The organism is Calditrichia bacterium, from assembly GCA_020634975.1.
Classification (GTDB): Bacteria; Calditrichota; Calditrichia; order RBG-13-44-9; family J075; genus JACKAQ01.
In genome coordinates, this window is the sequence record JACKAQ010000006.1 from 1 (window position 1) to 57,671 (window position 57,671).

The following is a 57,671-nucleotide window of genomic DNA, read 5'->3' on the forward strand; positions in this document are numbered from 1 at the left end:
CAGGAGAGGGGCAGAGGGTGAGGTCCGAAATGAACGAATAATTCAATATTTTAAGCTTTGTTATTTCTCAAAATTACTCACGAACCAATAAATTCTCTGTGCCCCTCTTGCGGCTCCTGCCGAAGGCACCACTTCGTGGGTGGCTAAGTAACGTCAGTTAAATAACTTAACAACCCTGCTTTACCACCGGGCCTAACGCCCGGTGATACCTAACCCCGATCATTATCTACAACGCAATCGCCCGGACCTCCCGGTCCTCAAAAATGCCCAGATGCGAGCAGTAGCCGGTTTCCAGTTTGTATGGCGTTTGTTTGATAAAATCCGACCACGCATCGTTATGGTTGGTATCCTCCGAAATCAGCAATCCGTTGACAGCCATATGCGGGCGGATAGTGGTAAATTCAAAATTCATGTGCTCGTAGGTGTGCAGGCTGTCGTGATAAAAAATGTCCACTTTCGGTTGAATATCGCTTAAAAAGTTCGGCAGCGTTAGTTTTGCGTCGCCTTCGATAATCGTATAGCGATGCCGGAGGTGCTGCGGCACCATAAATCCCAATTGCTGATGATTTTTTGGCCAAAAATATTCATCGCCGGGAATTTTGTTGATGCCGATATCAAAGCTGTATAATTGCCCGCCGCCGTTTTTTTCCATCGCCGCCAGAATAAAACAGGCGCCAATGCCCCAGCGCGTGCCGGTTTCCACAAATATCTCCGGTTTTTTGGCGCGGACGATGCAATACAACGCCGTCCGGTCGATGCGCACGTATTTCTCGATCCCGATTTGCTGGATCACATCGTAACCGTCGTACGTGTGGTGCTGTAAATCCGGGATGTTCCGAATGGTGGATTCGATCAGTGAAAAGACCTTGTCATCGTGCATTTCCTGATAATAACCGCTGATTATTTCCGGGGTTGTGCCGGTAAGTTCGGCGAGGATGGCAAACAATGTTTCGTAATCGTAGGATTTTTTCTGCAACGTTTTCAAATAGGCACGTTGCTCGTACCAGGATACAGCGTATGTTTTATACAGATTCAGTTTACGGATAACACGGTCGGGCATTTAAGCTCTTTTAAGTTACAGTATTGTTAACAATAACGCTTGTTAAGCGTTGTAAATTCGGGTGATATGTTACAAAAGATTTGCATCAATCAAAAATTAAAAAATTGAGGAAATTTATAATCTTCGAAAAAAAAACCAGCCCGGTTGCCCGGGCTGGTTGGCAGGTTTAATCGGAATTATGCACCGAATTTTTTCAATTTGAGTGCATTGGCAAGCGACAACATGATCAGGTGTTTGGTGGCCATCCTGCCGATGTAGCCGCGCATGCAATATTTTTCGCCAAATTGGGTGACTTCATCCGGGCGGCAATTTTCCGACCACAAAAGGGTCGGCACCGGATGCCAACTGTGGTTTTTCAGTGCGGAGGGCGTGGAGTGGTCGCCGGTAACCACCAGCACATCCGGGTTCAGATCGCGCAATTTTGCCGCCCACGCATCGATTTCCTCGATGACATGCACTTTTTTCTCAAAATTGCCGTCTTCGCCGGTGCTGTCCGTTTTCTTGAAATGCACAAAAAAGAAGGTGTGCGAATCCCAATGTTCTTTTAATTGATTGAACATGGCGTCGTAGGTTTCCGGTTTTTTGGGGACATCCATCCCGACCAGCCGCGCCAGACCGCGATACATCGGGTATTGGGCGATTGCCACGGCGTTCAGCCCGTAACGCGCTTCCATCGATGGCGGGGGATCGAATTTGGCAAATCCGCGCGCCAAAACCATGTTGGCCGGATGATCATTTTTGAGCGTTTCCTGCACGCCCGATAAAAATTCTTTCACATATTTCACGGTTTTTTGCGATGCGGCATCTTCGCCGACCGGCGCTTTGGGTGTCAGCCCGGTTTGCTGCGGATCGGTATCGTTGATGTTGCCGCCAAGCCCGTCGCCGCGCAAAATAAATACCGCGCGATGCTCGGATTCGGTCAGCAGAGAATATTCCATGCCGTCGCTGAGCTTCACGTTCGCCTTGATTTTGGCAACCAGTTTTTCGTTCACATCGGTGGGAATCCGTCCGGCACGGCGATCGCTCACCTTGCCGTTGCTGTCCAGCGTGCAAAAATTCAGTCGTGCGGCAACATCGCGATCGGTCAGCTCAAAATCCACCCCGAGTGCGGAAAGCACACCGCGACCGATCAGGAATTCCAGCGGATCGTATCCGAACAGCGCCAGATGTCCCGGTCCGCTGCCCGGCGTAATGCCCGGCGAAACCGGATCGAGCATTCCGGTAATGCCTTCTGCGGCAAATTTGTCGAGGTTCGGGGTTTTGGCGGTTTCCAGTTCGGTTTTGTCGCCGCCCATCGGCAATCCGCCTAACCCGTCCATCACCAGATACACAATTTTTTTGTCATTTTTGGTAATCAGTTCGCTCAATATTTCCGGTTTCATTTTACCTCCCGGTTTAAAGAAATAGTGTTTTTTGTGGTTTAAACATCCGTTTTCAGGCGGGAAATATAATCAGTTTTGTTAATGATTTAAATGGAAATAAAAAGCTAATAAATAGCAGGCACCATTAAATTACATTTTACAGATGTAATTTTGTTTGGTCACTCTTGTTCCGTAAATCGGGATTTATTTTCCAACCACTTTAATCAAACTGTTCGCCTGAACAGTGCTGTTCAATTCCATACCGTTCAAAAGTGAGTGCAATTCCATTTTATCGGCGGCAACGCCGAAAGATTGCAACGTGCTTTCCAGCGTTCCGGTTTTGGCAACCGTTTTGATGCGAATGCGGTTCGGTTCCACATTTATTTTTTGGGGATTGGTGAGCCGGTTAAAGCCGCGCATGCAGTTTTCCATCGTGTCGCCGTAGCGCGAAAAATTGAGTTTGTTGCTCAATCCGTGAAACAGATACACCCGTCCCTCATATTCAATAAAATAGGAAACGACCCGCAGCACGCCGTCATTGGAATTGACATCCGAAACCAGCCGCACCGCATTCAGCGAATGCACCCGCATTGCGTCGTCCGAAACTTTTTGGGCGTTGGCTTGCGTGACAAAATTATCCGCAGCTGCGCGGGCGGTGTTTTGTTGCGCTAACTGGAATAAAATCACAGCGTTCTGGTCGCTGTTGGCGATCTGCACCTGCGATGGCGTGTTCACAACTTGCCAATCTGCCGGTACCGGAAACTGGAATTTCAACTCCGGGTGATAAAAAAATCCCTCCTCGGCGTAACCTTGCCGGGGATCATCGCCGAAAATCAGCCCGTCAATTTTGCGGAGATATTTCTCGCGATTGACTTCGTAATTGGCAGCGGGATTTTTGGCCTGCTGTTCCTGCGCCATCCGGGTGACGTTTTGGACGCGCTCGTCTGGCGCCGGGTGAGTGGAAAACCAGCCGGGCAAACCGCCGCTTTCGCCACCGCTCATTTTATCCAGCGTCCCGAAAAAATTTGCCATTTCTGTTGCATCGTATCCAAGTTTGGTCGAGTAATCCACGCCAAGCTGATCAGACTGCCGTTCGGCATCGCGACCGAATCGCAAAAACAGCAGCCCCAAACCGGCTTGCGCCAATCCGGCATATTTTGCAACATCCTCGGAAAGAATCGAGCCGACGCCCAACCCGATGGTGGCGATCTGCTGCTGGGAAATTTGTTTGGCAGAATGGCGTGCGGCAATATGCCCCACTTCGTGACCCATTACGCCAACCACTTCCGCTTCGTTGTTCAGATATGCCAAAATGCCGCGAGTGAAATACACATATCCGCCGGGAACCGCAAATGCGTTGATCACCGGAGAATCCAGCACTTTAAATTCATACGCCAATCCCGGGCGATCCGAAACTGTAGCGATCCGCTGCCCGATGTCGCTGATGTATGCGGCGATTTCCGCATCGTCGTAAACGCCATAAGTTGCAACTACTTGCGGGTCGTATTCTTTGCCCATGGAAATTTCCTGCTGTTCGGAAACCAGCATGAATTCCCGGTCGCCGGTTACCGGATTTGTGGCGCAGGAAATGGTAATCGCCAATATTATTGCCAAAAACCCCAACCCAAAATAGCGAAAACTACGGTTACGATTCATTTTGCTCCCAAAATATTGATGAATATTTTTTGTGTCGCTGCGATCCGATTTCCGTTGCAGCTTCTGTTTTTATATGCTGAGTAAATGCGATGGAAGCAGAGCTTCCAAAAAAACTGCATTGCGAAGCCGGAGCTTCGCAACGAGACCGCCAAGCCCGGGTATTATCTTTCCAAAATACGCGTTACGCGATCACTCAAAACTGGATATTCTCGTTCCAAAGCTACTGCTTTGGAACGCCTCCTTAAAAAATATAGAAAAAGTTGTTTACTGGTGCAACTTTTCCCGCAATTGCTCGCGATTGAGGATGATAATTTTGCCGCGCGCCAGCTCAATTGCGCCGTCATTTTCCCATTCTTCGAGAATCCGGCTGACCGGAACCCGCGACGACCCGAGTTCGCGCCCCAATTGCTCGTGAGTGATTTTCAGAATGCGCATATCCGCCGGAAAATGCGATAACAAATATTCCGCCAATCGCGCATCCAATCGTTGAAACGCTACTTTTTCAATCGTGTTCAAAATTTCGTTGAGACGGATGGTCATGTTTTCGAACAAATGTTTGCGCCACACATCGTACCGATCCACCCAATCGCGAATATCTGCTGCGGTTACCATCAGCAATTCAACATCGGTTTCCGCAATGGCGAACGCCGGAAACGGCGTTTGGGACAGCACGCCAAACGACGTTAAAATGCAGCTCTGATTGGGATTTACCCGATATAATGTAATTTCCCGTCCGGTATCGCCAAGTTTGAATACCCGAATAATTCCAGAGATCACCACAAAAAAGTAATGGCAAACCGCACCTTCCATCGCGAGCTGTGTGCCAGCGGAAAACTGTTTGTGGATCGCGGTCGATTCAAAAATCGCCTTCACTCGCGGATTGGCATTTTCGAGAATCGGTAAATATTTGCTGTCGTCATTCATTAGTAGCTTTCGATTTTTCTTAAGTTGAAACAGATTAACCAACGGGGCACTCAAAGTCAACACGGTTTGCGATTTTGCCGGAATTGCCGCTGCGTTTTCCCAAACTTAGCAGCCCTTTTACAATGATAAATTGTATCATTTTGAGACGGATTAATAAAATATGGTGTATCAACACCTCCGGATGATTTCAGTTAACTCATTTAATAACAAATATTAAAAGTGAAAATTTCGGGTTTGGCACAGTAGTTGTGCTATTTATGGGCATCGATAAGCCAAATATGTGAATTTTACGAAACGGAGGCTAAAATTATGAGAAAATCGGCTTTTTATACAGTAATTGTGATGATTCTTGTGTGCATTGTTACACAATCGAGTGTATTCGCCCAAACACGATTTGGTATCCGAACCGGCGTTTATACAGATGTTGAAGATGCGTTCATCGGCGGTGATTTGCTGATTCCATACACCAACCGGGTATACTTGAATCCCAATATTGAATATGTATTTGTTGATGAAGCAACGCTGATGACGCTGAATTTTGACGGCCATTACGATTTTCCGGCGAATCGCGGCACGCAATTTTGGGCTGGCGGCGGTTTGGGCGTTATCGTTGTAAATGGCGACGGCGATAACGACAGCAGCACAGATGTTGGCGTGAACCTGTTGGGTGGCGTCAGCTTTTTGACGCGATCGGTGCTGCCATATATTCAGGGAAAATTGATATTGTCAGATAATAACGAATTTGTGCTCGCATTCGGGTTGCGGTTCTGATGGAGCCAAATCATTGATAATTATAAACTTGATAACAATTTAGTTTTACAACAAAACACTACTCAACGGAGGAAATAAGTTATGCAAAGTATCAGTAAAATTATGGTTGTTCTTTTTGTTGCAATGGGAATTATGCTTTCTGCCTGCAGCGGAGAAAAAGAAAAACCGGACTTGCAATCGGAAATTGATAATAAAATCAATAAAATGGAGGAGCAGGTTCAGAAAGAAATCAACCGTTTGGATGAGCGGATTGCCGAACTCGGCGAAGCTGCTAACGAAGCGACGGAAGATGGCAAAGAAGCGATCGATCAGCAGATCGAAAATCTCGAATCGCTCAAAAGCGATCTCCAAAACGGCATCGCGCAATTGCGGATGGCAACCACCGAACAAATGGATGATGTTCGCCAAAGCCTGAACCAAACCATGAACGAAATTGACCGGATGCTGACCGTTAGCCAAATGGAAAATGAAAAAGAGAAGTCCTGAAATTGAGGAGCCAAATTATGAAAAAACTTATGTTTATGGTGCTCATTATTTGCTTTGCAGGCAGCTCCGGGGCTTTTGCACAGGGACTTTATTTTGGACCGCAGCTCGGATTTTTCAAATCGAAAGATTCGGATAACACCAACATTTTTGTCGGTGCTGCCGTTCGCCTGAAATCCGCCGGATCGTTTGGCGTCGAAGGATCTATCGGTTATCGGCAGGAGAAATTTTTCGACGAAACGGTAACGGTCAAAAATTGGCCCATTATGGTAACCGGACTGTTTTATCCAATTCCGATCGTTTACGGCGCGATGGGCGCAGGTTGGTATAACACCACCATCGAATACGATGACAATGTGCCCGGTGTCGATCTGGAGGATAACAGCGAAACATCGCAGGAATTCGGCTGGCATTTTGGCTTTGGCGCGGAACTGCCGGTTGGCGGAAAGACAAAACTCAGCACCGATATCCGCTATGTTTTCCTGAATTACGATTTCAATGCCGTGCCCGGAAGCGGTGATGTTAACAGCAATTTCTACATCATCAATGCCGGACTGATGTTCCGGCTTTAAAATACATACCTTGCCCATCCCGGAACTTTTTGCTTCGGGATGGGTTTTTTTATCGGACTTTGGCACAAAACGACGCAATTTTTGAACATCACTTGCACTGAACGCTCGTTAAACGGTATTATTGCGAAATGATGAAAAGAAAATGGGGAATTTTATGAATCACACATCTGAACCAAAAATGATTATCCGACGAAGCGACGAACGCGGTTTTGAAGATTTTGGCTGGACAGACAACTGGATGACTTTTTCCTTCGCTAATTATCACGATCCGGCTTGGATCAATTTTGGCCCGCTGCGGGTGATGGTGGAAAATCACATCCAGCCGCACTCGGGATTTCCGGCGCATCCGCACCGGGATGTTGAAATTGTCACCTACGTTGTTTCCGGAACGCTTACGCATGGCGACAGCTTCGGGCACAAAGCCGGCATTACTGCCGGAGAAATGCAGTTGATCAGCGCCGGAAGCCGGGGAATGATTCATTCGGAAGAAAATCTGCACGATGTTGTCGAGCACAATTATCAAATGTGGCTGATTCCCGAACGCACCGGAACGCAGTTCGAATATCATCAACTGAAATTTACGCCGGAAGAACGGCAGGGCAAATTTTGCATGTATGTGTCGCCGGACGGCGAAAACGGCAGCATGCCGATCAACACCAACGCTCGTATTTATGCCGGATTATTTTCCCCCGGCGATGAAGCTGTTCACGAACTCCGGGAAAATTATGGCGCATGGATTCAAATGGTATCTGGCGAAGCAACCATTTCCGGTGTTCAAATGCAGCAGGGCGACGGTATTGGCATCACCAACACCGCAAAAATCACGATGAATTTTTCAAAAAATAGTGAGGTGTTGCTATTTGATTTGGGAATGAACTCACGGTTGATCTGGCGATAAACTATTGAATAATATCAGCTTGAGCAACTGGACGACGTCAGCATTTTAAAATCTTGATGGTATTAGAGCATCTGTAAAGATTAAATTTTAAAAAGATGTTGCAGTATTAGATGTCTATACATATATTACCACTGTAAATAAAAAAACGAGGTTACAGTGGAACTGGAAAAAGAAATTCAACAAAGCAAATTCAAGAATGAATATCAAAAATTAATTTTGAATGTTCTTTACACCAGTGGCTGGCTGAGTTCGTTACAGACACAATACTTCAGGCCGTATAAAATATCAGTCCAGCAATACAATATTTTGCGAATTTTGCGGGGTCAATATCCAAATCCGGCTACCGTTAACTTGTTAAAAGACAGAATGTTGGATAAAATGTCCAACGCATCCCGGTTGGTAGAAAAGCTTCGGTTAAAAGGCTTAATCGAACGTCATCAATGCGAAAAAGATCGACGAGCGGTTGATGTTGTCATCACCGATAAAGGTTTGAATTTGCTCAAAGAACTCGATAGCGTTGTCGAACGTTGGGATGAGCTCTTCAGCCATGTGACCATCGAAGAAGCGAAAGAAACCAATCGGATTCTCGATAAAATGCGCGGATAATTTTTTTACTCACTTGTGTGTATAGACAATAAATACTTAGACATTTAGTGTAACAATTAATTTCAGAATTCATCAAACTTATGTTTAACGACATGCCGGAAAGCAAGAGCAGATTCGGCAAAAAATTTCGAAATGATTCAACAAACCATATAAAAGGAGACGTAACCATGAAGCAGTTAATCGTTTTAGCAGCAGTACTCGCAGGTTTTATTTGGGGATCAGCATTTGCCCAAACTTATAAAGTTGATGCCGAAAAAAGCGCTTTGGCGTGGACCGGTGAAAAAATTACCGGAAAACATCACGGCACTATTGCCATCAAAGATGGTGAACTGGTTCAGGATGGCGCCAAATTTTCCGGCGTTTTCAACATCGATATGAATTCGATTGTTAACGAAGATTTGGAAGGCGAATGGAATGACAAGCTCGTTGGTCACCTGAAATCGGACGACTTTTTCTCCGTTGCTAATCACCCGGTTGCAACCCTGAAAGTGAACAAAGTTGCTCCGTACAATCCCAAAGAAGGTGAAACAACCACTCACGTTGTTACCGGTGATCTGACCATCAAAGGTATCACCCACGAGATTTCATTTCCGGCAACCATCAGCTTTACAGATGAAGCGATGACAGCAAACGCGGCGTTTACCATCGACCGTACCAAATGGGATGTGCGCTTCCGCTCTGGCAGTTTTTTCGAAAATTTGGGTGACAAAATGATTTACGACGATATCAAATTCGATTTGACACTTGTCGCTGACAAATTGGCTGAAATGAGCATGAATAAATAAGTTGTAAAGTCTTTCATTTTGGGTTGAGAGATTATTCGTTTGGGCAATCCCTGGAGGTTGCCCAAACTTTTAAAATAGCAGTACTGTAGCAATATCGGTTCACCAAAACATTCCACACACATAACTGAAATAAAATAAAGGAGGTTATCCATGGATATCAAATCAATGGTAACAGAACTTAATGAAATGGTTTTGCAAGGCAAAGCTATGGAAGCATTTGAAAAATTTTATGCTGATGACGTAGTAATGCAGGAAAATAACAATCCCCCGACCGTTGGAAAAGATGCCAATCGCAAACGTGAAGAAGACTTTTTTGGCAGTATCACCGAATTTCGCGGGGCGAATGTAGTTGATGTCGCGGTGAACGAAGATACTGCATTCATTAAATGGCATTTCGATTACACTCACAAAGACTGGGGTGTGCGAAAATACGACCAGATTGCCGTCCAAAAATGGAAAAATGGCAAAATTGTGAACGAAACGTTCTATTACGGTGCCTGATTGATTTCCGAAAAAAAAGGCGGTATCTTTTTACCGCCTTTTTTATTGGGTTAATTTGTATTCATTATTTAATGGAGATTTGGCTATAGACACCATAACTCAAATTGCGTTAGGCGCGGCTGTCGGCGAAGCCGTTTTGGGCAAAAAAGTTGGCAATAAAGCCATGCTGTGGGGTGCCGTTGGCGGCACTATTCCCGATCTGGATGTGTTGGCAAACCCGTTTATTTCGGGTGTTGCACAGTTGGGTTTTCACCGGGGATTTTCCCATTCATTTGTATTCGCGATACTGTTTGCGCCAGTGTTCGGTTGGCTCATTTATAAATATTATCGCGGTGCCGGTGCTCGCTGGCGTGATTGGAGTTGGCTGGCATTCTGGAGCATTGTAACGCATCCGATTCTCGATTGGTTTACGATGTACGGCACGCAATTGCTCCAGCCATTCAGCGATTATCCGGCGGCAATCGGCTCCATTTTTATCATCGATCCGGTGTACACCATACCATTGATTATCGCAGCATTCTGGATTCGGCGCTTGCCAAATGACGCAAAATTGCGACGAAAAATAAATATCGCATCTCTCGCATTTACAACAGGTTATCTGCTGTTGGGAGTTGCCATTAAGTTTCATGTGGAGGCAACATTTGCCGATTCGCTGAAAGCGCAAAATATTAAATATGAACGCATTTTTAGCAACCCGACACCATTCAATATCATTTTGTGGATGGCCATTGCGGATGACGGGAATGGCCAGTGGGTCGGTTTGTACTCGCTGCTGGATGATGACGACAACATCCGTTTTCAATATGTGCCGAAAAATGAGGCGCAAATTTCAGCCGCAATAGATCAGCCTGCGCTCCAAAAATTACTCTGGTTTTCGCGGGGATTTTACACGATAACCCAAAGCGATAACACATTGTATTTTAACGATATACGGTTTGGCAGATCAGATATGTGGCTGGATGATAAAGGCAGCTATATTTTCAGCTTCCGGCTGATTGAAGATTCGCAACCACCGGCAATGTACCGGGATATCGAACGGCAGACGCCCGGATTTGATGCTCGCGCTGAAAATTTCGCGCGGCTATTTAAACGCATTTCGGGCGATAAATCCGTGGAACAATCCAGCGCCGGGAAAATGTCGAGCAACACCAAAAATGATTAAATTAGGCTGCCGATTCCTCAACCAACGATTTCGAGCCGGTTCTGGCGACAACCATTTCCACCAGCAACAGCACAAATGCAGCGATCAACAAATATCGCCACAATTCCTGCCCGAAACGGCTGCTCTGCACTTGATCGGCGATCGGGGTGTCACTCGCCAGCAAACGACTGCCGGGGAACAGCGCCGGCAATTCATCGCTAAAATAGCGGGCATCGGATTCCGCCGGCCACGGATTGACGGACAGCGCAGCGATTTGCCGGTCGTTGTGTTGCAGCCGGTAATTGCCGGGCAGCGCAGTTTCGGCAAATTCGATGAGCACATTGGAGCCGCGAAATTCGGGTGTCAGCCGCACATCGGTTTCCTGCGACAGCGACATCCGGAATTCATACGGCGCTTCGAGGTTGGAAAACTGGCTCTGGTAAATTTCACCGGTGCGGATTTCCTGCCGGTCACTGATTTTACGCGTGCCCGCAAAATACACCAATCGATACAGCAGCGGCACCACAAATCCTTTGGTGGGCAACTGATTCCATTGCGGCTGCATCGGGCTGCTGATAAAATAAATCACCCCTTTATTGAGATTGCTTTCCAGCAACAGTGGCGACCGGTCGCTGAGTTGCAGTAAATCCTGCGATTGCTGCGATGCATTCACCCGGAAATTCGCATACACTTCGATTGGGTTGAGCTGCCCGGGTTTTTCCTCGAACAATCCCTCAAAAACCGGGTGATTCCAGCGAAAATTATCGATTGTCAAAAATTGTTCGACACTGCCGGGCGAACCCTGCAATTCGCCGAGTTTACCGAGCGAAAACTGCTCCAGCAAACGGTTGTATTGCGGCGGAACGATGCGGTCACCGGGCAACACAATTGCACCGCCACCCTGCTCGACAAACGATTTCAACCGGGAAACCAACGTTTCCGGCAACTGGTCGAGCCCTTCTAAAATGATCACATCATATTCCAGAAAATTGCGGCTGCTCCAGTTTGCGGCAAGTTCCCGCTGATAACCGAAAACACCGCGATCGATTGCCGGGTTGAGAATCAGCGGCAGAAAACTACGAAAATCACCGCTCGGCGTGATGTGCAGCAGTTGCACCCTTTTTGGAACGTAAAAATTGAAATAGCGCCGGTTATCCTCTTGCAAAGCATCGCTTTCGGTTTCGATGAAACCGTTCACAAATCCGTTTTCCGCCAAAGTCAGTTGAAATTGAACTTCTTTCAATTCGTTGGGCGCGATGCTCACTTGCTGCTGCGCAACGCGATTGTTGTTCAAACTGACCGATGCCAAAGTGTTCAAATGATTTTCCGGATGATGATTCCGGAAATACGCTTTGATGCGCAGCGGCTGGTTAATTTCCACCAACCGGTTGACAACCGTAACGCTGTCGATGGAAATATTTTCTGCATTGGGGTGGGGGATATTCAATAAAAATGGCTGGATTTCGGCATTCTCCGGTTGCCCGAACAGCTCCGTCAGGTTGCGGGCATCGATGCCGCTTTGCTGAAAATCGCTGATCACATACAGCTCTTTTGTGGCGAAAACAGATTGATCGAGCAGCGAAATTGCCTGTGAAATGGCGCTGTTCAAATCGGTTTTCAGATAATTGGGTTGCAATTTCTGGATCGAACGCTCCCAAACGCCGCTCTCGAACGGCTCCTGTTTGATCAGCGTTGCGGCTGGTGCGGTTGATTGGATCACCGTGATCCGGTCACCGGCCCGGAAAGCATCCTGCAAGCTGTTGAACCGGGTGCGAAGCTCGTCCAGCAATGTGCCGCTCAACCGTGCTTCGCTGAGACTCATGCTGTTATCCAGCACAATTACCGCCTCGATATTGCTGCGCTCGCTGAGCAATCCGCCGCTGCCGCTTTGCAACGTGGGGCGGGCAAACGCCAGCACCAGCAACAAAATAATTGCCGTGCGAATGAGCAACAACAGCAACTGCCGGATGCGCAAATTGCGCATTTGCTTTTTTTCCATTTGTTTTAAAAACTGGATGGTGCTGAACGGGATCCGTTTGATTTTCCGGCGATTCAACAGATGGATCAGCAACGGAATGGCTGCGGCTGCCAGCGCATACAAAATCAGGGGATTTAAAAAACTCAGGCGATACTCCTTTGCAGTTGTGCGTTTCCGGCGGAAAATATACGAAAATCGAACCGGCTTCGCATCCTTTTTCCAACGGAATAACCTATTGTTTTGTTATCCTTTACGATCGAGCCCAAACGGAAGTTCACGGATAATTGCCAATTGGTTTTTTTTCGTGAATCTGACGGTTTTTTTGGTTATAATTATTTTTCGTTAGTGGCAAAAAACAGGAGAATTGTTGTGAAAATAGGGATCAGAAACGGATTTGGAATGTCGATTGCGCTGTTGGCAGCAGCGTTTTTTTTCGTAAATGCGAACGCACAACCCTCTTTGGAAATTTACCGGAAAGTGGCGATTTCAATCAATAATAGCGCGGATTTTTCGGTGCTTTCCGGCGACGGATTGATTTTTGACCACATTCACTCGAAACGCAACATATCGGGCGGTTGGGAAATTGAAGCGATACTCAATCCGCAGGAATTTGAAATTCTGCAAAACAGCGGATTGAATTACACGGTTTTGGTCGGCGATATGGCCGCGGAAATTCGCAATCGCGAGCCGCTCAGCGCGGCGGAAAAACAGCGCATCCGTTCGGAAAGCGGCATTCAGGGATTCGGTTTCGGCAGCATGGGCGGATTTTACACATACGCGGAAGTTGTCGCGGAGCTCGATTCCATGCGGTTGAATTATCCCAATTTGGTTGGTGAAAAATTTTCCATCGGACAAACAATTGAAGGGCGCGATATCTGGGCAATCAAAATTTCCGATAATCCAGATATCGACGAAGCAGAGCCGGAAGTTTTATACGACGCACTGCACCACGCCCGCGAACCGCAGGGCATGATGACGCTTTTCTATTTTATGTATCACTTGCTCGAAAATTACGATGTCAATCCGGAAATTGGCTATTTGGTGAATAACCGCGAACTGTTTTTTATCCCGGTGATGAACCCGGATGGCTATGTGTACAACCAAACCACGAATCCCAACGGTGGTGGATTTTGGCGAAAAAATCGCCGGAACAACGGCAGCAGTTTTGGCGTCGATTTGAATCGGAATTACGGCTACGAATGGGGATACGATAACGATGGCTCCAGCCCAAATCCCGGCAGCGACAGCTATCGCGGCACCGCGCCGTTTTCCGAACCGGAAACGCAGGCATATCGCGATTTTGTGCTCTCGCGGGATATCCGGCTCGATTTATCGTATCACACGTACAGCAACGTGCTGATTTATCCCTTTGGCTACAAAGAGCGTTTTCTCACCCCGGATTCGCTGTTATTTATCGAATACGGCAAAGAAATGACCCGGGTAAATAACTATTCCTTCGGCACCGTTTTTGAAACACTCGGTTATGTGGCAAACGGCGGCACGTTCGATTGGCTGTACGGCGAGCAAGCCTTGAAGGGTAAAATGATCAGTTTTAGCCCGGAAGTGGGCAGCAGTCTGGATGGCTTTTGGCCAAGCCAATCGCGGATTTATCCGTTGGCGATCGAAAATTTGTCTGCAAATATGTTTTTGGCGTGGATGGGCGGCAGTTTTGTGATGCCCAAAAATGCGACTGTCAGCGAAGTGGAATCCGGCGATGGCTTTTTTGAACGCGGCGAGGAAATCGCGATTGTCATCGGATTGCAGAACGCCGGATTAGACAGCAGCGCCGAGATCAGTTATCAAATTGAACCGGCAGACGAATTTTTGCAGATAATTTCCGGTGGCAGCGGTTCCGTAACCGGATTAGGTGCCCGTTCTGTGGCTGCATCGGACACGGTTTTTGCCCAAATTAATCCCGAAACGCCGCCGGGTTACACGCCGCAACTGGCTGTTTCGATCACGGAAAACGGATTGACGCGAACGGATACGCTGCGAAATATGTTCAACGTCGGTGTGCCGATTGCCCTGTTCAGCAACAGCGCGGAAGATGGCTTGCTCGGCTGGAATCCCGGCAACTGGGGATTGACCGGCAACACTTACGTTAGCCCGCTGAACAGCTTTACAGATAGCCCCTCCGGATCATATCCTTCGAATGTAAATAATGCGTTTACGTTACAGTTTCCCATCAATTTGTCCGGTGTAACTTCAGCATTTTTAGAATATTACACAAAATGGGATATCGAACCCGGATACGATTTTGCACAAGTCAAAATTTCCACAAACGGCACCAGTTGGCAGCCGCTCAGCGCACCGAATATGGTCCCCGGCAGCGGTGATGGCGTTCAGACTACCGGTGAACCGGGCTATCATTCTGTTCAAAGTCAGTGGATAAAAGAGTCGATCGACATCAGTGATTATGCCGGCGAAAGCTCCGTTTATTTGCGATTTGTGATCGAAAGCGACGGTTTTGTGGAAGGCGACGGCTGGTATCTCGATGATATTCAGGTGCTCAGCTACACCACGACTGTCGGCGTTGAGCAAGTTGATGAAACAGCGCCAAACGCATTTTCGCTGGATGCCAATTATCCAAATCCGTTCAACCCGGAAACCGCGATTCAGTACGCTGTGGCAACGCCATCGCAGGTGAAGCTAACGGTATACAACATGCTCGGCGAGCGAGTTGCGACATTGCTGGACGAACGCCAATCGTCGGGAACATACGTTGTGAATTGGAATGCCGGACAGTTTGCCAGCGGTGTGTATCTGGTTCGCATGCAGGCGGGTGCGTTCGCCAAATCGATCAAAATTGTGTTGAATAAATAAAGTATTTTAGCCACGGAGCCAGAGCAAAAAAATCAACCAAATTACACCTCGTTCCAGGCTCCAGCCTGGAACGCCTTTTTTAATAAAATGTGATTTTGTGGCAAAAAATCAACAATTAGTAAACATAAAATTGTTACCCCAAACAGGACTTCCCGGCGCGAATTGATCATTCTCAACACCCTTTTTCCGGTTTTTGCAGTGATTGGATTGGGCGTTTTGCTGAAACGCTACCAACTGACATCGGAAGCATTTCTGAAAACGGCTGACCGGCTGGTTTATTTTATTTTTTATCCGGCGCTGTTGTTTTGGAAAATTGGTGGTGCAACGGAAGTGGTTAACCCGGCGCTGTCAATTGCGGCGCTGATTACGGTGTTGGTGATGTTTGCCATCAGCGCAATCGCTATCAAAATATTCGGGATAACTGCGTTTCAGGCGGGTTCGTTTTCGCAAAGCTGCTACCGGTTCAATTCGTATGTGGGAATGGCGGTGGTTTTCAACGCCATCGGCGAAAGCGGCATGCGCGAACTCGGCATTTTGATTGGTGTAGTGATTCCGGTGGTCAACGTTTTTGCGGTTGCCACGCTCATTTGGTTTAATGGGCAATCGATCAGTCACGCCAAACGGCTGCAATTTACCATTCAGGCGGTCATCACCAACCCGTTGATTCTCAGCTGTATTGCCGGTTTTGGCTATTCGCGAATGGCGAACGGTTTTCCGGAATTTCTGGATAACACGCTGCAAATGATGGCGACAATTTCCCTGCCGCTTGCGCTGATTTCCATCGGCGGTGCACTGTCTTTCGATAGCATTCGCCAATACACGCGCATTTCCGCAGTCGCAACGGTGATCAAATTATTGATTTTTCCGGTGATCGGTTTTTACGCGTTGCAGTGGTTTCACATCACCGGCGAGGCATTCAAAGTCGGGATGATTTTTTTCGCACTGCCCACATCAACGGCTATTTATGTGCTGTCCTCGCAGCTCAACAGCGATACGCAACTGGCTTCCGCCGCAATTGTGCTATCGACAATTATTTCCTTTTTTTCCCTCTCGATTGTTTTGCTAATGTGATGCGCATCCCGTAATTTCTCATGAAATCAAATACGAAACGGAGATCAAAATGATCAGAAATACAGTGCTGGTTTTTTTGCTGATGTTTATGGCAATACATCATTTAAATTATGCGATTGCACAGGATGGTTCGCCAAAATCCAATGTTGAAACCGCCGATATCCGCGCTGCGGAAAAGCTGATCGGGCTGAAGCTAACCGAAGCTGAACGCGATTCGATGCTCGACGGCATTCGCGAAAATGCCGACAAATATGAGGATATCCGCAGTGTGAATCTGTCGAACAGCGTGTGGCCGGCGATGATGTTCAACCCGATTCCCGTCGGTAAATCGTTCGATAGCGAGCAAATTCCATTTCAAATTGATCGCCCGGAAAATGTGCGGCGTCCGGCAAATCTGGAAGATGTCGCATTTTGGTCAATTCCCGAATTGGCGGAGATGATTCGCACCCGGCAAGTCACATCGCTGGAACTCACCCAAATGTATCTCGCGCGATTGAAAAAATATGGTCCGAAGCTCGAATGCGTGATCACACTGACCGAAAATTTGGCGCTGGCGCAGGCAAAACGTGCAGATGCGGAAATCGCCGAAGGCAACTATCGCGGGATGCTGCATGGCATCCCGTATGGCGCAAAAGATTTGCTGGCGGTAAAAGGCTACAAAACCACCTGGGGCGCGATGCCGTTCAAAGATCAGGAATTTGATACGGATGCCACGGTTATTCAAAAATTGGAAGCCGCCGGTGCGGTGCTCGTCGCGAAACTGACGATGGGCGCTTTGGCGTGGGGCGATGTCTGGTTTGGCGGGAAAACCCGCAATCCGTGGAATATTGAGCAGGGCAGCAGCGGTTCCTCTGCCGGCTCCGGCTCGGCAACCAGCGCTGGCTTGGTGGCGTTCGCTATCGGGACGGAAACGTGGGGCAGCATTGTGAGTCCCGCGTCCCGCAACCGAATATCCGGTTTGCGTCCGACCTACGGACGAGTGAGCCGCACCGGCGCAATGGCGCTCAGTTGGTCGATGGACAAAATTGGCCCGCTGTGCCGCAGTACAGAGGATTGCGCGATCGTTTTCAACGCAATTCTGGGACCGGACGGGCAGGACCAAACGCTGCATGATTTGCCGTTCAATTATCGTTCGGATTTCGATGTCAGACAGCTCCGGCTCGGCTATCTGAAAAGCGAATTTGAAAATGCTGATTCCGTCAGCCAGCCATTTTTGCAAGCTGCGCTGGATAATTTTTCAGAAATGGGTTACGAATTGATTCCGATCGAATTGCCGGATTTACCCGTCTGGGATTTGTCGATCATCCTCGGCGCGGAGGCTGCCGCCGCATTCGATGCGCTCACGCGTTCCAACGATGACGATCTGCTGGTTCGTCAAATCAAAAACGCCTGGCCGAACGAATTCCGCACATCGCGATTTATTCCGGCGGTGGAATATATCAACGCCAACCGCATCCGCTATTTGTGGATTCAGGAAATGGCCGCGTTGTTCGAGACGGTTGATGCATATATTTCACCCAGTTTTGGCGAAAATTTGCTGATTACCAATCTGACCGGCCATCCCTGCGTTGTGGTGCCGAACGGCGCGGCAGAGCAGAGCATCAGCTTTACCGGCAATTTGTTCGACGAAGCGACGATTCTGGCGCTCGCGAAACAATATCAGCAGGCAACGGGTTTTCACAAGTTGCATCCGGATTTATCCGGGTTAGGTGAATAACATCGCAGAAATTTTGAAAAAAATTACAATTGGAAACTATTGATCTACTTCATAAGCCCCGACGTTTGCTGTTATAAATTTACTCCGTATTTAATGTCGTAAATGAAAGCTACGTTGGGGTTTAGGGGTAAACCCTCCGTTTACTTTCATGGTAACATAAGGTATTGTTTTTAAGCAATTTGAACAGTTGGTTCGATGGAGTAACTTTTTCTCCGGATGATATTTTTATAAATAATACTAATTCACTATGGAGGGTTTATCATGTCCCAAACGACATCCCAAAAATTGCAGGCGATTCTCAAAAATTTTCAATCCAGCACGCCGGATATCGAAGGTGTAGCTGTTGCAAGTGACGACGGATTGGTGATCGCGTCCCGTTTACCGGAAGATGTTGAAGAAGATCGCGTTGGTGCAATGAGTGCGGCAATTTTGTCGCTCGGCGAACGCAGCTCAGACGAGCTTAATCGCGGCGATGTAAAGCAAGTGCTCGTCAAAGGCGAAAACGGATATGTGGTGTTGATGAACGTTGGCAGCGAATCTGTGCTCATCACCATGACCACCGAAAACGTAAAACTGGGGCTATTGTTTCTGGAACTGAAACGTGCCGCAGAAGAATTGCGCAAAGCGCTGTAATGGTTGAACCGGTATTTCCGGAGGCAACCCGCAAATCGCGTTGCCTCCTTTTCTTTTGCTAAACGAACGATCACCCGATCCGCGAGGACACATGTTTGAAATTTTGAAAACGCTGGTGAAAACCACCGGCTTATCCAAACGCGATTTTACAGTGCTCACAGAAGCCGCCACCACGCTCGAAGTTTGGGGTCCGGAAGTCGCGGATATTTTTTACGACAGCATTTTGGCGCATCAACCGACCGCAAATCTCATTCAACCGGAAGAAAAAGAACGACACAGAGAACAATTGCTCAACTGGTATTGTCAACTGTTTACGGATGATTTCAGCAAAACATTCTGGCGGGCGCAATGGCTGGTTGGGCTGGTGCATGTCAAACGGAATATTCCCATCCACACCGTGATTGCCGGAATGAGCCGCATCCAACTGTATTTTTTGGCCAAATGTTTGCACGAATTTGAGCCGGATTACGCCCGTATTGTATACGGCGCATTCAAAAGACTCACAGATGTGGTTACCGGATTATTTGTCGAAGGATTTTTTGAAACCTATTTTGAAGCTTTCCGCAAAACCTCAGGAATCAAACAAAAAGTGATTCACAATATGGTGCAAATGGAGCTGAATAAATTGATTGAACACGACAGGCAGCAGCTCCAACAATTGTTCAAAAAGGAACAGACCGGTAACTAAACCGGAAAAGTTGTACCAGTACGAATGAAACGAAATAAAATGAACAAAATAGCAACCTTTCAAAGCCGGTTAGAAAAAGAATTAAAAACGCTGATGACCGAAGGTAACCTGCTCGGCGCGGCATTAATGGACCAAACCGGATTACTGATTGCCGCCAGTGGCGATACCGAATTCATGCAAACCGCCGAACTGAGCGCCTGGCTGAGCATGTTGGCGCAGGATCGATTGCAGGGTTTGCGCATCGATGAAACGACATTTGTCATCGAAAACCGGCTGCGGCTGGTGAACCGGTTGTTTGGCATCGGGCAGCGGCGGTTTGTGATGTTGCTGATGTTGCGCCCGGATCAGCCGTATCACTACCTTTCCGATCGCGCAATTACAACGATGAGCGAATTGTTAACGCAACGTTATCCAAAAAAACTACTCTAAATCGAGGGAAATCAAATGGATGCAGTTCTGGAAAATCTGATCAAACTGACCGGCGTTGTCCCCCGCGATTTTGATACGCTCAACGAGGTTGCGCCGCAAATTGAGGTGTGGGAACCGGCTATCGTGAAAATATTTTACGACACGCTGTATTCGCATTCGGCAACAAACGCCATTTTTAAATCGGACGAAAGACCGGATCGCGAAGCGACGTTCAGCAATTGGTATCGCCAATTAATTCATGCCAAATACGATCCGATGTTTTGGAAACACCAATGGTTTGTGGGACTGATTCACATCAAAAGGGAAGTTCGCAACCACATGATGCTCGGGATGATCAGCCGGGTGCAAACGTTTTTTCTGGCGCAATGCATGAACGAATTTCAGGGTGTGCAGGCGTTGAAAGTTTACGGCGCTTTCAAACGGATTACCGATGTCATCGCCGGGCTAATTGCGGAAGGCTATTTCGAAAAGTATCTGGAAGCGATGGAAAAAATGTCCGGCATAAAAACCAAAGTTGTGGAACGAATGGTGAAATTGGAAATCGACACGATGATCAAAGAATTTCGTGCAAACTCATAAAAAATAATCTGTTGCCCGGAAATTTCCGGGCTTTTTTCTGCAACTTTTTTTACCGCAGCACCATTTCTCCGTCAAATAATTCAATATTCGTGTACGGCAAATCGTTGATATCAAATTTGCCGGTGGTTTGTTTGCGAACAAACGGCAACGCCAGCAAATCGCTGATCTGGTAAGTCACTTTACCAACGGTGAGGGTTGCATCTTTGCTGATGGTCAGCATATTTTCCGAGATTACCGGAATGCCGGCGCATTTCAAATAAATTTCCGATTGATCGCTGCCCACCATTTTTTCCAGAAACGATTCCAGCGTTTGCAATCGTTTTGGCAATTTTTGCCAGGGAATCTGGCTGTAATTGAGCACGGTTTCCACAGAAACGCCTTCCGGCGTAATGGTACTGCGAATGGCGTTGATGTAATCTGTTTCATTCGGCGGCAGGTTCTGATGGGCAAACGTTTTGGCCATTGCGCTGAGCATTTCATCGCTGATGCGGAATCCGTCTGCCCGGCGATCGGTTTCGTCGAGTTTTTTGACCAATTGCCGAACATCGGCGCGATTCAGTTTTTTGGCCGGTTGTTGCCGGATTTCGTTCAAGGCTGCGGGCGGTTCAAATTGTTTCGCGAGCGAATCGATCACGGCAACTTCTGCTGTCCGCTGCTGTTCCTGCCGGTACCAATCCGGCAAATAATTGAACCTGCTCAGATAAACAAATAATCCAACCACCACCACAATCATCACAAATAACAACAGCCACCACCAGCTTTTGCGTTTTCCGGCATCTTTTTTACTGAATTTCATTCGCTATCATCCTGATCTTTTTGATTTTGAATCGCACAGGCAATGTTTTACATTTATCGCACCGATTTCCATTTTCATTACTGCGGAGTTAAAAATATGTTCTCACCTGCGTTTTTTCGAACCCTTTTTACAATTTTCGGAGTCATTTTTATGATGAATACCGCGTTTGGAAAATATCAGCACCTCGGCAATTTGCAATCGTTTCAGCGCACAGAAAACGGCATCGAATTGATATGCGAAGGTGATGTAAAAGTAATCTTAACGTTCTATAAATCGAACATGTTCCGCGTTACGCTGGAGCATCCCGGATATCCGAACGACTTGCTCACATCGCCGCTGGTTGACCGGATGTGGGAACCGGTTGCCCTCCAATTTCAGGAGGAAGATATACATTTAAGGCTCGATACCAAAGATTTGAGTGTTTTGATTCACAAAATGCCCTGCCGTATTTCTGTGCTGGATGCGCGCGGCAATGTGATCAACCGGGACGATCCCGGAATGGGTATCGGTTGGGATGGAAATGAGGTGCGCAACTGGAAATCGCTCGGCAACAACGAACGCTTTTTCGGGCTCGGCGAGAAAACCGGGAATGTCGATAAATATCGCCGCGAATGGGTCATGTGGAACAGCGACACACCCGCATATAATGATAAAACTGATCCGGTTTACCAGAGCATCCCATTTTTTGTGGGGCTGCACAATCAGCAGGCTTACGGGATTTATTTCAACAACAGCTACCGGACAGTGTTTAATTTTGGCGCCGGCAACGAACGCTATTCATCGTTTTCCGCGGATGGCGGCCCGCTGGATTATTTTTTCATCTACGGACCGCAAATCAGCTCGGTAGTTACCACTTATTCCGAACTGACCGGGCGGACTTTTTTACCGCCGTTGTGGTCACTCGGTTATCAGCAGTGTCGCTGGAGCTATTATCCCGAAAGCGAAGTGCTGAACCTCGCAAAAACTTTCCGCGAGAAGCAAATTCCTGCCGATGTTATTTATCTCGATATTCATTACATGGACGGATATCGCGTATTTACGTGGGATAAGCAGCGATTCCGCAATCCGGTAAACATGCTCAACATTTTGCAGGATATGGGATTCAAAGTAATTCCCATCATCGATCCGGGTGTGAAACAGGATGAAAATTACCGCGTTGCGCAGGAAGGGCTTGCCGGCGATCATTTTGTTAAATACCCCGATGGTGAAGTTTATGTCGGCGAAGTGTGGCCGTCGTACGCATTTTTCCCCGATTTCAGTCGCCCGCAAACGCGGGATTGGTGGGGCAGCCATTTGGCAACGATGCTCGATTCCGGCATCGACGGATTCTGGAACGATATGAACGAACCGGCGGTTTGGGGACAGGCGTTTCCCACCGAAGTGCTCGCGGAAGATGGCGGAAAATTCAGCAGTTTCAAAAAAATGCACAATTTATACGGCTTCCAAATGGCGCAGGCAACGTTTGACGCTTTCCGGAAATATCGCCCGAACCAGCGCCCGTTTATCGTTACGCGGGCGGGTTTTGCCGGGGAGCAGCGCATCACTTCCGTTTGGCTCGGCGATAATTCGTCCACATGGGCGGATCTGGAATTGGGCATTCGCATGATGTTGGGAATGGGGCTTTCCGGCGTGCCGTTTACGGGCACGGATGTCGGTGGATTTATCGGCACGCCCACACCGGAATTGTATGCCCGCTGGATTCAGGTTGGCGCGATGTCGCCGTTTTTCCGCACACACACGGTGGAAAACAGTTCGTCGCAGGAACCGTGGTCGTTCGGCGAAACGGTGGAGGGCATCAGCAAAAAATTTATCGAAAAACGCTACCGGATGTTGCCCTATTTTTACTCGCTGATGTGGGAAGCCAGCGAATCCGGCACGCCGCTGCTGCGCCCGTTGTTCTGGCATTTTCAGGATGACGAATCAGTTTATCAAACCGAATTCCAGCACCAGTTTCTGCTCGGCGAAAACCTGCTGGTTGCGCCCGTCACCCGCGATGGCGAACGGCTCAAAAAAGTGTATCTGCCGGAAGGCGATTGGTTAAATCTAAAAGACGAAACCATTTACAGCGGTGGCAAAACGATAATTGTGGAAGCACCGCTGGATGAATTGCCGATGTTTTTGCGCAGCGGCGGGATTCTTCCCGAGCAGCCGGTTCGTCAGCACACCGGTGCGGATGCGCCAAACGAGCTGTCGCTGGACGTGTTTTCTGCTAACGATTACGGCAGTTTTTTGCTCTATGAGGATGATGGCGAAAGTATGGCTTATCAAAATGATGCCTACCGGCTCACCCAATTCGAAATCAATGTTACCAAAGATCACAGCCTGTTTTCGCGGAATGTGCTCAACAGCGGATTCGGCGCAGCCGGACGCGAACTGAGCGTAAAATTCCACGGCATTGCTGCAGCACCGGCGCAGGTTTCGCTCAATAAAAATCATCTGCATTTGCTGAACAGCAGCAGCGAATCCGGCACCGGCTATTTTTTTGACGCGGAAAAACGGGTGCTGACCGTCAAATTTATCGAATCTGAAACGGCACAAACCATTACGATCCGATGACTTTTGAAATTTTAAAAGAAGTTCGCTGGGGCATCATCGGTTGCGGTAATGTGACCGAAGTGAAAAGCGGTCCGGCGTTTAACAAAATTCCCGGCTCATCGCTGGTTGCGGTGATGCGCCGCGATGCCCAAAAAGCAGCGGACTACGCCCGTCGCCACCACGTGCCGCGCTGGTTTTCGGATGCGGACCAACTGATCAACGATCCCGAAGTGAACGCGATTTATATCGCCACACCGCCGTCGTCGCACAAAGAATACACCGTTGCTGCAGCAATCGCCGGGAAAGCGGTTTATGTGGAAAAACCGATGGCGCACAACGCAAAAGATTGTCTGCAAATGCGCAAAGTCTGCATCGAAAATAACGTACCGCTGTTTGTCGCGTATTATCGCCGGGCGCAGCCGCGATTTCTGAAAATCAAATCGCTGCTCGATAGTGGCGCAATCGGCGAACCGCGTGCGGTGACGATCACGCTGTTTCGCAGACCGGTTGAATCGGATATCGCCGCAGATAATTGGCGGGTGGACCCGGAAATTGCCGGTGGCGGCTATTTCGTCGATCTCGCATCGCACACGATCGATTTGCTGCAATATTTGTTGGGCGACATCCGTTGGGTGAGCGGCATTTCCGGCAGGCAAATGGGGCGTTATCCGGCGGAGGACGCCGTTTGTGCAGCGTTCTGCATCGGCAAAAATGTGCAGGCAACCGGCATCTGGAATTTCAACACATTCACGGAAGTTGATCGCAACGAAATTGTCGGCAGCAACGGAAAAATTACCTTCGCCACGTTTTTGGATGAACCGGTTATCCTCGAAACGAACGACGGCGTTCAACGATTTGAAATCCCGCAACCCCAACACGTTCAGCAACCGTTGATCGAAACGATCGTGGCGGAATTGATGGGAAAAGGTAAATGCCCGAGCACCGGCGAAACCGCAGAGAATACCAATTCTGTGATGGAAATTATTCTGAAAAGCGTTAAAAGATAGCCCGTTGCGCCGGAAAAATATTCGCTAATTGTGTTGCCAACCCCACTCTTTGATTTGTAGATTTTATCACAAGTGATTTGAAAATGGAAAAGCAGAGGAAATAGAATGCCCGTTGATCAATCAAATAAAGTGATTTTTGCGCCGGAATATCGCCGTTACGATCGCAAATCGTTACTGCCGGTATTTGCGCCGAAAGACATCGTGATGATCGGTGTTGAGGATAAGGCAAACAACCTCGGCCGGATGGCGCTGTGGAACCTGATTCGCCAGCCGTTCGGCGGCACTGTGTCGCCGGTAAATCCCAAAATCCGCAGCGTTTTGGGCATCAAAACTTATCCGGGCATTTCCGCGATTGACCACAATGTGGATCTGGCAATTATCGCAAATCCGGCAGCAGAAGTGCCGGACGTTATCGACGAATGCGTTGCCAAAGGTGTAAAAGGTGCCATTATTGTTTCGTCCGGTTTTTGCGAAACCGGTGATACCGGATTGTTGCTGGAAGCCGAAGTTGTGCAGCGTGCCCGCGCCGGAAATATGCGCATTTTGGGACCCAACTGCGCCGGTTTCATGATGCCGCACATCGGGTTGAACGCGTCCATTTACCGGATGATGGCGGAAAAAGGAAATGTCGGATTTGTCAGCCAGAGCAACTCGGTTTCCGCCGCAATTCTCGATTGGAGCTCCCGCGAAAAAGTCGGTTTCAGCACCTTTATTTCATTGGGAAATATGGCGGATATCGATTGGAGCGATATCATTTATTACCTCGGCGATCATCCCCAAACCCAAAGCATTGTCATGTATGTGCAATCGATCCGCGATGCACGATCGTTCCTTTCCGCAGCGCGGGAAGTTGCATTTTCCAAACCGATTATTCTGCTCAAAAGCGGGCAGAACGATACCCGAAAACAACGATTTACCGATACGCCACACGAGCTGATCCGGCAGGAGCAGGTGATGGAAGCGGCGTTCCGGCGGAGCGGTATTTTGCCGGTGAAATCGCTGGTGGATTTGTTCGCGATGTCCGAAGTGCTGTCCAAACAACCGGCGGCGCGCGGCAAAAAACTGACCATCGTTACCAACGCGGGCGGCGCCAGCATTCAGGCGCGGAGCCGGTTGCGCGAAGGTGGCGGAAAAATGGCTACATTCAGCGATGAAACTGTTGCCCAGCTCAAAAATGTGTTGCCGAAGGACTGGATTCCCGAAAACCCTGTTCACGTGCTGCGCGATGCCGATGCGGATCGTTTTGCGAAAACGCTGGAAGTGCTCGCCAAAAGCAACGAAACCGACGGTATTTTGGTAATTTTAGTGGCGCAAGCCAACGGCGATCCCACCGAAATCGCCAAAAAATTGACCGCGTTTGCCAAAATCAACAAACCGTTGCTCGCCAGTTGGATGGGCGGTGATGAAGTTGCCGAAGGCAAATCGATCCTCAACAACGCCAATATCCCGACATTTCCGTTCCCGGAAACGGCGGCAACCATTTTCAATTATTTGTGGAAACGCACCTATAATTTACGCGGATTGTTCGAAACCCCGGCAATCACCGGCAGCGAGGACAAAACAACCGGCGCCCGGGTCGAAATTAATGTGATGATCGATGAGCTGCGCGAAAACGGCGTAACGGAACTGAACGCGGAACAGGTGAAACAAGTGTTCGGCGCGTTCGAAATTCCCATCGGCGGGAAGCCTGTTGCAGATGCCTATCAGTTGCGAATGGGCAGTTTTACCGATGGCTTGTTCGGTCCGGTGCTGTATTGCGGCACGGGCGGAAAAATGGGCAAAGTGGTCGGCGATTACGCCGTTGCGCTGCCGCCACTGAACACCACGCTGGCGCGCCGGATGTTGGAACAAGCCCGTATTTTCCCCGCAATTCTGGAGGCTGAACCGTCGTTCAACGGCAATCTGGCCGCGCTGGAAGAATTATTGGTGAAATTCAGCCGGCTGGTCATCGGGTTGCGATGGATTAAGGAAATTATCATCGATCCGTTGGATATGAGCACCGATGCGTTGCGGATTGGCAACGTTTCCGTGACGCTGTATTACCCGGAAATTCTGCCCGAACAACTGCCGCGTCCGGCGATTCGTCCGTATCCGGCGCAATACATCCGGCAGGGTGAACTGCGCGACGGCACGCCGTACACGCTCCGTCCCATCCGTCCGGAGGATGAACCGCTGATGGTTCGATTTCACGAACGGCTTTCCGATCGCAGCGTTTACATGCGTTATTTTTATCCGATCAATTTTGAAAAACGGGTTTCGCACGACCGGTTGGCCCGAATCTGTTTTATCGATTACGACCGCGAAATGGTGCTGGTTGCTGAAAAGAAAGATCCCGAAACCGGCGAAGGCGAAATAATGGCCGTCGGTCGATTGAACAAACTGCGCGGCGTCAACGAAGCCGAATATGCCGTAACCATCGATGATGAACATCAGCGCCACGGGCTCGGCACAAAAATATTGGCGACGCTGGTTGAAATCGGGCGACAGGAAGGCATCGATAAAATTATCGCAGATATTTTACCGGAGAATCGCGGCATGCAGCGCGCCGGCGAAAAAATTGGTTTCAAACACTATTTCGATCACGACGAACAGGTGGTCAAAGCCGTTCTCGATTTGCGAAACGAACAATAATTTCTACCGATTCGGCTGGCAGTCAGCCAGCCGTTTTGCTATTGGAATTGTGGAAAATCGCCATCAATTTTTAACACCGCTGAAATCTCCCTGTTACATTTTTATCCCTATTTTTGGTTAGTCTCTGATTACCGGATACGGTTTTTTGGTATGTGAGATACCAATCTTCCCAACGATTTTTTAGTATTCGCCAAATCTATTTTAAAAGGATTTTATATGCAGAAAAGGGATATTTTTGCAGACGCCGGTCTGTTGGATCGATTGTCGATTTTCACATTTTTGTGGGCATCGCAGGCGATGGTGCATCAGCAATATTTCAAATATTGGATCGAAAATGGGGAAATTCTTGGCGCAGTTGTCACGGTTTTCGCATTCGCCACATTTCTGCGACCGACATCGCTGGTGCTGTTGTGTGGATTGCTAATTTCAAGCATGACAGCCACTTACGTCCACAAAATGCCCAACGTGCCCAACCATATTTTTTTGGAAGCGGTGATGCATCTGATCATCCTGTTGGCCATTGTTCGGACAGTTGTCGTCAACCGAAAATCGCTGCGGATCAGCCCAAAAAATTGGGAGCAATTCGGCATTGTTCAACCCGAACAGCGGGAAAAGCTGTTCGCAAGCTTCGCGCCGATTCTGACGACGTTGCTGCTGATTGTTTACTTTTTTGCAACCCTCCACAAAATCAACAGCGATTTTTTGAATGCGCAGGTCAGTTGCGGTGCGCAATTTTATCTGGAAGACCTGGTGGACAGATTCCCGTTTTTGCCGACAGCCGAGTGGGCGCAAAATGCCGCAATTTGGGGAACGCTAATCATGGAAGGCGGACTGTTTTTAACGCTTGCGATAAAACGGCTGCGACCGATTGGCTTTTTTATCGGATTACCGATGCACTTGATTTTCGGGATTGTGGGACACCACACGTTTTCGGCGTTTGCCTTCGCGCTGTATTTCCTGTTTCTCAGCGAAGATTTTACGGCATTTGTGTTCCGGTTGCGGGATAAATTGAAACGTCGATTTCAGATTTCAGATATCGCAACATCGTTTTTCCGGTTGCGTTTGGCTGCGGCCGCATTCTGCATGGTTTTAACATTACGCGCCATTGCCGGCTATTATTTTTCCGGCATTCCGGGATTAAAAGCCGGTTACACCATCGAAAAAGCGATCTGGTTTTTATGGGCAACAGTGTTAATGTTGGTTGCTTTTTACGTTGTGATTGACAAAATAAAATCGCATGGTTTGCACCGGGAGACCGTTGTAAGTTTCCAACCGCCGTTGTTTATGTGGGTTTTTGTTGTGCTGGTCGGCATTAACGGCATGCTGCCGTATCTCGGTTTAAAAACGATTCCCTGTTTTTCGATGTATAGCAATTTGCGAACAGAAGGCGAAAACCCGAACCATTTGTTCATGCCGACAATGCTGAAAATATTCAACGAAACCGATGATCTGGTAGAAATTCACTACGCCGATATCCAGCGTTTTTCGGTTTATACAGAAAAAGAATTGTATTTGCCGTATGTGGAATTCCGTCGAAGGGTGTTTGATGCAACAGAAGATTTTACGATGTTGTATTCGCGCAACGGTAACCCGCATTATCTCCAGCGCATCAACGGCGTGTTGGAGGGTGATGAAATTCCCGAACCGCTCTCGCCCGTTTATTCCAAATTTGTTTACTTCCGGCCGGTCAACAAAAAACCGTTAATGGATTGCCGGCATTAGCGTTGATATTTGTTTTCCGCAATCTGTTTCTTCAGCACTGTTGCTGCCATGGCGTATCCGCCATCGGCGCTGTCTACAAAATGAAAGTGATCGTTGCGATAATCCGATACGACGCAAGTGACCAACGCTTTTTGTGCCGTGTGGATGCCGTAAAATAAGCGTTTGCGTTGATAATTTTTGTCCAGAAAAGCCATCATCTGCAGGCGTTGGCTGGCGGTGCCGGAAATCACCATCCGCAATAAATTGTCAAATTTCCGGAAATCGGAGTTGGCAATCAGGGTGGATTTGTAGTCTTTCCAATTGGATGTTCGGGTATTAATTCCCATTGCCATCAGCACTTTCCCGAACCGGTTTTTCCACGGTAAATTGCGAATATAGCTTTTTCGGTCGCGATCTTCTGAAAACATTGTCCGGATGCGGATTTCATCATGCAATTGTTTGCGCCGGGTTTTCAACCGGAGATTGGTGAGATGCAGCGGCCGGTAATGCTCTTCGCTGCCGTAAATGCGGCTGATCGCGTTGAGTACGTCTGTGTAAACGGAATTTTTAAGCCCGACAGAGTCGCCGCATGCCTGAACCAAAATGGAAACAATTTCCTCGTGCGGGCTTGGCACATCCTGCCATCGGCACTCAAAACCGGTGAAATCCGCCAGCGGCGCTGCGTCGTTTACGCGCAAAGTGAACCGTTGCAACACATCCGATTTTACCAATTTTTCCGCAAGCACCAGCCCGTTACCCTGAAACATTGCCTGCACGCAATGATCGGAAATCCGGTATTTGCCCAACAACACCTGTTCACCGAGCTCATAAATTTCACCGACCGGCACAATGCCGATCCGTAAATTTAGATCAAATTCGGTTGCAGCCATCAATTTGGTGCCGACCAACGCTTCTTTCACTTTTTCGATATTTTTTGGGGGGATGCACAAAACTGCACCATCGCCGCCAAAAGCATAGGGAATTTCCACTGGCTTTAGCGCGTTAATCACCGAAATTATCGATGCAACACCAATAGAATTTACCTGGCGATAATGACCTTTTTGAATGGCGACGGTGGAATTCTCGATGTCCGAAACCACAATGTGCCAATTTTCGGGAACGGGGGAATAATATTCGGCACGACACAAATCTTCAAAATTGTGAAAAGCAGGCAATTTGGCATAAAATTGTTCGGTGGCGCTTTCCTGCTGCACAAATTCAATGGTTGCGTCTGCATTCATCATCACTTCCCGGTGAGCGTTTCCCGATGTTGACACACCCGCCCTGCCAAATCCGGCGCTGCGGGTTTTTCTTTCAGATTATTTGATGGTTATTGCAGATTCATTTTAGTGAATTTGAACAAATGACATGCGTTCCGTTTCGCATTTTCGGAAAGCAAAAAATTAATATTGAGAAATATCAGTTGCCCGTTGGTGGGTTTTCACATCAGGAGAAGCGTGTTCCCGGCGGGATCGGAAACGATCAATTGATCACTGCGGATTTCGTGTGGATATCCGGCGCTGTTCAGATTTTCGGCAATTTTGGAAATCGCAGATCGATCGCCAAAAACAAACGATGCAGCCGCCAAACCGGTTGCATCTTCCGGCGGAATTTCACCGTTTCGTGATTGCCAGATATTTACGCCGATGTGGTGATGGTAGCCATTCTTGCTCAAAAATCCCGCTCCGGGAAACCGGCTCATCAAATCAAAACCGAGCAAATCACGGTAAAATTCGATCGCTTTTTCCAAATGATTGGCTTTCAAATGGATGTGACCCATGGTTGTTCCGGTTGGCAAACCGGTAAACGGCGTTTCCGGCGTGTCTGCCAGCAATCCCGCAATATCCACTGGGAGCGTTGCCATTTGCACCCCGTTTTCGTCGAATGTCCAACTGTCGCGGGGACGGTCAGAATACATCTCAATGCCGTTGCCTTCGGGATCAGAAAGATACAGCGCTTCGCTGACGAGATGATCGCCCGCGCCATCCAATCGCTTATTTTTTGAAATGAAATGTTGCAGCCAATGCGCCAGATCTTGCCGGGACGGCAGCAAAATAGCGAGGTGAAACAAACCGGTTGATCGCTGCGGCGGGAATTGTTTCGCACCGGAAACCAACCGCACCAGCGCTAATTGGCCAACGCCCAAAGTGGTGGATTCCGCATCGCTGTCGATTTCGGATAAACCAATTGCATCCCGATAAAAATCGATCATTTGCGCAGGTTTTTTAACCCGCAGCGAAACCGCCCCCGGTGCAAAATTTACAGATTGCGACATCTGGTTTTTCCTTCTAAAAATAGTTGTACTTCCAATTTATCATGCCCAACAATCGGGAAATCAGCGGCATTGTGGCAATTTTTCCAACAGCATTTCTGTTCGGTTGTTCAGCCGCCCAAAAGTAATCAAAAAATTCTGATTTGCAAAAGACCGGTGATAATATGGGCACAATTCTGAGTAGGGGACAGCTCAAATTTGGTAGTTGAAATGGGCTAAAATTGCCCAAATTATCCGTTGCGCCGGGCTTCGGCAGCCATTAATTTCGAACTTTCGCAGGTGAATTGCCGATAATGAACCTGCGAACTATTATTGAAAAAGGGTTTTGGGATAACTAATGTGGGCAAATGGATTAAACTTTGTAAGGGTGATGTGTTAAATGGATTTTAAAAATTTGGGTCGATTGCTGTGGATCGGAATTTTCATTTTACTGATGATTACTCAGTTGGGATTTGGGCAAACGGTAACATCCGCTGAAATGGACAGCATCATTGCCCGGTTTGATCGCCGGGTATCAGCATATATTGGGGAAGGCAGCGGTCCGGGCATCGCCGTTGCAATGGTTTACGATGGCAAGATCATTTTTCAAAAAGGCTACGGTTTCCGGGATGCGAAAACGGAAGCGTTGGTAGATACCAACACCGTTTTCCGGCTGGCTTCGGTTTCCAAAGGATTTGCCTCGGCGTTAACCGGCGTTCTCGTGAAAGAAGGCTTTTTGAACTGGGATGATAAAGTGATCAAATATATCCCGGATTTCACGTTAAAAGATACTTCTGCAGTTCGCAAGTTAACCATTCGGCACATTTTGAGCCATACTACCGGAATTGTGCCGCATGCTTATGACACAATGATCGAAGACAAAGTCTCGTTTGATAAAATTGTAAAAGCGTTAACCACACTCGATACCCACTGCGAAGCAGGCGATTGTTACGGTTACCAAAACGCCATGTACAGCCTGATCAGTTTGATTGTCGATGCGGCGACCGGCAGGCATTACGGCAGCATGCTTGCGGAAAAAATATTGCAGCCGCTGCGCCTCAATAACGCTTCGTTCACTCAAAAAGCCATGATTGCATCGGAAAATTACGCCAAACCGCACCGGCGAAGGGGCGGGGAATGGCGATCCGGCGAAGTGGAGGACAGCTATTACACAGTTGTTCCGGCTGCCGGCATCAACGCCAGCATCAGCGATATGTCCAATTGGCTAAAAGCGTTGATGGGTTACAACCCGGACGTTTTAGCCCCGGAGGTGCTCACCGATATTTATACGCCGGTAATCCGCACATTGAGCGAACGCCGCCGGTTCAACTGGCATCGCCGGTTGAAAGATGCGTATTACGCAATGGGTTGGCGAATTTTTAACTACAATGGCGAAAAAATGATATATCACAGTGGTGGCGTTAACGGATATCTCTCCAAAATGGCATTTTTGCCCGATAAAAAATTCGGCGCTGTAATCCTGCAAAATTCCCGGCACAATCATTATATGCTGTATGAATTGTTCGATATGTTTCTGGATGCCGGAAAGCAACCGGTCGAGCTGCTGCCGGCAACGGAGTAAAAAAATCAAAAAAATCTGAATGCCAATAAATGATGCAATATATGGTGATCGAAACATTTTTGCCGGGATGCAAATCTGCTGTTTATGAGCGTTTCGGTCAGTCTGGCAGAATGATGCCGGATGGGTTGCGTTATGTCAACAGCTGGCTGGAAAAAAACGGCGACCGCTGTTTTCAATTGATGGAAACCGACAACCCGGATTTATTTGACGAGTGGATAGCCAATTGGAACGATCTGGTGCAATTCGAAATTATTGAAATCGGTGAAAAACCGGTTTAATTTTCTGATGAAAAATCCCGCCATCCTTAAATAATTCTAAAATTTACCGCAACAATTGCAGCCGGTTGGCAGTAAAGACCCTTCGTCGCTGCAAATTGATCGGTTACACTTGCACGGCTGAAGGGCTTTGTGTAAATTTGAAAAATTAAAATAGACGAGCAATGAATCTCCAATTTCGATCGCCGGAAAACGACGATGTTGAAACAATAATTTCGCTGATGACAGCGTTTTACAGCTACGATAATATTCCGTTTTATCCCGATATTCACGGAAAAGCATTGACGGATTTGTTCAATAATCCAAATCTTGGATTGTGTAAAATAATTGAACTGGATGAACAAGCTGTCGGGTATTTTATTATTTGTTTTGGCTATAGCATGGAATATCATGGGAAAGACGCATTTTTGGATGAGTTGTTCATCGATGCGGAATTTCGCGGGATGGGAATCGGCAAACAATGCATGCCGGAAATCGAGCGATTGTGCCGCAAAAACGGTGTCAACGCCATTCATCTGGAAGTGGATGCCGGAAACGATACCGCCGATCAGTTGTATCGACAATCCGGTTTTTCCGGAAATAATCGCAGTTTGCTAACCAAATGGCTAAAATAGCGCGAACATCAACGAAAATAATCAGGTCATAATTCTAATAATTACAGTGGTTCTTTTTTTGAAAATGGGTAATTTCCCCTAACAGATACATCTCACAAACCCCCAAAACTGAGGAGATTTAACATGAAGAAATCATTGCTTTCAATCGCGATTGTAGCTGTATTGTTGACAACATCCTGCTATCACGCACGGGTGGAAACCGGCTTGCAGCCTTCGTCCAAAGTGGTTGAAAAAACGTTTGCATCCAGTTGGATTTACGGATTAGTGCCGCCAAACACCATCAAAGCCGCGATGGAATGCACCGAAGGCGTGGCTGTTGTGGAAACAAAACTGAGTTTTCTCAATCAGTTGGTTGGCGCGATTACCTGGGGAATTTATACCCCAATGCATATCACCATTACCTGCGCATCCGGTTCTGGCATGGCTGCGGCTCCTGCTGCGGATGAACAAATGCTGGTAGAAAATACCGCCACCGAACAAGAAAAAGTGGCAGCATTTGAACAAGCTGTAAAAACATCCGCGGAAAAAAACAAACCGGTTTATGTGTATTTTCAATAAATCTGGAATTGTTTGGCGATGAAATTTGTAAATATATCGGGCAGGATTTTTCCTGCCCTTTTTTGTTAAAAATAAACAATTATCCGAGGCAGCGGGATGATCATTTATGAAGTAAATCTGGATATCGACCGGAGCATTGAAACGGAATACGCGGCATTTATGGCCCATCATATCGATGAAATGCTGCAGTTCGACGGTTTTGAATCCGCCGAATGGTTTGAGCGGGAAGGGGAGGGTAACGAAAAAATTGCCTGCTGGACGGTGCATTACCATCTGCGATCTATGGCGGATTTGGAGCACTATTTTGAGCATCACGCCGCACGCATGCGTAGCGATGGCAAAAATAAATTCGGCGACCGTTTTACGGCAAACCGGCGGATTTTGCGCCCGATAAATTCTGGAAATAAAATTGACGGATAACTGTCAATCCGGTGAAAATCCCCAACCGCTTTTCAGGAAAGTGTTGGAAAACAACGTTTGAATATCCGCAGCCGTCAGGTTGTTATTGATAATCATTAATTTTGCATCCAATTCCTGCGCGTTGCTTAACCGGTTGATTTCAATAATCTTATCTTCCAAAATATTGATGTGCCTGTCGGATTGGCGGGAACGGATACGTGAAAGACACACCTCGTTTGGCGCAAAAACCCGGATTTTTTCAACAGCATATTTGTTTCGCAAATTGTTCACCAGTTTTGATGAATATGGTGTAAAAACCGTGATTTCAAAACATACGGATTTGTGTTCCGAAAGCGCTTGTTCAATATTTTTCTCTAAAATATCAAAACCGCGTTGCTGATTTTCATCTGTTGTTATGCCTTCTTTTTGCAATGTTGCGAAAATCGCTTCGCTTTCGATAAAGCGGATGGCAAATGCATCTGCCAAAATTTTGCCGATATGGGTTTTTCCGCTACCTTTCGGACCAACCAGAAGGTAAACCGTTTTCATATGTGCCTCTTATATAAACCTGTCTACTGCATCTATTGATAGAAAATAATTCGAAAAACGATCCACGCCGCCACAATTATTTTTTTGGTTCTAAATGATTTCTGAAACCGCAAATCTGCTTAAAATAACAAAAATGACTGAAGTTGTAGCGCTGTTTTTTCTTTCAGCGGCTTTCTTCTGAAAAAATGAGCTTGCAAATTTGCGAAAGTTATGGTAACAATTCACTCACTTAGCGGCTTGTCGGTAGGTTGAAAATGGTAAACATATTTTGATAAAAAGGTGAAAAAATGGCTTTGACAAATATCGATAGACCAGCAGAAACGGAATATCCGGTATATTTTGGCAAATATATCGAAAAAGTTAATGATGGAAATATCCTCGAAACACTGAGCGAGCAGTTGAATGATACGCTATCATTTTTCCAAATAATACCGGAAGAAAAAGAAACGTTCCGCTATGCACCGGAAAAATGGAGCATTCGGGAGGTTGTCGGTCACATGCTCGATACCGAACGTGTTTTTAATTATCGCGCCCTGAGATTCGCCCGAAATGATAAAACAGTCCTGCATGGTTTTGAAGAAAACGATTATATCCGTAACGCAACATTTAATGATTATCCGCTTTCAGAGCTTGCTGAAGCTTTTGCGAGTGTCCGGATTGCCACGTTATCGCTGTTTATTCATATGGACGAAGCAGCGTGGTTACGCCGTGGCGTTGCGTTTAAAGGGGAAATGAGTGTTCGGGCTATCGCATGGATTATCGCAGGTCACGAACTGCATCACCGGTCAATTTTGCACGAAAAATATATACTTTAGCTCGCGCGAACCGAAATGGGTAGACCGCCGACTGTGTCGTTTTCCGGTTGAATATGTCTGGAAAGATATGCATATTATTCCGATGTTTTTGATTCACCGGATTGTTGTTGTGCAGTATTTCTGAACATTGCATCGGAGATCTATTCATGAAACGGTTGTGTTTAATCTTTTCTACATTCTTTGTTTTCACTTCTGCTTCAGTTAGTTTTGCCCAAACAGAAGAAACACCGCTGAACGTTTTCGGTTACTTTCAAACCTCGTTTCAAAATTGGACAAAATACAATAATCACCCGAACCAGACCTCCTTTTCGGTTCAACAGCTCAACTTTTTTTTCCAAAAAAAACTGGCGAGAAAGTGGAGTGCGTTTGTCAATTTTGAGTTTGTGAACAATTATTCCTCGATTCGCAATTGGGGCTCCGCCGATTTGCAGGAAGCGTGGATTCGCTACCGATCCAACGAAAAGTTCAATCTGAAACTGGGTTTGCAAATTCCTATCTTCAATAATCTCAATGAGATAAATAACCGAACACCCATCTTGCCATACATCATCCGTCCGCTGGTTTACGAAACATCCTTCAAGGAATTTATTCCGCTGGAAGAATATGTACCGCGCCAGGCATTTGTTCAGGCTTATGGATTTATTCCTGTCGGTAAAGCGAAAATTGATTACGCGGCATACACCGGAAACAGCTCCAATATCAACAGCGATCGCGAAAATTGGCAAACCGGTGTCGATACAACCTCCCATTTTTTGTTCGGCGGGCGGCTTGGGTTGCGCGTTAAGGAATGGAAGGCAGGTGTTTCCGCAACGTATCAACAGCGAAACGAATATGTGGGTTTGGCGGATTCGTTGAACAAACCGCAAAACGAGTTGCGCGGATTGCCGCATTACCGTTTTGGTGGTGATCTTTCGTTTCATTTCCAGAATTTTTCGTTCGAAGCGGAGTACATAGATACCTACATCCACACCGGAATAGATGAATTTGAGCTGGGCTTAAATTTCTATTATTTCACACTCAGCTATCAACTAAACGAAGCAATTGTAATATTTGGCAGTCACTGGATCACCAATTTGCATTTCAAGCTGGATGGCGTAAACCACTCCCATTATGAAGATGAAGATATTACTGTGCCAAATTTCGGGATGACGTATAACGTTAGCGACCGGTTACGGTTAAAAGCACACTATGCCAGAGTGCGCTCGGATCAAAAGGATACGATTAACAATTCACTCGAATTTCGAAAAAACGTAGATAAATTTTCCGTAATTGCCGTTGCGGCTTCAGTATTTTTTTAATCGGACATTTTCAACGATTTAAAATATTGAGGCAGGATAATACTATGAAAATACTGATACTTACATTTTTTGCAATTGTTACATTATCAATAGCTGGCAATGCCCAGGTTGCCGTTATTGCCAACAAAAACGTACCTGTTGAAGAAGTGAAAGATATTCAATTATTGGATTATTACGCCGGCGATATTCGCACATGGGCAGACGGCACACCGATAAAAGTATTCGATTTGAAACCGAAAGGTGAAGTCCGCGATTTATTTTTCCATTTTCTCGGAAAAACTTCATCGCGAATGAAATCGATCTGGATGAAAAAAATGCTCTCCGGCGAAGGCAATCCGCCGGAAGCGCTGGCATCCGAAACAGATATGCTCAAACGTGTTTCGGCGACAGCCGGCGCAATTGGTTTTGTCAGTAACAATCTCGTTAACGATTCCGTAAAAGTGTTGGTTATAATACCGGAAGAATAATCTGAAAACATCCATGAAATACAAAGACCTCCCATTAGCTGTAAAACAACTCCTCGGTTTCGGTTTCATTTTGCTGATAATGGCGGCGGTAATCGGATTTTCGATTTCCAAAATGTTCGATATCAAAGAGGATTTCGATGAAATTACCACCAACCGTTTGCCCCGTGCGATCGCCATTTTTGATATCCACCTGAACACCACCAACTTGCGGCTCAACCAGCTCCAGCACGCCTTTGCCACGGACAAAATTCAGAAGCAGGAACAGGCGGAGATTCTGATCCGGTTGATCGACCAAATCAACGAAAATCTGGATACGTACAACACGTACAAAGCCGAATCGGAAGCCAAAAACCTGTATTCCGTTGAAGAAAGCAAACTGTTCAAATCTTTCGAACGGAAGTGGGAAGCTTATCAGGATTTGAGTTTCAGCATTTTTCAGCTATCGCTGGAAAACAAAAGCCAGCAAGCGATTGATTTGCTCAACGGCGATGGCCGGGAAGCATTTAACGATTTCAGCAAAGATCTCACAGCGTTGGTAAAAGTGAACCAGAGCGACGCTTATCTTGCGGCGCAGCGTGCCGAAAAAACCTATTTATCGACCCACAAAGTTATTTTCCTGCTGTTTTTTATCTCGATTATTGCATCGGTCATTTTTATCGGCGGGTTGGTTCGATACAACACAATTCCCATCAAACAATTGGAAAAAGCGGCAAAGCAGGTCGCGGATGGCGATTTGAATGTGACGGTGCAAATCGACAAACGCGATGAAGTCGGTAACCTGGCGCGATCGTTTAACCAAATGACCGCATCGCTGCGAACCGCGACCGAAAACCTGCAAATTCAGGCTTCCGAACTGAAGCTGAAAAACGATAAGCTCCAAACCGCGCACAATGAGCTGGAAGAAAAATCACAGATTTTAATGAAGCAGAAAACCGAAATCCTGCAAAAAAACATCGATTTGTACGACACGATGGAGGAGCTGAAAAAGACCCAGGAACATTTGCTGATGAAAGAAAAAATGGCTGCGCTCGGCGTGTTGATCGCCGGCGTTGCGCATGAAATTAACAGCCCGATCGGCACGGTCATCAGCTCTACGGATGTGCTGCGGCGCTGCATCCAAAAAATCGAAACGGCAATTTCGGAAAGCAAGGATCTGGATGAATTGCAAAACAGCCACAATTTCCAAAAAGCCATCAGTTTGTTGAACAACAATCTTCACACAACCGTCAACGCCAGCAGCCGGATTGTCACGTTGGTCAAAAGTCTCAAAAATTTTTCGCGTCTGGATGAGTCGGAATACCAGATTGCCGACATTCACGACGGGTTGAACAGCAGCCTGATTTTGATTGGCACGGAAACGCAGCAGCGCATCAGTATCGAAAAAAAATACGGCAACATCCCCAAAATTTTCTGTTATGCCAGCCAGTTAAACCAGGTTTTTTTCAACGTGCTCCGCAATGCCGCACAGGCGATTGAGGGCAATGGCACGATCACGATTAAAACGTATCAGCAGGATGACAAAGTGTGTATCGAAATTTCGGATACGGGACGCGGTATCTCGCCGGAATATCTGGAAAAAGTATTCGATTTCAAATTTTCATCTTCACCCGAACGGGTAAAACTGGGCTCCGGATTGGCGACGGCTTACAGCATTATCCAACGCCACAACGGTGAAATAAAGGTGAACAGCAAACCGGGAAAAGGGAGCACTTTTCTGATCATCCTGCCTGTTAAATAATCATTCGAAATCGATCGCAAAACACAATATTGCAAAAGAAAGAGATATAAAATGCACGGACCAGATCCATTAGAAAAACATCCGATGGCAGGATTTCCGCAAATTTGTTATATCAAAAACACCATTAAAAGCGCCAATATTTTTGTCGGCGATTACAGCTATTACGACGATCCGGACGATTCCGAAAATTTTGAACGGAACGTGCTGTATCACTATCCGTTCATCGGCGACAAGCTGGTCATCGGAAAATTTTGCGCGTTTGCCCGCGGTGTAAAATTTATCATGAACGGCGCTAATCACAAAATGGACGGCATTTCCACATATCCGTTTTACATTTTCGGACACGGTTGGGAAAGCGCAATGCCGGATATGAGCGAGTTCCCGTACAAAGGCGATACGGTTGTGGGTAACGATGTCTGGATCGGTTTCGATAGTTTGATCATGCCCGGCGTAACCATCGGCGATGGCGCAATTATCGCATCGCGATCGGTTGTGGTATCGGATGTGGAACCGTACACCATTGTCGGCGGAAATCCGGCAAAGCTGCTCAAACGCCGTTTTGACGGCGAAACGGTGCAATCGCTGATCGACATAAAATGGTGGGATTGGCCCATCGAAAAAATATCCGCGAATCTGAAAACCATCATGAACGGCGATATTGCCGCGTTGAAAGCGTTGTAAATTCTCAACATAACTATCAGGAATTGTGATGTCCGAACGACCCTATATTTTAGCCGAAACCCATTGGAAAACCGTAAAAAATACGCCATACGAAGTGGTGGTGCTGCCGTGGGGTGCTACCGAGGCGCACAACTACCATTTGCCGTATGCCACCGATAATTTGCAATGCGATTACATTGCGGCGGAAGCAGCGCGAATCGCATGGGAAAAAGGTGCAAAAGTGGTGGTTTTGCCGACGATCCCGTTTGGCGTGAACACCGGGCAATTTGAAATCAAGCTGGATATCAACATGAATCCGGGTACGCAGGCGATGGTATTTCGCGATATCGCGGAATCGCTGTCGCGCCAGGGTTTGCAGAAAATCGTGATTTTGAACGGGCACGGCGGCAACAATTTCCGGCAGATGTTGCGGGAGATCCAACCGCAATATCCACAACTGTTTATGAGCGTTATCAATTGGTATCAGGTGCTCGAAAACAGCCGCTTTTTTGATGAACCGGGCGATCATGCAGGAGAGATGGAAACGGCAAATATGCAGCACATCGCGCCGGATTTGGTGCTGCCGCTTTCCGAAGCGGGAACCGGCGAAAGCATCCCGTTCAAATTAAAAGGTATCGCCGAAGGCTGGGTGTGGGCGCAGCGCGAATGGCACAAAGCCACAGTCGATACGGGTGTGGGAAATCCCGCCAAAGCAACGCCGGAAAAAGGGCGTATTTTTCTCGAAGCGTTGACAACAAAAATCGCCGGTTATCTGGTCGATCTCGCCAACAGCGACATCAACGATTTGTATGAATAGAAATTAGCCAGATCACATTTTTTAACAAAAAATGAATTAATATGTCCGGCGATGAGGAATTTATTAACCCGGAAAACGCAAAAACGGAAGATTGTTGTATGAATACAAAAGATCCCAAATTTACCGCACTGTTGTTTAACGAAGCCATAAATAATCAGGATATCGAAAGCTTGATGGCGCTGCTGACCGAAAATCACCGCTTTATCGACAGTGAAAACAACGTTCAAACCGGAACGGCAAAACTGCGGGAAATTTGGACCGATTTTTTCAGATATTACCCGGATTACCGGAATTATTTTTCCACCGTTCGTTCGGTCGATGAAGTTGTGACCATCACCGGATACACGATATGTTTGTTCAAGCCGCTGGAGGGCGATGCACTGTGGCGCGCGGTGATCGAAAACGATAAAATTGCCGAATGGGCGGTTTTTACCGACACTCTGGAAAACCGGAAAAAACTGAACATCCCGCAATAAAAACCGCAAAAAAAATTCGCTGTTGCGGCTTTGGAATTCAGCGGAAAAACGCCGCGAACATCCCTCGGTCAGATGCCTTTTTTTCACTGTATTTTTTCGCCAAAACAATGCCGCAACACCCGCGAACAATTTTTTATTCATACCTTTTCGATTTTAAAAATACGATATTTGAGTTGTGCGTTGATACGATTCCGGTGTGTTTTGACCACCGGTTTTCCGCAGAAAACGCCGGGAAAATTTGCGATTTGAGCACCAGATCGCGAGGGGTTTTTTAAGGGGACATTTATTATCGCGATAATTCAACAGCAGCGTGATCGGCAACTGTCTTCACTCGTTTTCCATTGTTGCTCACATGCTCGTTTTCTGCCCCGGTAAACCTCTGTAAACAAAACAAAGCAAACTTTTTGAGGTATAAGCAATGATGGACAAAGCGTTTAATGCCTTTGAGATGGCTCAGTCCCAGTTTGACGGCGTTGCCGATCTGTTGGATCTGGATAGTGCTGCCCGGGAGCTGTTGCGTCAGCCGATGCGTGAATATCATTTCAATATTCCCGTTCGGATGGATGACGGCAAAGTAAAAGTGTTTCGCGGATTCCGCGTTCAGCACAACGATGCCCGCGGTCCGGGAAAAGGCGGCATCCGGTTTCACCCGCTAGAAACGATCGATACCGTGCGTGCCCTTTCGATGTGGATGACCTGGAAATGCTCCGCAGTGGATATTCCGTTGGGCGGCAGCAAGGGCGGCGTGGTTTGCGATCCGCATAATTTGAGTGATCGCGAACAGGAACGGCTCTGCCGTGGTTGGGTGCGTCAAGTTGCGCAAAATGTCGGTCCCATTCTCGATGTTCCGGCACCGGATGTGATGACCAGCGCCCAGCACATGCTCTGGATGCTCGATGAATTCGAGATTATCCATGGCGGAAAATATCCCGGGTTTATCACCGGAAAACCGGTGGGCATGGGCGGTTCGCTCGGACGGATGGAAGCTACCGGCTACGGTGTAATTTTCACCGTTCGTGAGGCGTTGAAAGAAATGAATTTGCATCCCCAAAATACCACCGCCAGCGTTCAGGGATTTGGAAACGTGGCACAATTTGCCATCCAATTGTACCAGCAGATGGGTGGCACGGTTGTGTCGGTATCCTGTTGGGATCAGGCGGCGCAAAAATCTTTTGCATATCGCAAAAAAAGCGGGATCGATTTGAACGAATTGCGCGGCATCACCGACCATTTTGGCGGTATCGATCAAAACAAAGCGAAGGATTTGGGATACGAAATTTTACCCGGAGATTCATGGATCAGTGAAGATGTGGATATTCTGATTCCCGCCGCGCTGGAAAACCAGGTTACAAAAGATAATGTGATGCAAATTTCCAAACAGGTGAAAATTATCGCCGAAGGCGCTAACGGACCCACGACACCTGCGGCAGACCGTTTGATCCGGGAACGCAATATTTTTCTGATTCCCGATTTTCTGGCGAACGCCGGCGGCGTAACCTGCAGCTATTTTGAACAGGTGCAAAGCAACATGAATTATTTCTGGGAACGCGACGAAGTGTTGGGAAAACTGGATATTAAAATGACTTCGGCATTTATCGCGATCAGCGAATTGGCCAAAAAGCGCCGGTTGTACATGCGCGATGCGGCGTATGTGATCGCCGTAAACCGGGTTGTGCAAGCTTGCCGTGATCGCGGCTGGATCTAATTTTCCAAAACAAATGCATCCCGGGTGGACTACTAAACATTCGGGATGCATAAGTTGCAGTTTTTCAACGATTTGCGATACTCAATTTCTCACCAAATTTGCATAAATGCCGGAAACAGCGAAAGGCGATTTTTCGATGACGAATTCAGCCAATCCCCAACTTGACGAACTCATCAGAACATTAAAAGAGCGTGCCAAAGAACTCAATTGTTTGTATGTGATTGAAGAAATTCTGGACAATCCGGATAAGGATATCTCTCTGATGTTTTGCAAAATTTGCGAAGCAATTCCGCCCGGCTGGCAATACCCGGATATTTGTCGGGCGATCATCACCTACAATGGTGAACAGCACCAGTGCGATGATTTTGAACTTACCGAATGGGTGCAGCACGCCAATATTGTTATGCATGATGAAACGGTCGGGAAAATCAGTGTGTATTATCTGGAAGATCGGCCGGTGGCGGATGAGGGACCATTTCTGAAAGAGGAGCGCAAACTGATCGGCACTATCGCCAACCGGTTGGGAATATTTTTATTGCACAATCGCCTCAAAAAAGTGTTTGAGGATGGTAAAACCAGCGCAAACAGTTCGCGGGCATCTTGGTGGGTGATTCTGGATTTGTTGCGGCGCACCGATCCGCGATTGCTGATGCGGATCACCCGTAAAATGACCAATTACATGGGTTGGCAAGGTGTTGAAGAAGCGGAGCAATTGCTCAGCCATTTTGGCGGCAGCGCCGGAGAATCAACCGCAGAGGATGACCCGAACCGTCCGCACGAAAAAAAATCGTTGCAGGGTTACGGCATTTGCGAGCAAGTGTTCGAAGTTGCCAGCAACAATCTCAACGAAGCGGAAATTTACAGCAACATCCAAAAATGGATTCAGGAGGACAAAACCGGTTTTTTGGTAAATATTCTGGAAAATTCCGGCTCAACGCTGGCGGAAATTGCCGATGCGCTGGAACGATTTGTTCACATGGGCACTGGCGAATCGGAACTGCCGCTTTCCCGCGAAAAAGGATTTCGCGTTTCGCTGATTCGCCGATTGCTGACCGATCAAACCGATTTTATCAAAATTGCCAAACATTTTGTCCAGACATCGGATTTTTATGAATTGCTCAACCGGGTGATTTATCCGGCGGGCAGTCACGGAAAACTGGGCGGCAAAGGCTCCGGGCTGCTGTTGGCGGGTCAAATTCTCAAAAAATTTGCCAAAGACAAACCGGAGTTTGAAAATATCAAAATCCCCAAAACATGGTATCTCACGTCCGATACCATTTTGAGCTTCATGAATTATAACAATCTGGAAGAAATTGTTGAGCAGAAATACAAAGAAATCGGGATCGTTCGGCTGGAGTACCCGTTCATTGTGCAACTGTTCAAAAATTCCCAGTTCCCGCCGGAAATTGTTCACGGATTATCGATGGCGCTGGAAGATTTGGGCGAAACACCGTTGATTGTCCGCAGCTCCAGCCTGCTGGAAGACCGGATGGGCACCGCGTTCGCGGGGAAATACAAAAGCTTGTTTATCGCCAATCAGGGCACAAAAGAGGAGCGATTGGCAGCACTACTGGACGCCATTGCAGAGGTGTATGCTTCAACCTTCAGCCCGGACCCGATCGAATACCGGATGGAACGGGAACTGCTGGATTATCACGAAGAAATGGGCATTTTGATTCAGGAAGTGGTGGGGCAAAAGATCGGCCCGTATTATCTGCCATCGTTTTCCGGAGTGGGATTCAGCCGGAACGAATACCGCTGGTCCAGCCGGATACAGCGCGACGACGGCGTTGTTCGCATTGTGCCGGGATTGGGCACTCGCGCTGTCGATCGCCTCAGCGATGATTATCCGATCATGCTGGCGCCCGGTCAGCCCGGATTGCGCGTCAACGTTTCGCTGGATGAAAAAATACGCTATTCACCCAAAAAAGTAGATGTGATTCATCTCGAACACAACCAGTTCGAGACGGTGGAACTCAGCCGGCTGCTCCGGGAATATGGTGAAGAATATCCGGCGATCGACCGGATTGTTTCCATCATGCGGAACGAGCGAATGGTGCTTTCATCCGCGTTGGGCATCGATTTCAAAAAAGATCATTCGGTTGTCACATTTGACGGATTGATTGAGCGAACCGGGTTCATCTCCCAAATTCACTCTGTATTGAAAACGTTGGAATCAACGCTGGAAACACCAATCGATATTGAATTTGCCAGCGATGGGAAAGACCTCTATCTTTTGCAATGCCGTGCACAAAGCTATACTTTGGAGAGCACGCCGGCAAGCATTCCGGTGGAAACGCCGCCGGAAAAAACCATTTTTACCGCCAAACGGTTTATCTCCAACGGAACGATTGTCAACAATACGCACATCGTTTATGTGGACCCGGCAGGATACAGCAGCCTCAAAAACCGGGCGGATTTGCTGGCCGTGGGGCGGGCTGTCGGCAAGCTGAACCAGATGCTGCCCAAACGCCAGTTTGTGCTGATGGGACCGGGACGCTGGGGCAGTCGCGGCGATATTACGCTGGGTGTAAGTGTCACATATTCAGATATTAACAACGCATCGATGCTCATCGAGATTGCCCGGCAAAAAGGCAATTACGTGCCGGATTTATCTTTTGGCACCCACTTTTTTCAGGATCTGGTAGAATCGTATATCCGCTATTTGCCGCTGTATCCGGATGATGACGGCAATATTTTCAACGAAACTTTTTTGAAAAATGCGGATAATATTTTGTCGGATTTGCTGAAGGATTTCGATCATTTAGCGGATGTCGTGAAAGTCATCGACATCCCGCAGGTAACCAACGGAATGAATTTGCATGTGCTGATGAATGGCGATTACAACAAAGCGATCGGATTGCTGGATGTGCCGGTTGTGGTGCCGGAAATGAAAGATGAGCGGTTTAAAAAACCGCAAACCAAAAGTCAGCCGGAAGAGTTCTGGCGCTGGCGCCAGCGAATGGCAGAACAAATTGCCAAAGAAATGGATGCAGAAGCGTTTGGCGTTGCCGGTTTGTATTTGTTTGGCAGTGTCAAAAATGCAACAGCAGGACCGGAAAGTGATATCGATCTGCTGGTTCATTTCCGGGGAACACCCCGCCAACGGCACATTTTGACGGCCTGGCTGCACGGTTGGAGTTTGTGTTTGGCGGAAATGAATTTTCTGCGAACGGGTCGCAAAAGCGACGGACTGCTGGACGTTCATATTGTTACCGATCAGGATATCGAAAAACGCACCAGTTGGGCGATCAAAATTAATGCGGTTACCGATGCGGCGATGCCGCTAAAACTGAATCCATAATTTTCAAATCAATTCGCGGGTAGCCGCGGCGGGATTGGCAGGATCGAAACGCACCAGCGCCAATTCTTCGCCATCGTGCGCGGCGGAAAGCATCACCGTTTGCCCGATCCGGTCTTTCCATTCGCCGGTGAGCCGGGCAGATTCGTGCACATGACCGTGCAGCGTGAGCAACGGCTGGCGCTGTTCGATCAGCCGCCGCACCGCGATGCTGCCGATATGCACATCCAGCGGCGCATAATCGATCATTTTGCCATCCAGCGCCGCGCGATCCAGTTTGGTTTGATACGGCGGTGTGTGAAATAAAAATATCGCGTTGGCGAGGTCGTCGTTATCGGTGAGCACTTCCAGATCATTTTTGATGGTTGCATATTTCAGCTCGTGCCGGGAAACCGGAACGGAATGAAAGCCTTCGTCGGGCGCGGTGCAGCCGGGATCGACAAATCGCGATACGTCATATCGTTCCCAATCCTTTAGCTGAAATGGCGATGGCGGTACACAGGAATATCCGTAAACTACGTAATCCTGAAATTTGATTTTTCGATTGTGACTGTATTGCCATGCGCCGCGACCGGCGGCGTCCAAAATAGCCGCTTCTTCCATCCGGCCGTCATCGTTCCCCAAAATCAGAAAAACGCCGGGAAATTTTTCACCCATCTGCGATTTTAATTTCAAAAATCCGCTGGCGAGCACTTTGTTCACAAAATCTTCGTGAAAAAAATCCGGTGAGGCCAGCGCCATCATGCCGGACGGCAACAAATCGCCACCCAAAAAAACAGCATGCGGCTGCTCATTGGCAATGGCTGCAAACAATTTTTGGTATTGTGCATAAACGCCGTGAAGATCGGCGACAAAAAAGCAGGTTGTGTGCTTGCCCGTTTCCATTGCCCAAAATTACGGGCACACACTGTTAAAAACAATATCATAAAATTGCTGTAATTTTGGTTCAATTTCGCAATTGATATATCACCGGCTAAAAAAATCTTGTCAATGTCGGGCGAATCGCATAACTTAATAACTTCAAATATCGTCGATTTTTTTTAAGCTGCCAGCGTTATTCTTCTGTTCATTTACCGGTTGTCCAAAATCCACAAATTATGAAATATTGATAGATCGTTCGAAACCGTAACCCAATCATTCATCAAATCATTAATGGAGGTTCTGATGAAAAAAATGCTGACAGCACTGTTGCTGCTGTTTTGTTCATCTGTAATGTTTGCCCAAACAACCGCCAGCGGATGGGAAATTACCAACAAAATCGCAGCCGGTGATTCGCTGTGGGGCGGGTGGGATTTAATTGTGGATCTGGATTTGGATAACGATGGCAACATGGAATTTATCATCAGTCGCGATCCCAGCATTTCCGGTTTTTTATCGAATCGCAGTGCCGGACAGATTGTGGATTATTACGAAAGTACCGGCGATAACCAGTTTGAGCTGCGCTGGACATTTCAGGCACCGATTTTAAACAACGCCGGCAATGTGTACACCGCGATAACGATGGGCGATTTGGATGGCGATTTAATGCCCGAGCTGTATTTCGGTACGCCGCTGGCGATTTCGGACAGCCCGCCAAATCCGCGCGGATTGTATGTGTTCGAATTTGACGGCACCAATTTTCCGGCAACGCCATCGGAAACCTGGAATTTCGGGCGACCGGATAACCACGAATTCAAGGTTTCCGGAATGGCGGCTGGCGATGTGGACGGTGACGGCGAAGACGAGCTGGTTGTGCAATCGCGGGGTGATGATGGCGATCCCGGCGGTGGCGGCGGCAGAACCATGATGGTTGTGAACTCCGGCGGCGTTGATATCGGCATCGGGCTTGGCGCATTTTCAATCGAATTCGAAAATTCAATCAATCATACCGGTGGCGTGGTTTACGATCCGCGCATCGTCGATTTCGATAACGACGGACTCGGCGAAATCTGGGTGTTCACCTGGGATTTTTTCAGTCTGGCAATTTACGAATCGCCATCGGCAAATAATTACGCCCTGCAGGTAGATCTTAATCAGGTGTTCGCGCCGGACGATTTCGGGCATAGACGCGGTATGCGCTTTTTTGATGTAAACGGCGATGGTAACCTGGAATTTTACACCGCCGGTATTCAGCCGGACAATGGACCGAACGGCTATATTTTTTACATTGGCAGCACATCGGATGTCGCCAGCCTTACGCCCGGTGATGTTGTAAAATTGGGCGGAAAAGACCTGCCCGCCGATGGCTCCGCCGTTGGCGATCTGGATGGCGATGGGTTGATGGATTTCCTGTTTGCCGGACGCGCACCGGGAAATGACGACGCAACCTGGATTCATCGGATGGAATACAGCGGAACCGGCGCACCGGATGACTCTGCAAGTTATGAATGGTCAACACTTTACGAAAGCGATTCCCCGTTTGCGGATCTGAGAAATGTGGCTATCACGGATTTGGATAGCGACAATAAAACCGAGGTGTTGATCACCCGGATGAACACGCTGCAGGATACGGTTCCGGTTTTGGTCGTTTTGGAAAATACAGCCACCGGTTTGTCGCAAAATCCCGGAAGCACAGTGATTGAAAACTATGTGTTGCGGCAGAATTACCCCAACCCGTTTAACCCGCAAACAACGATAGAATTTGATATCAAAACCGCTGCGGAAGTAAACCTGACAGTTTACAATGCCACCGGCGAACGTGTTGCAGAGCTGGTCAATCGCCAATTGCCGGCAGGCAGCTATACCGCGACATTTGACGGCAAAAACCTGAGCAGCGGCGTTTATTTTTACAGCTTGCGAACCGGTGATTTTGTCGCAACGCGCAGTATGGTATTGCTTAAATAGATACACTTGTTTATATTTTTTCAAACGAGCGGAAATGTAGATATCCGCTCGTTTGATTTGTCGGATGTTGATGTAATTCCTCTGATCTGTATATGGTAATTGTTATATTTCACTCCCCCGATTTTACGAAAACATGGTTGTCTTTTTCATCACTTCGCACGTTATTTAGCGATTTGAAAGTTTTTGAGATTCAAAGTTATTCTGTAGCGTGATTTTACTCAACCAACAAGTGTGATTGTGTGTAATCACACAGATTTGTTCCAAAAACATAAGAATTGTGTCATTTATTCATTGGCCTGATTTTTGAACTTCTTTCAAGCCTTTGATTATTTTAGTAGTTTAATGATAATTTAGCGATGTGATTGGAGAGTAGAAATGCACGTCCCACATGAAAGAGCTGTGTACCTTTTTATCTGGCTGATCATCCTTTTTTTGACAGTTTTCGGTTATTCTCAAACGGACTCCACGCTGGCCAACAGCTATTTTGCCAATGGCGAAAACTTGAATCATAAAAATGCATACGATAGCGCCGCGGTTGAATTCAGAACAGCCGGAAAACTATATGAAACTATTGCAAATTCAACCGGAAATGAAAAATTCTGGATAAAAGCTATTGACAGTTATTTGAGTGCGGCCAATAGCTTGCAAAATATTAGTGAATATGACACCTGCAAATATTTGATCGAAAAATCGTTGGCAATTGGACGAAATCATATTGGAGAGAACAATTTAGTAGTTGGAAAATGCTACTACCATAAAGCACTGATTAATAAAGATTTAGGCAATTATAGAGATGCCGATAAAGAACTGGATATTTCCGGTACAATATATAAATCGTTGCCGGATGTTCCTGTTAAAACCTGGGGTTCCTGGAATAACCTTAAAGGTGTGATAAAATATTACTTAACTGAATTCGATTTGGCGATCCCTTTTTATGAAAAAGCATTGGAATGTTATGCTGATCCTGCAAATCCTGATAGTATTAGAATCGCGAATGTGTATAGCAATTTTGGATTGGTCTACTATAAAAAATTCGAGTTTGACGAATCGATTCGGTTTCAACAAAAAGCGTTGAATATCCGGAGGGAATTGTTTGGCGAGAATGATATTTCCATTGGATTTAGCTATAACAATTTGGGCATTGTATATCAATCAAACGGTGATTTTGATAAAGCATTGCATTATCATCAAATGGCGCTGGATATCTTGATTGCCCATATCGGGGATAACAACATCGACGCTGCTGGGTTGTTATACAATATTGCATTGGATGAGTACGAATTAAAAAAATATGAAGATGCCTTGAAAAATGCGCAACGGTCGGTAAATCTCCGAAAAGCTTTTTTGGGGAACGATCATCCGGATATTGCATGGTCATATGTCCTGATCGGTACCACTCTGGATCAGTTAGGCCAGCCTGATGCCGCGATTGATACATTGAATCATGCGATCAGAATTTTTCAAAAATCAATTGGGAAAAGAAATGAGTTCGTAGCATATGCATACTCCCGGTTGGCAAAAATTTATAACAATCAAAACGCGTATGTTAGCGCATTGGAAACGATCCAAAAAGGGATGGATTCTCACAGAAAAGATGATCGGGTAACTCATTATTTAACAAATCCCTCTGACGATGAATTACCGATAAATGGGAATCTGATTCAATTGTTATGTGCGAAAACAATTACGTTAATGGCACTTATCAATAATGGAAACGATGCAAATAAACCAACTGATAAATTGTTGGAATTGGCGTTTGAAACCGCGAATATAACAATCAAAAAATTCAATGAATTTGTGTACCTGAATAGCGATGACCAAAATAGCATAACCGAACTCGATCAGTTTTTTAATTTATATCCTGCCGGAATAAATGCCGGATTGGAACTCTATCGGAAAACCGGAAATCAACAATACCTGATAGAATCCTACAATTTTATTAAACAGAGTAAATACATATCTCTGCGAAAAATGTTGGAAGAATCAAAAGCCAGACGTTTTGCAGGCATCCCGGATTCATTGCTTCTAGTTGAGAAAAATCTCCGCCGGAGTTTGGTAAAAACCCGGTTGGAGATTGATGAATTAACGCTCGAAGAAAAATCCGAAGTAAATAACACCCAACTGACTGAGCTGCAAAACCGGTTGTTTGCACTCAACTTGGATCACCGGAACCTGATCAATTCGTTTAAAAATAAATATCCCAAATATTATCAACTGATCTCACCTGAGTCGGACGTTCCATTAACTGAATTACAGTCCCAATTGAGTGATGATGAGGCGGTCATCGATTATTTTTATTACGATAAGACGTTGTTTGCGGCAGTCATCACAGCTAATGATATTCAGATAAATAAACAGACCATCGATGATACATTTGACGAAACCATCGACAAACATTTTAATGCATTAAAACATATTGATTTTGAAGATTACCGAAACACCGGTACAGCGTTATACAATACCTTGGTGTATCCGTTGAAAAATCAATTAACCGGCATTCGTAAACTGATTATAATTCCCGGCGGAAAGCTGCATTATATACCGTTTGAATCGTTGTTAACAAATTCTGCAGTCGACAATGGTTTTAGTGAATTGCCGTATTTGTTACGGGATTACCAGATTTCATATCATTATCATTCATCCCTGATTAAGCGAAATAAAACGGTATCAGGATTTACACAACCAGTTGATTTTGTTGGGTTTGCGCCGGTATTTACCGATGGGGAGGATATTCAGGCAAGTTCAATCATCAAATCATCCATATTTGAATATCTGAAAGGTTTACTGGATTACAGATCGGTAACTGTTGATGGCAAATCCTTCGTTGGGTTGCCCTATAGTGCAATTGAAATCCGGAAAATCCATCAACTTTTTGTTGATCAAAAGCTAAAAACAACCATATTTTTAAATAACGAAAGCACAGAAGCCCAGTTTGTATCGATTGCCCGCCAGGCAAATATCATACACATTGCCACGCATGGATTAATTAACGCCAACAATCCATCGCTTTCCGGTTTACTGTTTTATGATGTCACCGATACGACATCAATCGATGATGGTATTTTTCGCTCTGATGAGGCGTTCAATCTAAATTTGAATGCCGATTTATTGGTTATGAGCAGTTGCGAAAGCGGTATAGGCAAGCTGAAAAAAGGGGAGGGCATGATTGCACTAACGCGTGGGTTTTTGTATGCCGGTGCCCGGAATATTATCCACTCACTCTGGAAAGTAAATGATAAACATACCAGTGAATTGATGGTGGAATTATACAACAACATATTGAACGGACAAGATTATGGCGAAGCGTTGCACAATGCCAAACTGAAACTGATTGCCGGAGAAAGAACCGCATTTCCGGCATCGTGGAGCAGTTTTGTGCTTATCGGTCGGTGAACTGAAAGGGGTGAAAAGTATAACAACTAACGCTCCCAAATAATAAAATATAAATAGCAGCTAAAATTGAACCGAAGTTTCGCAAATTACTATTTGAATTGATAGTTATTTTTCACTATATTTTTCGGCGTTATATATAAGATTTATTATAGAAACACCGAATTGTAAAATCTTAATTTTGAATAAAAACTACAGCCGGGTCTCTCCTTAAAACCTCCTCCTAAATTATTTTAAATAAGCCCGGCTGTTGTATTTTTTTGTTCAGACGTATCACAGCCCCGGAAACTCATTCTCCTCATCCTCATTTAGTTTTTAAGCCCATATTTAACCAAATAAATAAGTGGTTAGCCATCTATCAACTTTGTGATAATCACCGAAATTTCACGTGCTGAATGTACTATTCATCAATTTTTCTTATCATTGCGTTCACAAAAAAGTTGCAATAAATTGATTTAATCACTTAAGCATTTGGCACTCAACACGAAAGGATTTCGAAAGAGGTTTTTTGATGGTTTTGGCTCTGTTTTCAATGCGAAAAATGACAAAAATTACAGCCGGGTCCCACCCCTGTAACGCCCTCCTAGATTATTTTAAATGAGCCCGGCTGTAACTTTTTTTGGTAAACATAATAATTGCTTTTTTTAGTTGTTTGCAGAGTTGCTTCCGACCATAAACGATATCAGCTTTTTTTGTTGACTACTTTTTCAATGTTTACCGATCTGATGGCTTGTTGGACATCGTTAAGTGTTCCCATTTCCACGTCATTTTCAGCAATAATATTTACTACCGTTTCACTATCGATATTTAGTGATTTCAGGGTGGTTGCCAACGCGCTCAAGGTCACATTTTCATCGTTGATCTGGATTGTCTGGTCGGCCTTTATGGTGATCGTTATGCTTTCGATCGCAGATGAATGGCTTTGCTGCTCGCAGCTAAGAATTGCAATCGCGGCAGCAATTGTTACCAAAACATAAATTAACCGCTTCATGAGTTGCCCCTTTACATTTGTTGATTATTGGAATTTGTGAGAAATTTTAAAGATTGGTTAAAAGATATTGGTTTTGGCGATCCTGGTCAAGATTTTTTTTCGCAGGTTGGGCAATAAAAGAGTGTCAGGGTGTAAAAAAACCACGATTACATATTTTTGTTTTTGATATGTGTCGGTTTGCCATCGAGACTTTGCTGGTTGCTTTTGAGCCAATATGCTTTTATGCCCTCATCGCCCTTTTTGGCAGCCCAATTACTGAGCTGATCGCGGTTACCCGCATAATCGAAATAGGGAACACCGGTGCCGCAGGATGCCTGCACCAATTCAACAGCCAGATCAAATATCTGCCGCGCGCCGGGAAGCGGAGAGAAAAGCGAGATCAGTACATTCCATTCGGGATCATTGCGGTGAATAGCTTTGGCAGTGCCATACAGCCGCAAAATGAGCGGTGCACCTTCAAATGCCACGAACATCAACGTCATCCGCGGGTGTTCCTGCACATGTGCGGCCGTTTCGTTGCCGCTGCCGGTCACGTTCAGCCAAATCACCCGTTTATTGTCGATCACTCGCAGCGAGTCCATCCCTTTTGGCGAGATGTTTACCCGGCTGTCCGCCGTTGCTGTGCCGACAAAAAATATATTTTGTGATTCGATGAATGTAATCTGCTTTTCACTGAGTTCGGTGGTTCGATTACCCATGCTTTCTCCTTTAATAAGGATTCTGATTTACAGAAAATACACCTTAACACTTCCCAACTCATTCAATTGGATAACAGCGTTGTCACTGTTTTTCAAATGGCTATCTGATGAAATACTGATGAAAGCTTGTTCGGCCGTGGCACTGATATGCGTAAATTTCACAATCGCGATTCTACCGCTGCCAAAAATATCCTGCGGATTGTTCTGTTTCCATTGTCGGATGAAATTGTCTTGCAGGAAAACAAATTATAAATAATTGAATATTGGGAATCAATGGTTGAGATTTTTTGTTTTGTAACTGCGAATCATCAAATTTTGGTCAATCTCGCATGGCTAAACCGATTGCGAGAATCGGCGATGCATCTATTGCGTAACCTTCCAGAAATCCGGTGGATTTGTAACCCATTTCGATGACGGCAGAAAACGGTACAGCGCTGTTTTTCAAATGATAATATCCCCGCACAGAAAATGCGCCACCCAACCCGCCGCCTTTTTTAACCGAAGGATTGATACCGAATGCCAAATCCGGTTGCTGCCAGATGTTGCCATAAAAATTGATTGACCATTGTGGTGATTCAATCATATTTTGCACCGATACGCCAACACCTCCCCATGTGTTATCCAGCGATTGATCACCATAGCTCAGGTCGAGCAGCGCAACCTTGCGGTTGAAGCGCAGATAGTTTTCAAAATGATATTCGATGCCAAACGGCGTCAGTCCGCTGCGGAAAGCGGGCAAATAGCCCACTTTTCCGATGCTGATAACGGGCATGCTGTTGCTGCGATTACCATCCCAAAAATAGGTTTTCAAGATGGTAAAAACCGAATAGTAAAAGAATGGATTTATTACATTTAGCAGCATTCTTGATTTCAGGTCTTTTACGGTCAGCGGCAGGTGTTGCAGATCGGTGTGTCCGGCGTTTGCGTTGATAATTCGCACGTATGCGCGTAAATCGTTGTCGGTTGAACCGTTTGTCAAATCTTCGTCTGTTTTCTGGATATAGTCCATCATAATTTGCTGTGCCCAATAGTATTGGGACGCTTCGCGATAATTGATCTCATTGTTTGCCATCCAGCGCATCTGCAAATTTTTCCAGATCAGCGGGTGCACCTCAACGCCGCCCTGCCAGATGGAGAGCAACTCCTGTTGGCTAATTTCCACTGACTCGTAATTGCTTGCCTCACCGCCGCCATTGCCGTAGGGCGGGGGCATGTCGAACGCATAAAAGATGTTGTTCATATCTAGCTCGCGATATCGCGCACCGTGTCCGAAAAATTCGTGCGCCAGTACCACAGAAAAATAATCCGCCGGCAAATCGATGAGCGCATATTTTGCCAATCTGCCGGCAATCCCGCCGGTTTTTCCGGCAACGGAATGTTCCGCAAACCATTTCGTTTTGATGAAATGATCTTCCGCTGCCGCCAATCCGTTGAGTATCGAAACGGTATTTTCTGCACCGATCCGCATGGTCATGCCGGGATCGATCATCACCGGGAAATATGTGTTAACTGTCGAATTGGTTTGATTTACAGAATCAATTTTCGATTGAAATAGTGTTTGGGAAACCGCAAAAGATGTGAGAACAATTGAAACTACAACGGTAAAAATGCATGCTTTCATGATATTCCCGATTCGTTTTTGAGAAACTCTATATATGTGTAAACGACCGTTTTTGTCGAAGCTGCATTCTTATCCGCTTACAGTAGCGTGGTTTAAGTTATCAATGTAAATGAATCCGGACAACGAATATTTGCAATTGGATAGGCTGCGAAGGCAGTAAATGCGAGGTGGGTAAATTACACACCAAAAATATCTGTTTGGGAATATTTTTTTTCGGAAAAATATCGTTTTTTTCAGCTGAAATTTTGGGTGGGGTAATTCATTCTTTTGATGCAGTATAATTTTTCGCTGGTATGCTGCAAGCTTCGGCAAGTGTGCTGCCATTTTTCATCGGTGCGCCAATAATTTTCATGGCTGTGTTGACGAATTGTGCTACTGAGCTGTCGTATATCGCTGCTGTACCGAACATTTCTGGCGGTGTGCTATACTTTTCCGGAGGTGTGTTGTAATTTTTTGGGGCTGTGCTGTCGTTTTTCGCTGCTGTGCCGTGTTTTTTCCGGTGGTGTGCATCAATTTTCGGGTGGTGTCCCGGTTGTTTCGGCTAAAAAGCGCAGATTGTGGGCGGTTCGTAAACCGCCGCTACAATCGATTTAATATTCACAACAAAACACTCTCGTGACCTCCGCGCTTTTGCGGCTAATTCGCTCTGTTTTCCGCAACATCCAGAATTGCGTCAACGTGATCGCGGAGCAGCAGCCGTTGTTGCACCGCAAAATCCGGGGCGATGTTGAACTGCCGCCGGGTCATTTCGCGGATGGCTTTAACCCAATCGTCAACTGAAAAGCTGTTGACGATCATCCCCTCATTTTCGGAAACAATCGCTTTCGCGCCAACCATGTGCGAGAGCAACACGGGTGTGCCGCACATGATCGCCTCGGATACAATTTGCCCGAACGGTTCGTACGTCGCCGGTAAAATGAGCGCATCAGCAGAGGCGAACAATTCCTCCGCTTTTTTGGCGTAGCCGATGTATCGCATGTTTTCCGGCATCGCCATTTTCAGCGGTGTGCCCGCCAAAATGAACTCCACCGGTTCATTTTTCAACTGCGAAAACGCATCGATCAGCAGCGGCAAGCCTTTACGGCGATGGCTCGCGGAAACCAGCAAAAAACTGAATTTATCTTTAGCAAAGCCGTAGGTTTCGCGGAATTCAGCTTTCCGGGATTTTAGTTGACTATGGAATCGTTGGTTGTCGGTGGGGGGATGGAGCACGCGGATTTTTTCCGGCGCAATGCCGAAGAGTTGCACCACTTCATCTTTCATCATCTGCGAACAGGCCAGCAGCGTTTGCGCAGAT

50 protein-coding genes (1 of these 50 running past the window's edge) are annotated in these 57,671 nt (G+C 46.7%); 35 read left to right on the plus strand and 15 right to left on the minus strand.

Translation table 11 applies throughout. The annotated features are described in order from the left end of the window. Positions 1 to 226 precede the first annotated feature (226 nt). From H6629_22315 to H6629_22330, 4 genes are all read right to left on the minus strand, one after another. Complete coding sequence (locus H6629_22315) at positions 227 to 1,060, minus strand: class I SAM-dependent methyltransferase (protein ID MCB9070518.1); 834 nt, start codon at positions 1,058 to 1,060, stop codon at positions 227 to 229. 176 nt (positions 1,061 to 1,236) lie between these two features. Beyond that, complete coding sequence (locus tag H6629_22320) at positions 1,237 to 2,442, minus strand: 2,3-bisphosphoglycerate-independent phosphoglycerate mutase (protein ID MCB9070519.1); 1,206 nt, start codon at positions 2,440 to 2,442, stop codon at positions 1,237 to 1,239. Positions 2,443 to 2,625: 183 nt separating this feature from the next. Continuing rightward, a complete protein-coding gene (locus H6629_22325) occupies positions 2,626 to 3,969 on the minus strand; it encodes a M48 family metalloprotease (GenBank protein MCB9070520.1) in 1,344 nt (447 codons plus the stop codon). A gap of 372 nt (positions 3,970 to 4,341) precedes the next feature. Beyond that, positions 4,342 to 5,001, minus strand: a complete 660-nt coding sequence (locus H6629_22330; protein MCB9070521.1) for a Crp/Fnr family transcriptional regulator — start codon at positions 4,999 to 5,001, stop codon at positions 4,342 to 4,344. Between the two features lie 309 nt (positions 5,002 to 5,310). Between H6629_22330 and H6629_22335 the strand changes: the two genes are divergently transcribed. From H6629_22335 to H6629_22370, 8 genes are all read left to right on the plus strand, one after another. Beyond that, entirely contained in the window at positions 5,311 to 5,772 is a 462-nt protein-coding gene (locus H6629_22335) for a hypothetical protein (GenBank protein ID MCB9070522.1), read from the plus strand. Positions 5,773 to 5,853: 81 nt separating this feature from the next. Then, on the plus strand, positions 5,854 to 6,258 hold the full coding sequence (locus tag H6629_22340; GenBank protein ID MCB9070523.1) for a hypothetical protein: 405 nt from the start codon (positions 5,854 to 5,856) through the stop codon (positions 6,256 to 6,258). Between the two features lie 17 nt (positions 6,259 to 6,275). Then, entirely contained in the window at positions 6,276 to 6,827 is a 552-nt protein-coding gene (locus tag H6629_22345) for an outer membrane beta-barrel protein (protein ID MCB9070524.1), read from the plus strand. 154 nt (positions 6,828 to 6,981) lie between these two features. Then, on the plus strand, positions 6,982 to 7,725 hold the full coding sequence (locus H6629_22350; GenBank protein ID MCB9070525.1) for a pirin family protein: 744 nt from the start codon (positions 6,982 to 6,984) through the stop codon (positions 7,723 to 7,725). Between the two features lie 156 nt (positions 7,726 to 7,881). Then, positions 7,882 to 8,331 (plus strand): MarR family transcriptional regulator, encoded by a 450-nt coding sequence (locus tag H6629_22355; protein MCB9070526.1) that lies wholly within the window; start codon positions 7,882 to 7,884, stop codon positions 8,329 to 8,331. Between the two features lie 167 nt (positions 8,332 to 8,498). Beyond that, on the plus strand, positions 8,499 to 9,116 hold the full coding sequence (locus H6629_22360; protein MCB9070527.1) for a YceI family protein: 618 nt from the start codon (positions 8,499 to 8,501) through the stop codon (positions 9,114 to 9,116). A 150-nt stretch (positions 9,117 to 9,266) separates the two neighbouring features. Continuing rightward, positions 9,267 to 9,617, plus strand: coding sequence for a nuclear transport factor 2 family protein (locus H6629_22365; GenBank protein MCB9070528.1), 351 nt, complete (start codon positions 9,267 to 9,269; stop codon positions 9,615 to 9,617). A gap of 79 nt (positions 9,618 to 9,696) precedes the next feature. Continuing rightward, positions 9,697 to 10,779 carry a metal-dependent hydrolase gene (locus tag H6629_22370; GenBank protein MCB9070529.1) on the plus strand — a complete coding sequence of 361 codons (1,083 nt, stop codon included), beginning with the start codon at positions 9,697 to 9,699 and terminating at the stop codon, positions 10,777 to 10,779. Position 10,780: 1 nt separating this feature from the next. On the opposite strand, the gene H6629_22375 is transcribed toward H6629_22370, so the two are convergent. Next, positions 10,781 to 12,859 (minus strand): BatA domain-containing protein, encoded by a 2,079-nt coding sequence (locus H6629_22375; protein ID MCB9070530.1) that lies wholly within the window; start codon positions 12,857 to 12,859, stop codon positions 10,781 to 10,783. Between the two features lie 246 nt (positions 12,860 to 13,105). On the opposite strand from H6629_22375, the gene H6629_22380 reads away from it, so the two are divergent. From H6629_22380 to H6629_22410, 7 genes are all read left to right on the plus strand, one after another. Beyond that, positions 13,106 to 15,559 (plus strand): immune inhibitor A, encoded by a 2,454-nt coding sequence (locus H6629_22380; protein ID MCB9070531.1) that lies wholly within the window; start codon positions 13,106 to 13,108, stop codon positions 15,557 to 15,559. A 162-nt stretch (positions 15,560 to 15,721) separates the two neighbouring features. Beyond that, positions 15,722 to 16,630 (plus strand): AEC family transporter, encoded by a 909-nt coding sequence (locus H6629_22385; protein ID MCB9070532.1) that lies wholly within the window; start codon positions 15,722 to 15,724, stop codon positions 16,628 to 16,630. 82 nt (positions 16,631 to 16,712) lie between these two features. After that, on the plus strand, positions 16,713 to 18,347 hold the full coding sequence (locus H6629_22390; protein MCB9070533.1) for an amidase: 1,635 nt from the start codon (positions 16,713 to 16,715) through the stop codon (positions 18,345 to 18,347). 261 nt (positions 18,348 to 18,608) lie between these two features. Next, positions 18,609 to 18,980 carry a roadblock/LC7 domain-containing protein gene (locus tag H6629_22395; protein MCB9070534.1) on the plus strand — a complete coding sequence of 124 codons (372 nt, stop codon included), beginning with the start codon at positions 18,609 to 18,611 and terminating at the stop codon, positions 18,978 to 18,980. A 91-nt stretch (positions 18,981 to 19,071) separates the two neighbouring features. Then, on the plus strand, positions 19,072 to 19,668 hold the full coding sequence (locus H6629_22400; GenBank protein MCB9070535.1) for a hypothetical protein: 597 nt from the start codon (positions 19,072 to 19,074) through the stop codon (positions 19,666 to 19,668). Between the two features lie 24 nt (positions 19,669 to 19,692). Further along, complete coding sequence (locus H6629_22405; protein MCB9070536.1) at positions 19,693 to 20,097, plus strand: hypothetical protein; 405 nt, start codon at positions 19,693 to 19,695, stop codon at positions 20,095 to 20,097. 15 nt (positions 20,098 to 20,112) lie between these two features. After that, positions 20,113 to 20,676, plus strand: a complete 564-nt coding sequence (locus H6629_22410; GenBank protein ID MCB9070537.1) for a hypothetical protein — start codon at positions 20,113 to 20,115, stop codon at positions 20,674 to 20,676. A gap of 49 nt (positions 20,677 to 20,725) precedes the next feature. On the opposite strand, the gene H6629_22415 is transcribed toward H6629_22410, so the two are convergent. Then, a complete protein-coding gene (locus H6629_22415; GenBank protein ID MCB9070538.1) occupies positions 20,726 to 21,472 on the minus strand; it encodes a hypothetical protein in 747 nt (248 codons plus the stop codon). 150 nt (positions 21,473 to 21,622) lie between these two features. Between H6629_22415 and H6629_22420 the strand changes: the two genes are divergently transcribed. The 4 genes from H6629_22420 to H6629_22435 all read left to right on the plus strand — a co-directional run bounded on the left by H6629_22420 (position 21,623) and on the right by H6629_22435 (position 29,367). After that, on the plus strand, positions 21,623 to 24,028 hold the full coding sequence (locus H6629_22420) for a DUF4968 domain-containing protein (GenBank protein MCB9070539.1): 2,406 nt from the start codon (positions 21,623 to 21,625) through the stop codon (positions 24,026 to 24,028). Next, positions 24,025 to 25,014, plus strand: coding sequence for a Gfo/Idh/MocA family oxidoreductase (locus H6629_22425; GenBank protein MCB9070540.1), 990 nt, complete (start codon positions 24,025 to 24,027; stop codon positions 25,012 to 25,014). The genes H6629_22420 and H6629_22425 overlap by 4 nt, the downstream gene beginning before the upstream one ends. A 105-nt stretch (positions 25,015 to 25,119) precedes the next feature. Further along, on the plus strand, positions 25,120 to 27,645 hold the full coding sequence (locus tag H6629_22430) for a GNAT family N-acetyltransferase (GenBank protein ID MCB9070541.1): 2,526 nt from the start codon (positions 25,120 to 25,122) through the stop codon (positions 27,643 to 27,645). 216 nt (positions 27,646 to 27,861) lie between these two features. After that, complete coding sequence (locus tag H6629_22435) at positions 27,862 to 29,367, plus strand: HTTM domain-containing protein (protein MCB9070542.1); 1,506 nt, start codon at positions 27,862 to 27,864, stop codon at positions 29,365 to 29,367. Here H6629_22435 and H6629_22440 read toward each other — a convergent pair. Further along, positions 29,364 to 30,623 carry a DUF3095 domain-containing protein gene (locus H6629_22440; protein MCB9070543.1) on the minus strand — a complete coding sequence of 420 codons (1,260 nt, stop codon included), beginning with the start codon at positions 30,621 to 30,623 and terminating at the stop codon, positions 29,364 to 29,366. The genes H6629_22435 and H6629_22440 overlap by 4 nt on opposite strands. Before the next feature lie 164 nt (positions 30,624 to 30,787). Beyond that, complete coding sequence (locus H6629_22445; GenBank protein ID MCB9070544.1) at positions 30,788 to 31,621, minus strand: VOC family protein; 834 nt, start codon at positions 31,619 to 31,621, stop codon at positions 30,788 to 30,790. A 376-nt stretch (positions 31,622 to 31,997) separates the two neighbouring features. Here H6629_22445 and H6629_22450 point away from each other — a divergent pair, with 376 nt between their 5' ends. The 5 genes from H6629_22450 (at position 31,998) to H6629_22470 (ending at position 35,046) form a co-directional block, all read left to right on the plus strand. Next, positions 31,998 to 33,179, plus strand: a complete 1,182-nt coding sequence (locus H6629_22450; protein ID MCB9070545.1) for a beta-lactamase family protein — start codon at positions 31,998 to 32,000, stop codon at positions 33,177 to 33,179. A gap of 29 nt (positions 33,180 to 33,208) precedes the next feature. Further along, positions 33,209 to 33,457: a DUF3303 family protein gene (locus H6629_22455; GenBank protein ID MCB9070546.1), complete on the plus strand. Its 249-nt coding sequence runs from the start codon at positions 33,209 to 33,211 to the stop codon at positions 33,455 to 33,457. A 161-nt stretch (positions 33,458 to 33,618) separates the two neighbouring features. Then, complete coding sequence (locus H6629_22460) at positions 33,619 to 34,068, plus strand: GNAT family N-acetyltransferase (protein MCB9070547.1); 450 nt, start codon at positions 33,619 to 33,621, stop codon at positions 34,066 to 34,068. A gap of 123 nt (positions 34,069 to 34,191) precedes the next feature. Next, positions 34,192 to 34,626 carry a Bor family protein gene (locus H6629_22465; GenBank protein MCB9070548.1) on the plus strand — a complete coding sequence of 145 codons (435 nt, stop codon included), beginning with the start codon at positions 34,192 to 34,194 and terminating at the stop codon, positions 34,624 to 34,626. Between the two features lie 96 nt (positions 34,627 to 34,722). Continuing rightward, positions 34,723 to 35,046 carry a DUF4286 family protein gene (locus H6629_22470; GenBank protein MCB9070549.1) on the plus strand — a complete coding sequence of 108 codons (324 nt, stop codon included), beginning with the start codon at positions 34,723 to 34,725 and terminating at the stop codon, positions 35,044 to 35,046. A gap of 3 nt (positions 35,047 to 35,049) precedes the next feature. Here the strand turns inward: H6629_22470 and H6629_22475 are convergent, their stop codons facing one another. Continuing rightward, on the minus strand, positions 35,050 to 35,574 hold the full coding sequence (locus tag H6629_22475; GenBank protein ID MCB9070550.1) for an AAA family ATPase: 525 nt from the start codon (positions 35,572 to 35,574) through the stop codon (positions 35,050 to 35,052). A gap of 287 nt (positions 35,575 to 35,861) precedes the next feature. On the opposite strand from H6629_22475, the gene H6629_22480 reads away from it, so the two are divergent. The 9 genes from H6629_22480 to H6629_22520 all read left to right on the plus strand — a co-directional run bounded on the left by H6629_22480 (position 35,862) and on the right by H6629_22520 (position 46,854). Continuing rightward, entirely contained in the window at positions 35,862 to 36,389 is a 528-nt protein-coding gene (locus H6629_22480; GenBank protein MCB9070551.1) for a DinB family protein, read from the plus strand. Positions 36,390 to 36,535: 146 nt separating this feature from the next. After that, entirely contained in the window at positions 36,536 to 37,687 is a 1,152-nt protein-coding gene (locus H6629_22485; GenBank protein ID MCB9070552.1) for a hypothetical protein, read from the plus strand. A 44-nt stretch (positions 37,688 to 37,731) separates the two neighbouring features. Further along, the gene (locus H6629_22490) at positions 37,732 to 38,154 is read left to right on the plus strand and encodes a hypothetical protein (GenBank protein MCB9070553.1); all 423 of its coding nucleotides are present in this window, start codon (positions 37,732 to 37,734) and stop codon (positions 38,152 to 38,154) included. 13 nt (positions 38,155 to 38,167) lie between these two features. Continuing rightward, positions 38,168 to 39,892, plus strand: a complete 1,725-nt coding sequence (locus H6629_22495; GenBank protein MCB9070554.1) for an MCP four helix bundle domain-containing protein — start codon at positions 38,168 to 38,170, stop codon at positions 39,890 to 39,892. A 51-nt stretch (positions 39,893 to 39,943) separates the two neighbouring features. Further along, positions 39,944 to 40,573 carry a Vat family streptogramin A O-acetyltransferase gene (gene vat / locus H6629_22500; GenBank protein MCB9070555.1) on the plus strand — a complete coding sequence of 210 codons (630 nt, stop codon included), beginning with the start codon at positions 39,944 to 39,946 and terminating at the stop codon, positions 40,571 to 40,573. A 28-nt stretch (positions 40,574 to 40,601) separates the two neighbouring features. After that, positions 40,602 to 41,369, plus strand: coding sequence for a creatininase family protein (locus H6629_22505; protein ID MCB9070556.1), 768 nt, complete (start codon positions 40,602 to 40,604; stop codon positions 41,367 to 41,369). A gap of 98 nt (positions 41,370 to 41,467) precedes the next feature. Continuing rightward, complete coding sequence (locus H6629_22510) at positions 41,468 to 41,845, plus strand: nuclear transport factor 2 family protein (protein MCB9070557.1); 378 nt, start codon at positions 41,468 to 41,470, stop codon at positions 41,843 to 41,845. A 418-nt stretch (positions 41,846 to 42,263) separates the two neighbouring features. Continuing rightward, positions 42,264 to 43,550 carry a Glu/Leu/Phe/Val dehydrogenase gene (locus H6629_22515; GenBank protein ID MCB9070558.1) on the plus strand — a complete coding sequence of 429 codons (1,287 nt, stop codon included), beginning with the start codon at positions 42,264 to 42,266 and terminating at the stop codon, positions 43,548 to 43,550. 136 nt (positions 43,551 to 43,686) lie between these two features. After that, positions 43,687 to 46,854, plus strand: a complete 3,168-nt coding sequence (locus H6629_22520; GenBank protein ID MCB9070559.1) for a nucleotidyltransferase domain-containing protein — start codon at positions 43,687 to 43,689, stop codon at positions 46,852 to 46,854. Between the two features lie 3 nt (positions 46,855 to 46,857). Here H6629_22520 and H6629_22525 read toward each other — a convergent pair whose 3' ends face one another. After that, positions 46,858 to 47,736 carry a metallophosphoesterase gene (locus H6629_22525; protein MCB9070560.1) on the minus strand — a complete coding sequence of 293 codons (879 nt, stop codon included), beginning with the start codon at positions 47,734 to 47,736 and terminating at the stop codon, positions 46,858 to 46,860. A gap of 279 nt (positions 47,737 to 48,015) precedes the next feature. Between H6629_22525 and H6629_22530 the strand changes: the two genes are divergently transcribed. Together H6629_22530 and H6629_22535 are read left to right on the plus strand one after the other, a co-directional pair. Further along, positions 48,016 to 49,674 (plus strand): T9SS type A sorting domain-containing protein, encoded by a 1,659-nt coding sequence (locus H6629_22530; GenBank protein MCB9070561.1) that lies wholly within the window; start codon positions 48,016 to 48,018, stop codon positions 49,672 to 49,674. A 501-nt stretch (positions 49,675 to 50,175) separates the two neighbouring features. Then, positions 50,176 to 53,067 carry a CHAT domain-containing protein gene (locus tag H6629_22535; GenBank protein ID MCB9070562.1) on the plus strand — a complete coding sequence of 964 codons (2,892 nt, stop codon included), beginning with the start codon at positions 50,176 to 50,178 and terminating at the stop codon, positions 53,065 to 53,067. Between the two features lie 679 nt (positions 53,068 to 53,746). Here the strand turns inward: H6629_22535 and H6629_22540 are convergent. From H6629_22540 to H6629_22560, 5 genes are all read right to left on the minus strand, one after another. Then, positions 53,747 to 54,055 (minus strand): biopolymer transporter ExbD, encoded by a 309-nt coding sequence (locus H6629_22540; protein ID MCB9070563.1) that lies wholly within the window; start codon positions 54,053 to 54,055, stop codon positions 53,747 to 53,749. 146 nt (positions 54,056 to 54,201) lie between these two features. Continuing rightward, complete coding sequence (locus H6629_22545; protein ID MCB9070564.1) at positions 54,202 to 54,753, minus strand: pyridoxamine 5'-phosphate oxidase family protein; 552 nt, start codon at positions 54,751 to 54,753, stop codon at positions 54,202 to 54,204. 319 nt (positions 54,754 to 55,072) lie between these two features. Further along, positions 55,073 to 56,374 carry a hypothetical protein gene (locus H6629_22550; protein MCB9070565.1) on the minus strand — a complete coding sequence of 434 codons (1,302 nt, stop codon included), beginning with the start codon at positions 56,372 to 56,374 and terminating at the stop codon, positions 55,073 to 55,075. A gap of 259 nt (positions 56,375 to 56,633) precedes the next feature. Continuing rightward, a complete protein-coding gene (locus H6629_22555; protein ID MCB9070566.1) occupies positions 56,634 to 56,783 on the minus strand; it encodes a hypothetical protein in 150 nt (49 codons plus the stop codon). 227 nt (positions 56,784 to 57,010) lie between these two features. Further along, a protein-coding gene (locus H6629_22560) for a glycosyltransferase family 4 protein (protein ID MCB9070567.1) crosses the window boundary here: on the minus strand, positions 57,011 to 57,671 show its 3' portion. The gene runs 392 nt beyond the window's last position; only the last 661 of its 1,053 coding nucleotides appear in the window; the start codon falls outside the window, past its right edge; the stop codon is at positions 57,011 to 57,013.

Coding starts and splice junctions, on each gene's coding strand:
- H6629_22315 (MCB9070518.1), bottom strand. CDS start 1,060: ATGCCCGACCGTGTTATCCGTAAACTGAATCTGTATAAAACATACGCT.
- H6629_22320 (MCB9070519.1), bottom strand. CDS start 2,442: ATGAAACCGGAAATATTGAGCGAACTGATTACCAAAAATGACAAAAAA.
- H6629_22325 (MCB9070520.1), bottom strand. CDS start 3,969: ATGCTGGTTTCCGAACAGCAGGAAATTTCCATGGGCAAAGAATACGAC.
- H6629_22330 (MCB9070521.1), bottom strand. CDS start 5,001: ATGAATGACGACAGCAAATATTTACCGATTCTCGAAAATGCCAATCCG.
- H6629_22335 (MCB9070522.1), top strand. CDS start 5,311: ATGAGAAAATCGGCTTTTTATACAGTAATTGTGATGATTCTTGTGTGC.
- H6629_22340 (MCB9070523.1), top strand. CDS start 5,854: ATGCAAAGTATCAGTAAAATTATGGTTGTTCTTTTTGTTGCAATGGGA.
- H6629_22345 (MCB9070524.1), top strand. CDS start 6,276: ATGAAAAAACTTATGTTTATGGTGCTCATTATTTGCTTTGCAGGCAGC.
- H6629_22350 (MCB9070525.1), top strand. CDS start 6,982: ATGAATCACACATCTGAACCAAAAATGATTATCCGACGAAGCGACGAA.
- H6629_22360 (MCB9070527.1), top strand. CDS start 8,499: ATGAAGCAGTTAATCGTTTTAGCAGCAGTACTCGCAGGTTTTATTTGG.
- H6629_22365 (MCB9070528.1), top strand. CDS start 9,267: ATGGATATCAAATCAATGGTAACAGAACTTAATGAAATGGTTTTGCAA.
- H6629_22390 (MCB9070533.1), top strand. CDS start 16,713: ATGTTTATGGCAATACATCATTTAAATTATGCGATTGCACAGGATGGT.
- H6629_22395 (MCB9070534.1), top strand. CDS start 18,609: ATGTCCCAAACGACATCCCAAAAATTGCAGGCGATTCTCAAAAATTTT.
- H6629_22400 (MCB9070535.1), top strand. CDS start 19,072: ATGTTTGAAATTTTGAAAACGCTGGTGAAAACCACCGGCTTATCCAAA.
- H6629_22405 (MCB9070536.1), top strand. CDS start 19,693: ATGAAACGAAATAAAATGAACAAAATAGCAACCTTTCAAAGCCGGTTA.
- H6629_22410 (MCB9070537.1), top strand. CDS start 20,113: ATGGATGCAGTTCTGGAAAATCTGATCAAACTGACCGGCGTTGTCCCC.
- H6629_22415 (MCB9070538.1), bottom strand. CDS start 21,472: ATGAAATTCAGTAAAAAAGATGCCGGAAAACGCAAAAGCTGGTGGTGG.
- H6629_22420 (MCB9070539.1), top strand. CDS start 21,623: ATGATGAATACCGCGTTTGGAAAATATCAGCACCTCGGCAATTTGCAA.
- H6629_22425 (MCB9070540.1), top strand. CDS start 24,025: ATGACTTTTGAAATTTTAAAAGAAGTTCGCTGGGGCATCATCGGTTGC.
- H6629_22430 (MCB9070541.1), top strand. CDS start 25,120: ATGCCCGTTGATCAATCAAATAAAGTGATTTTTGCGCCGGAATATCGC.
- H6629_22435 (MCB9070542.1), top strand. CDS start 27,862: ATGCAGAAAAGGGATATTTTTGCAGACGCCGGTCTGTTGGATCGATTG.
- H6629_22445 (MCB9070544.1), bottom strand. CDS start 31,621: ATGTCGCAATCTGTAAATTTTGCACCGGGGGCGGTTTCGCTGCGGGTT.
- H6629_22450 (MCB9070545.1), top strand. CDS start 31,998: ATGGATTTTAAAAATTTGGGTCGATTGCTGTGGATCGGAATTTTCATT.
- H6629_22455 (MCB9070546.1), top strand. CDS start 33,209: ATGATGCAATATATGGTGATCGAAACATTTTTGCCGGGATGCAAATCT.
- H6629_22460 (MCB9070547.1), top strand. CDS start 33,619: ATGAATCTCCAATTTCGATCGCCGGAAAACGACGATGTTGAAACAATA.
- H6629_22465 (MCB9070548.1), top strand. CDS start 34,192: ATGAAGAAATCATTGCTTTCAATCGCGATTGTAGCTGTATTGTTGACA.
- H6629_22470 (MCB9070549.1), top strand. CDS start 34,723: ATGATCATTTATGAAGTAAATCTGGATATCGACCGGAGCATTGAAACG.
- H6629_22475 (MCB9070550.1), bottom strand. CDS start 35,574: ATGAAAACGGTTTACCTTCTGGTTGGTCCGAAAGGTAGCGGAAAAACC.
- H6629_22480 (MCB9070551.1), top strand. CDS start 35,862: ATGGCTTTGACAAATATCGATAGACCAGCAGAAACGGAATATCCGGTA.
- H6629_22485 (MCB9070552.1), top strand. CDS start 36,536: ATGAAACGGTTGTGTTTAATCTTTTCTACATTCTTTGTTTTCACTTCT.
- H6629_22490 (MCB9070553.1), top strand. CDS start 37,732: ATGAAAATACTGATACTTACATTTTTTGCAATTGTTACATTATCAATA.
- H6629_22495 (MCB9070554.1), top strand. CDS start 38,168: ATGAAATACAAAGACCTCCCATTAGCTGTAAAACAACTCCTCGGTTTC.
- vat (MCB9070555.1), top strand. CDS start 39,944: ATGCACGGACCAGATCCATTAGAAAAACATCCGATGGCAGGATTTCCG.
- H6629_22505 (MCB9070556.1), top strand. CDS start 40,602: ATGTCCGAACGACCCTATATTTTAGCCGAAACCCATTGGAAAACCGTA.
- H6629_22510 (MCB9070557.1), top strand. CDS start 41,468: ATGAATACAAAAGATCCCAAATTTACCGCACTGTTGTTTAACGAAGCC.
- H6629_22515 (MCB9070558.1), top strand. CDS start 42,264: ATGATGGACAAAGCGTTTAATGCCTTTGAGATGGCTCAGTCCCAGTTT.
- H6629_22520 (MCB9070559.1), top strand. CDS start 43,687: ATGACGAATTCAGCCAATCCCCAACTTGACGAACTCATCAGAACATTA.
- H6629_22525 (MCB9070560.1), bottom strand. CDS start 47,736: ATGGAAACGGGCAAGCACACAACCTGCTTTTTTGTCGCCGATCTTCAC.
- H6629_22530 (MCB9070561.1), top strand. CDS start 48,016: ATGAAAAAAATGCTGACAGCACTGTTGCTGCTGTTTTGTTCATCTGTA.
- H6629_22540 (MCB9070563.1), bottom strand. CDS start 54,055: ATGAAGCGGTTAATTTATGTTTTGGTAACAATTGCTGCCGCGATTGCA.
- H6629_22545 (MCB9070564.1), bottom strand. CDS start 54,753: ATGGGTAATCGAACCACCGAACTCAGTGAAAAGCAGATTACATTCATC.
- H6629_22550 (MCB9070565.1), bottom strand. CDS start 56,374: ATGAAAGCATGCATTTTTACCGTTGTAGTTTCAATTGTTCTCACATCT.
- H6629_22555 (MCB9070566.1), bottom strand. CDS start 56,783: ATGTTCGGTACAGCAGCGATATACGACAGCTCAGTAGCACAATTCGTC.